The 54,974-nt window shown below is 67.3% G+C and carries 57 protein-coding genes and 1 pseudogene (2 of these 58 cut by a window edge); 28 read left to right on the top strand and 30 right to left on the bottom strand.

The genetic code is table 11. The features are described from left to right. The 5 genes from DCN14_RS13900 to DCN14_RS13920 form a co-directional block, all read right to left on the bottom strand. Positions 1 to 949, bottom strand: the 5' portion of a protein-coding gene (locus tag DCN14_RS13900; RefSeq protein ID WP_096507819.1) for a GNAT family N-acetyltransferase. Its footprint begins 1,409 nt before the window's first position; the window shows 949 of its 2,358 coding nt (coding positions 1–949); the start codon lies at positions 947 to 949; its stop codon lies beyond the left edge, outside the window. Positions 950 to 1,520: 571 nt separating this feature from the next. Beyond that, positions 1,521 to 1,817: an H-NS histone family protein gene (locus DCN14_RS13905; protein ID WP_096507820.1), complete on the bottom strand. Its 297-nt coding sequence runs from the start codon at positions 1,815 to 1,817 to the stop codon at positions 1,521 to 1,523. A gap of 102 nt (positions 1,818 to 1,919) precedes the next feature. Next, complete coding sequence (locus DCN14_RS13910) at positions 1,920 to 2,204, bottom strand: hypothetical protein (protein ID WP_172441939.1); 285 nt, start codon at positions 2,202 to 2,204, stop codon at positions 1,920 to 1,922. A 61-nt stretch (positions 2,205 to 2,265) separates the two neighbouring features. After that, positions 2,266 to 2,793, bottom strand: a complete 528-nt coding sequence (locus DCN14_RS13915) for a hypothetical protein (protein WP_096507821.1) — start codon at positions 2,791 to 2,793, stop codon at positions 2,266 to 2,268. Between the two features lie 66 nt (positions 2,794 to 2,859). Beyond that, entirely contained in the window at positions 2,860 to 4,329 is a 1,470-nt protein-coding gene (locus DCN14_RS13920; RefSeq protein ID WP_096507822.1) for a sigma 54-interacting transcriptional regulator, read from the bottom strand. Between the two features lie 324 nt (positions 4,330 to 4,653). Here DCN14_RS13920 and DCN14_RS13925 point away from each other — a divergent pair, with 324 nt between their 5' ends. Then, entirely contained in the window at positions 4,654 to 6,057 is a 1,404-nt protein-coding gene (locus tag DCN14_RS13925) for a GntP family permease (RefSeq protein WP_096507823.1), read from the top strand. A 457-nt stretch (positions 6,058 to 6,514) separates the two neighbouring features. After that, positions 6,515 to 6,766 carry a DUF4148 domain-containing protein gene (locus DCN14_RS13930; RefSeq protein WP_096507877.1) on the top strand — a complete coding sequence of 84 codons (252 nt, stop codon included), beginning with the start codon at positions 6,515 to 6,517 and terminating at the stop codon, positions 6,764 to 6,766. A gap of 52 nt (positions 6,767 to 6,818) precedes the next feature. On the opposite strand, the pseudogene DCN14_RS13935 reads toward DCN14_RS13930, so the two are convergent. Both DCN14_RS13935 and DCN14_RS13940 read right to left on the bottom strand, forming a co-directional pair. Continuing rightward, positions 6,819 to 7,390, bottom strand: a pseudogene (locus DCN14_RS13935) (thioredoxin family protein); the annotation flags it as partial. Between the two features lie 77 nt (positions 7,391 to 7,467). Further along, positions 7,468 to 7,968, bottom strand: coding sequence for a GNAT family N-acetyltransferase (locus DCN14_RS13940; protein WP_096507824.1), 501 nt, complete (start codon positions 7,966 to 7,968; stop codon positions 7,468 to 7,470). Between the two features lie 530 nt (positions 7,969 to 8,498). On the opposite strand from DCN14_RS13940, the gene DCN14_RS13945 reads away from it, so the two are divergent. The 3 genes from DCN14_RS13945 (at position 8,499) to DCN14_RS13960 (ending at position 12,494) form a co-directional block, all read left to right on the top strand. Then, positions 8,499 to 10,838, top strand: coding sequence for a phospholipase C, phosphocholine-specific (locus DCN14_RS13945; protein ID WP_096507825.1), 2,340 nt, complete (start codon positions 8,499 to 8,501; stop codon positions 10,836 to 10,838). 238 nt (positions 10,839 to 11,076) lie between these two features. Continuing rightward, entirely contained in the window at positions 11,077 to 11,346 is a 270-nt protein-coding gene (locus DCN14_RS13950; RefSeq protein WP_096507826.1) for a hypothetical protein, read from the top strand. Positions 11,347 to 11,501: 155 nt separating this feature from the next. After that, a complete protein-coding gene (locus tag DCN14_RS13960; RefSeq protein ID WP_096507827.1) occupies positions 11,502 to 12,494 on the top strand; it encodes a DedA family protein/thiosulfate sulfurtransferase GlpE in 993 nt (330 codons plus the stop codon). Positions 12,495 to 12,561: 67 nt separating this feature from the next. Here DCN14_RS13960 and DCN14_RS13965 read toward each other — a convergent pair whose 3' ends face one another. The 7 genes from DCN14_RS13965 to DCN14_RS13995 form a co-directional block, all read right to left on the bottom strand. Further along, entirely contained in the window at positions 12,562 to 14,034 is a 1,473-nt protein-coding gene (locus DCN14_RS13965) for an OprD family porin (protein WP_096507828.1), read from the bottom strand. Positions 14,035 to 14,198: 164 nt separating this feature from the next. Further along, positions 14,199 to 15,221 carry an oligopeptide/dipeptide ABC transporter ATP-binding protein gene (locus DCN14_RS13970; protein WP_162826201.1) on the bottom strand — a complete coding sequence of 341 codons (1,023 nt, stop codon included), beginning with the start codon at positions 15,219 to 15,221 and terminating at the stop codon, positions 14,199 to 14,201. Continuing rightward, positions 15,218 to 16,210 carry an ABC transporter ATP-binding protein gene (locus DCN14_RS13975; RefSeq protein WP_096507830.1) on the bottom strand — a complete coding sequence of 331 codons (993 nt, stop codon included), beginning with the start codon at positions 16,208 to 16,210 and terminating at the stop codon, positions 15,218 to 15,220. Before DCN14_RS13975 ends, DCN14_RS13970 begins: the two co-directional genes overlap by 4 nt. Before the next feature lies 1 nt (position 16,211). After that, the gene (locus tag DCN14_RS13980; RefSeq protein ID WP_096507831.1) at positions 16,212 to 17,114 is read right to left on the bottom strand and encodes an ABC transporter permease subunit; all 903 of its coding nucleotides are present in this window, start codon (positions 17,112 to 17,114) and stop codon (positions 16,212 to 16,214) included. A gap of 13 nt (positions 17,115 to 17,127) precedes the next feature. Next, a complete protein-coding gene (locus tag DCN14_RS13985; protein WP_096507832.1) occupies positions 17,128 to 18,066 on the bottom strand; it encodes an ABC transporter permease subunit in 939 nt (312 codons plus the stop codon). A gap of 11 nt (positions 18,067 to 18,077) precedes the next feature. Beyond that, the gene (locus DCN14_RS13990) at positions 18,078 to 19,691 is read right to left on the bottom strand and encodes a peptide ABC transporter substrate-binding protein (protein ID WP_096507833.1); all 1,614 of its coding nucleotides are present in this window, start codon (positions 19,689 to 19,691) and stop codon (positions 18,078 to 18,080) included. A 179-nt stretch (positions 19,692 to 19,870) separates the two neighbouring features. Next, complete coding sequence (locus DCN14_RS13995) at positions 19,871 to 20,449, bottom strand: cupin domain-containing protein (protein WP_096507834.1); 579 nt, start codon at positions 20,447 to 20,449, stop codon at positions 19,871 to 19,873. A 494-nt stretch (positions 20,450 to 20,943) separates the two neighbouring features. Here DCN14_RS13995 and DCN14_RS14005 point away from each other — a divergent pair, with 494 nt between their 5' ends. After that, positions 20,944 to 22,467 (top strand): peptide MFS transporter, encoded by a 1,524-nt coding sequence (locus DCN14_RS14005; protein ID WP_096507835.1) that lies wholly within the window; start codon positions 20,944 to 20,946, stop codon positions 22,465 to 22,467. 120 nt (positions 22,468 to 22,587) lie between these two features. After that, entirely contained in the window at positions 22,588 to 22,794 is a 207-nt protein-coding gene (locus DCN14_RS14010) for a hypothetical protein (protein WP_096507836.1), read from the top strand. Between the two features lie 55 nt (positions 22,795 to 22,849). Here DCN14_RS14010 and DCN14_RS14015 read toward each other — a convergent pair whose 3' ends face one another. The 3 genes from DCN14_RS14015 to DCN14_RS14030 all read right to left on the bottom strand — a co-directional run bounded on the left by DCN14_RS14015 (position 22,850) and on the right by DCN14_RS14030 (position 25,589). Further along, positions 22,850 to 23,974, bottom strand: a complete 1,125-nt coding sequence (locus DCN14_RS14015) for an OpgC domain-containing protein (protein WP_096507837.1) — start codon at positions 23,972 to 23,974, stop codon at positions 22,850 to 22,852. 406 nt (positions 23,975 to 24,380) lie between these two features. Next, positions 24,381 to 25,280 carry an EamA family transporter RarD gene (rarD, locus tag DCN14_RS14025; RefSeq protein ID WP_096507838.1) on the bottom strand — a complete coding sequence of 300 codons (900 nt, stop codon included), beginning with the start codon at positions 25,278 to 25,280 and terminating at the stop codon, positions 24,381 to 24,383. A gap of 12 nt (positions 25,281 to 25,292) precedes the next feature. After that, positions 25,293 to 25,589: an acylphosphatase gene (locus tag DCN14_RS14030; RefSeq protein WP_096507839.1), complete on the bottom strand. Its 297-nt coding sequence runs from the start codon at positions 25,587 to 25,589 to the stop codon at positions 25,293 to 25,295. 204 nt (positions 25,590 to 25,793) lie between these two features. On the opposite strand from DCN14_RS14030, the gene hpnA reads away from it, so the two are divergent. Beyond that, positions 25,794 to 26,801, top strand: coding sequence for a hopanoid-associated sugar epimerase (gene hpnA, locus DCN14_RS14040; RefSeq protein ID WP_096507840.1), 1,008 nt, complete (start codon positions 25,794 to 25,796; stop codon positions 26,799 to 26,801). A gap of 108 nt (positions 26,802 to 26,909) precedes the next feature. Next, positions 26,910 to 28,295 (top strand): phage tail protein, encoded by a 1,386-nt coding sequence (locus DCN14_RS14045; protein WP_096507841.1) that lies wholly within the window; start codon positions 26,910 to 26,912, stop codon positions 28,293 to 28,295. Between the two features lie 108 nt (positions 28,296 to 28,403). Here DCN14_RS14045 and DCN14_RS14050 read toward each other — a convergent pair whose 3' ends face one another. Beyond that, the gene (locus DCN14_RS14050; protein ID WP_096507842.1) at positions 28,404 to 29,591 is read right to left on the bottom strand and encodes a glycosyltransferase; all 1,188 of its coding nucleotides are present in this window, start codon (positions 29,589 to 29,591) and stop codon (positions 28,404 to 28,406) included. Between the two features lie 397 nt (positions 29,592 to 29,988). On the opposite strand from DCN14_RS14050, the gene ispH reads away from it, so the two are divergent. Both ispH and hpnH read left to right on the top strand, forming a co-directional pair. After that, entirely contained in the window at positions 29,989 to 30,930 is a 942-nt protein-coding gene (gene ispH / locus DCN14_RS14060) for a 4-hydroxy-3-methylbut-2-enyl diphosphate reductase (protein ID WP_096507844.1), read from the top strand. Between the two features lie 12 nt (positions 30,931 to 30,942). Further along, on the top strand, positions 30,943 to 32,103 hold the full coding sequence (gene hpnH / locus DCN14_RS14065) for an adenosyl-hopene transferase HpnH (RefSeq protein ID WP_096507845.1): 1,161 nt from the start codon (positions 30,943 to 30,945) through the stop codon (positions 32,101 to 32,103). Between the two features lie 149 nt (positions 32,104 to 32,252). On the opposite strand, the gene DCN14_RS14070 is transcribed toward hpnH, so the two are convergent. The 3 genes from DCN14_RS14070 to DCN14_RS14080 form a co-directional block, all read right to left on the bottom strand. After that, entirely contained in the window at positions 32,253 to 32,513 is a 261-nt protein-coding gene (locus DCN14_RS14070; protein WP_096507846.1) for a hypothetical protein, read from the bottom strand. A 151-nt stretch (positions 32,514 to 32,664) separates the two neighbouring features. Continuing rightward, a complete protein-coding gene (locus DCN14_RS37965) occupies positions 32,665 to 33,144 on the bottom strand; it encodes a hypothetical protein (RefSeq protein WP_096507847.1) in 480 nt (159 codons plus the stop codon). A 232-nt stretch (positions 33,145 to 33,376) separates the two neighbouring features. Beyond that, positions 33,377 to 33,754: a hypothetical protein gene (locus DCN14_RS14080; protein ID WP_096507849.1), complete on the bottom strand. Its 378-nt coding sequence runs from the start codon at positions 33,752 to 33,754 to the stop codon at positions 33,377 to 33,379. A 491-nt stretch (positions 33,755 to 34,245) separates the two neighbouring features. Here DCN14_RS14080 and DCN14_RS14085 point away from each other — a divergent pair, with 491 nt between their 5' ends. The 3 genes from DCN14_RS14085 (at position 34,246) to DCN14_RS39025 (ending at position 35,284) form a co-directional block, all read left to right on the top strand. After that, positions 34,246 to 34,599: a DOPA 4,5-dioxygenase family protein gene (locus DCN14_RS14085; protein WP_096507878.1), complete on the top strand. Its 354-nt coding sequence runs from the start codon at positions 34,246 to 34,248 to the stop codon at positions 34,597 to 34,599. Positions 34,600 to 34,733: 134 nt separating this feature from the next. Next, entirely contained in the window at positions 34,734 to 35,165 is a 432-nt protein-coding gene (locus tag DCN14_RS14090; protein WP_096507850.1) for a nuclear transport factor 2 family protein, read from the top strand. Continuing rightward, a complete protein-coding gene (locus DCN14_RS39025) occupies positions 35,162 to 35,284 on the top strand; it encodes a hypothetical protein (RefSeq protein WP_275896815.1) in 123 nt (40 codons plus the stop codon). The genes DCN14_RS14090 and DCN14_RS39025 overlap by 4 nt, the downstream gene beginning before the upstream one ends. Before the next feature lie 35 nt (positions 35,285 to 35,319). Here DCN14_RS39025 and DCN14_RS14095 read toward each other — a convergent pair whose 3' ends face one another. The 3 genes from DCN14_RS14095 to DCN14_RS14105 form a co-directional block, all read right to left on the bottom strand. Continuing rightward, positions 35,320 to 35,940: a hemolysin III family protein gene (locus DCN14_RS14095; protein WP_096507851.1), complete on the bottom strand. Its 621-nt coding sequence runs from the start codon at positions 35,938 to 35,940 to the stop codon at positions 35,320 to 35,322. A 211-nt stretch (positions 35,941 to 36,151) separates the two neighbouring features. Then, complete coding sequence (locus DCN14_RS14100) at positions 36,152 to 36,358, bottom strand: YbdD/YjiX family protein (RefSeq protein WP_096507852.1); 207 nt, start codon at positions 36,356 to 36,358, stop codon at positions 36,152 to 36,154. Between the two features lie 12 nt (positions 36,359 to 36,370). Continuing rightward, a complete protein-coding gene (locus DCN14_RS14105) occupies positions 36,371 to 38,449 on the bottom strand; it encodes a carbon starvation CstA family protein (RefSeq protein ID WP_096507853.1) in 2,079 nt (692 codons plus the stop codon). A gap of 278 nt (positions 38,450 to 38,727) precedes the next feature. Between DCN14_RS14105 and dapF the strand changes: the two genes are divergently transcribed. The 7 genes from dapF to DCN14_RS14140 all read left to right on the top strand — a co-directional run bounded on the left by dapF (position 38,728) and on the right by DCN14_RS14140 (position 44,194). Further along, positions 38,728 to 39,534, top strand: a complete 807-nt coding sequence (gene dapF, locus DCN14_RS14110) for a diaminopimelate epimerase (RefSeq protein WP_096507854.1) — start codon at positions 38,728 to 38,730, stop codon at positions 39,532 to 39,534. Next, the gene (locus DCN14_RS14115; protein WP_096507879.1) at positions 39,531 to 40,415 is read left to right on the top strand and encodes an RNA polymerase sigma-70 factor; all 885 of its coding nucleotides are present in this window, start codon (positions 39,531 to 39,533) and stop codon (positions 40,413 to 40,415) included. The genes dapF and DCN14_RS14115 overlap by 4 nt, the downstream gene beginning before the upstream one ends. Positions 40,416 to 40,616: 201 nt before the next feature. Further along, on the top strand, positions 40,617 to 41,096 hold the full coding sequence (locus tag DCN14_RS14120; protein WP_096507855.1) for a carboxymuconolactone decarboxylase family protein: 480 nt from the start codon (positions 40,617 to 40,619) through the stop codon (positions 41,094 to 41,096). Between the two features lie 77 nt (positions 41,097 to 41,173). After that, positions 41,174 to 41,578, top strand: coding sequence for a cupin domain-containing protein (locus tag DCN14_RS14125; protein WP_096507856.1), 405 nt, complete (start codon positions 41,174 to 41,176; stop codon positions 41,576 to 41,578). Positions 41,579 to 41,687: 109 nt separating this feature from the next. Beyond that, positions 41,688 to 42,692: a LysR family transcriptional regulator gene (locus tag DCN14_RS14130; RefSeq protein WP_096507857.1), complete on the top strand. Its 1,005-nt coding sequence runs from the start codon at positions 41,688 to 41,690 to the stop codon at positions 42,690 to 42,692. Between the two features lie 205 nt (positions 42,693 to 42,897). Beyond that, positions 42,898 to 43,653 (top strand): SDR family oxidoreductase, encoded by a 756-nt coding sequence (locus DCN14_RS14135; RefSeq protein WP_096507858.1) that lies wholly within the window; start codon positions 42,898 to 42,900, stop codon positions 43,651 to 43,653. Between the two features lie 25 nt (positions 43,654 to 43,678). Further along, positions 43,679 to 44,194 (top strand): Ohr family peroxiredoxin, encoded by a 516-nt coding sequence (locus DCN14_RS14140; RefSeq protein ID WP_096507859.1) that lies wholly within the window; start codon positions 43,679 to 43,681, stop codon positions 44,192 to 44,194. 55 nt (positions 44,195 to 44,249) lie between these two features. Here the strand turns inward: DCN14_RS14140 and DCN14_RS14145 are convergent, their stop codons facing one another. Further along, positions 44,250 to 44,678 (bottom strand): PRC-barrel domain-containing protein, encoded by a 429-nt coding sequence (locus DCN14_RS14145; RefSeq protein ID WP_096507880.1) that lies wholly within the window; start codon positions 44,676 to 44,678, stop codon positions 44,250 to 44,252. A gap of 406 nt (positions 44,679 to 45,084) precedes the next feature. Beyond that, positions 45,085 to 46,215 (bottom strand): 3-deoxy-7-phosphoheptulonate synthase, encoded by a 1,131-nt coding sequence (locus tag DCN14_RS14150; protein WP_096507860.1) that lies wholly within the window; start codon positions 46,213 to 46,215, stop codon positions 45,085 to 45,087. 277 nt (positions 46,216 to 46,492) lie between these two features. Between DCN14_RS14150 and DCN14_RS14155 the strand changes: the two genes are divergently transcribed. Further along, the gene (locus tag DCN14_RS14155; RefSeq protein WP_096507861.1) at positions 46,493 to 47,047 is read left to right on the top strand and encodes a hypothetical protein; all 555 of its coding nucleotides are present in this window, start codon (positions 46,493 to 46,495) and stop codon (positions 47,045 to 47,047) included. Positions 47,048 to 47,075: 28 nt separating this feature from the next. Beyond that, on the top strand, positions 47,076 to 47,504 hold the full coding sequence (locus DCN14_RS14160; protein WP_096507862.1) for a hypothetical protein: 429 nt from the start codon (positions 47,076 to 47,078) through the stop codon (positions 47,502 to 47,504). An 85-nt stretch (positions 47,505 to 47,589) separates the two neighbouring features. Here the strand turns inward: DCN14_RS14160 and DCN14_RS14165 are convergent, their stop codons facing one another. Then, positions 47,590 to 48,300 carry a YceH family protein gene (locus DCN14_RS14165; RefSeq protein WP_096507863.1) on the bottom strand — a complete coding sequence of 237 codons (711 nt, stop codon included), beginning with the start codon at positions 48,298 to 48,300 and terminating at the stop codon, positions 47,590 to 47,592. Between the two features lie 432 nt (positions 48,301 to 48,732). Here DCN14_RS14165 and DCN14_RS14170 point away from each other — a divergent pair, with 432 nt between their 5' ends. Beyond that, positions 48,733 to 49,497, top strand: a complete 765-nt coding sequence (locus DCN14_RS14170; protein WP_096507881.1) for an SDR family oxidoreductase — start codon at positions 48,733 to 48,735, stop codon at positions 49,495 to 49,497. A gap of 44 nt (positions 49,498 to 49,541) precedes the next feature. Next, positions 49,542 to 50,279: a histidine utilization repressor gene (gene hutC, locus DCN14_RS14175; protein ID WP_096507864.1), complete on the top strand. Its 738-nt coding sequence runs from the start codon at positions 49,542 to 49,544 to the stop codon at positions 50,277 to 50,279. A 126-nt stretch (positions 50,280 to 50,405) separates the two neighbouring features. Here the strand turns inward: hutC and DCN14_RS14180 are convergent, their stop codons facing one another. Together DCN14_RS14180 and DCN14_RS14185 are read right to left on the bottom strand one after the other, a co-directional pair. Next, complete coding sequence (locus tag DCN14_RS14180) at positions 50,406 to 51,254, bottom strand: phytanoyl-CoA dioxygenase family protein (RefSeq protein ID WP_096507865.1); 849 nt, start codon at positions 51,252 to 51,254, stop codon at positions 50,406 to 50,408. A gap of 39 nt (positions 51,255 to 51,293) precedes the next feature. Further along, positions 51,294 to 52,097: an ABC transporter substrate-binding protein gene (locus DCN14_RS14185; RefSeq protein ID WP_096507866.1), complete on the bottom strand. Its 804-nt coding sequence runs from the start codon at positions 52,095 to 52,097 to the stop codon at positions 51,294 to 51,296. Between the two features lie 486 nt (positions 52,098 to 52,583). On the opposite strand from DCN14_RS14185, the gene DCN14_RS14190 reads away from it, so the two are divergent. Both DCN14_RS14190 and DCN14_RS14195 read left to right on the top strand, forming a co-directional pair. Further along, a complete protein-coding gene (locus DCN14_RS14190) occupies positions 52,584 to 53,063 on the top strand; it encodes a helix-turn-helix domain-containing protein (protein WP_096507867.1) in 480 nt (159 codons plus the stop codon). Positions 53,064 to 53,186: 123 nt separating this feature from the next. Continuing rightward, positions 53,187 to 53,744, top strand: coding sequence for a nucleotidyl transferase AbiEii/AbiGii toxin family protein (locus DCN14_RS14195; protein ID WP_239007633.1), 558 nt, complete (start codon positions 53,187 to 53,189; stop codon positions 53,742 to 53,744). Positions 53,745 to 53,746: 2 nt separating this feature from the next. On the opposite strand, the gene DCN14_RS14200 is transcribed toward DCN14_RS14195, so the two are convergent. Continuing rightward, positions 53,747 to 54,421, bottom strand: a complete 675-nt coding sequence (locus DCN14_RS14200; RefSeq protein WP_096507868.1) for an ankyrin repeat domain-containing protein — start codon at positions 54,419 to 54,421, stop codon at positions 53,747 to 53,749. 138 nt (positions 54,422 to 54,559) lie between these two features. Between DCN14_RS14200 and DCN14_RS14205 the strand changes: the two genes are divergently transcribed. Then, positions 54,560 to 54,974: the 5' portion of a LysR family transcriptional regulator gene (locus tag DCN14_RS14205; RefSeq protein WP_096507869.1), read on the top strand. The gene runs 449 nt beyond the window's last position; the window shows 415 of its 864 coding nt (coding positions 1–415); the start codon lies at positions 54,560 to 54,562; its stop codon lies off the right edge, out of view.

The raw sequence follows: 54,974 nt of genomic DNA on the forward strand, positions 1-54,974 counted from the left end.
CCGCCGCCGGCCACGCGGCCAGCACGTCGCGCACCTCGGCAACCGCATCGACCGCGAGTTTCGCGACGCCCGCGTCGCTCGTCACGAGCGTCGCCGCGCCGCGCGCGGCGACCCGCCCGACACCGAGCGTCTCGATCTCGTCGAGCAGATCGTCGAGCGCATCGACACGCACCATCCCCGCGCGCTGGAAAGCGGCCGTGTAAAGCGCATCGCCGGGATCGGCGCGCCCGGTGCGCAGCGCGAGCACCGGCTTGTTGCGCGCCGCCGCGCGCGCGGCCGACATGAACTTGCGCGCGGCGCACACGGTATCGAGTTCGAGCAGGATCGCGCGCGTGCCGGGGTCGCTCGCCAGATAGTCGAGCACGTCGCCCGCATCGACGTCGGCCTCGCTGCCGAGCGCGACGACATGCGAAAAGCCGAGCCCCCGCGCATCGGCCCAGCCCAGTACCGCGTTCGTCAGCGCGTTCGATTGCGACACCCACGCGACGCCGCCCGATCGCGCCGTATAGGCAGGCGCGCCGAAATGCGCATGACGCGCGGGCGACAACACGCCGAGGGTGCCCGGGCCGACGATACGGAGCACGAACGGCTTCGCGGCCTTGAGCGTGCGATCGAGCGCGGCACGATCCGCATCGGTGCGCGCCTCGCCGACGATCACCGCGACGCGCGTGCCGAGTTCGCCGAGCTTGCGCACGATGCCGGCCCACGTAGCGGGCGGCGTGCAGATCAGGGCAACCGAAGGCGGTGCGGGCAATCGATCGACATCGGCAACGACCGGATGCCCGTTCAGCTCGCGATACTTCGGATTGACGGGCCATACGGGCCCGTCGAATGCGCCGTCGATCACGCGCGCCCATACGATCGCGCCGAAACTTCCCGCGCGCGACGATGCACCGACGACCGCAACGGACTTGGGCTGGAACAACGCATCGAGATGGCGGACGGTCACATCGGCTCCATACGGTAATGAAAGACGACCCGACCGGTACACGGGCACGGATGGCCGTGCGCCGGTCGACGCGAACTCCAAGCATAGGCGAACCGGATGCGGCTGCCTATATGCCGAACGGCCGACTGTGCAGCACGCATCAATGCTTGCAACATGGGCCCGTAACCGATGCCTTCGCACGACGCACCGGGCGAAGGCGGCACGATGCGGCGATCCGGTCGCATCCTCAAAGGTGAGGATTTACGGGAGCCATGGTGAGCACATTCGGGAATTGCGCGATGCGCCGCGTCAATGCGCGAGCGGTGATGATCGTCGGCAGTCCGTCAGCACCGCGACGCGCGCGCATGTCGATGCGCGAGTGCAACGTAATTGCCGGGCTGTTTACCGCAATTCGCCGCGATATCCGGTCGAATTGCAGTGAATTAGCAAAATGGAATCCGTTAATCGCGTGGCATTGCCGTTCGATTCGCCGGCCGGAATCGCGTTGCAACGGCACAAAAACAAACGGTGCGACGGCCGTTTGGCCGTTCGCACCGTCAGTCGACGCACGAAAGGTGAGGATTTTCGGGAGTCAGTCCTTGATCAGGAAACGCGCGCGGTTCTTGCCGAGCCACGCCGGTGCACGGCCGCGGCCGCTCCACGTTTCGCCGGTCTTCGGATTCAGGTATTTCGGCGGTAACGGACGCTTCGGCTTTGCGGCAGCGGCGGCGCCTATCGGACGAAAGCCGAGCTCCTCTGCCGTAATGTCGAATTCCACGATTTTGGCTCGAATGGCGGCAATCGCATCGGCAATCGCCTTTTCGCGTTCCTTGTCGATTTTTTGCTGAAGCCTTTCGAGCTGCGCAGTCAGTTGCCGGTAGGTCGCCATATGGATGGGATTCCGTGAGTGTTATTCATGAAAAATAGCCGACTCCAAGCGAATAGAAAAGCGCTTCTCCCGATTAACGTCCCTCACCTGGTCATTTCGGGATCAATAGCCGCTCTTCTTCTTGCATGCGAAGAGAAGATTTCGCACGGCGTCATCGGTCGATTGATCGAGGATGTCGAATTCCCCGTTGCAGATAGCGCGGGCATTGTCCGTGCAATTGCTCCAGTCGTTGCCCGTGCACTGCACCTGCGTAGTCGGGCGCCCGTCCGAAGTAAACAGCGGCGCACCGCCGCCACACCCGCCAAGCCCCGCGACAAGGGCCAACAATCCGGCCTGACGCCAATGCGTTCGAGGCCACCGACAGACCGACGCAAGCATGTGTTTCATTGTTCTTTCCGTCAACCTTTTTCTGAATCACGCGAGTATGCCATGCACTACCATCCACCGTTCAGTCGGGCGCCCTGTCAGGCTGGCCACGCGTCTTGTACGGCAGCGCTCCGTGCGGATCGTCGGTGATGCGAACGAAAACTCGTTCGACGTCGGGAAGCGCGGCAAGTTCGCGTTGCAACGCCTGCCGATCGAATGCCGGATCCGCGCACCCTTCGACATAAATGAAGCGGCGCTGCACGGTGATCCACAGGCTCGTGCCCTGCAAGCGGCCGGTGCCGTCGAAACGGGCTTTCGCAGCCGCGGCGATCGGTGCGTCGTACATATACGAATTCGGCTTCGTGCAGCGGTGCGCGAGCCAGCAGGTCGTCCCGCGCTCCGCGCGGTAATGCGCATCGTCCTCCATCTCGGCGCGGGTCATCCACGGGCCGAGCGGCAGCGGGCACTCGGCAAAGTCCTGCGACAGCGCCACGAACGGATCGTTGTACCAATTGCGCCGCGCCACAGGCGCGTCGGCATCGCCCGACTGCGCGAACGCGGACGCCGCCACCAGAGCGGTCATCCATCCGGCGATACCGATGCACTTCATCGTTGTCTCCTGTCCGGTACTGCCACGGTTCGGCCGCCTGCTTGCGACAGCCTCCACCGCGCGGCGCTATCGGTCGATGCCGAGCGCCGCCAGTTTCTTGTAGAGCGTCGCCCGGCCGATGCCGATGCGCGCAGCCGCTTCCACCACCCTCCCGTCGCAAGCCGCGAGTGCGTCGGTCAGGAACTGGCGCTCCCACGCGGCCAATGCATCGGTATACGAAACGACCGGTGCATCGCCCGTGTCCCGGGCGGCGGCCGGCACGGCAGGCAGCGCGCCGGCCGGCATGCCGTCCGGCGCCACGCGTACCGGACCGAGGAACGGCGCGAGCGCACCCGCATCGATCACCGAGCGATCCGACAGCATCAGCGCACGCTCGAGCGTGTTGCGCAGCTCGCGCACGTTGCCCGGCCACGGGTAGGCGCACAGCATCCGCAGCGCGTCGTCGGTCAGCTCGCAGTGCGCGGCGCGGCCGTGCTGGGCGGCCAGTTCCTCGAGCGTCGCGTAGACGAGCGCGGCAATATCGGACGCCCGATCGCGCAGCGGCGGCGCGTGTATGGTCAGCACGTTGAGCCGGTAATAGAGATCGGCGCGAAAGCGGCCGGCCGCGACCAGCGCGGGCAGGTCGGCCGACGTTGCGGCGATGATCCGGACGTCCGCGCGCACGATCCGGTTCGAGCCGACCGGTTCGAACTCCTTGTCCTGCAGCACGCGCAGCAGCTTGCCCTGCAGCGGCAGCGGCATGTCGCCGATTTCATCGAGAAACAGCGTGCCGCGATCGGCCAGCTCGAACTTGCCGACGCGCCCCTTGCGGTCGGCACCGGTATACGCGCCCGGCGCCGCACCGAAGAATTCGGTTTCGAGCAACGTGTCGGGTATCGCGGCGACGTTGACGGTCACGAGCGGCTGGAGCGCGCGCGCCGAAGCCGCGTGGATCGCATGCGCGAGCAGTTCCTTGCCGGTGCCCGTCTCGCCGAGCAGCAGCACCGGCGAATCGACCTGCGCGGCGCGCCGTGCCTGGCGCTTGGTTTCGAGGCTCGCGGCGCTCGTGCCGACGAAGCTCGCGAATGTGTATTTTGCGCGGCGCGCCTGCGCGAGCGAACGCTGCGTCGCGATCAGTTGCTGCTGAAGCTGCGCATAGCGGGAGAAGATCGGCGTGAGCGTCTTCAATTGGTCGAACAGCGCGAAGCCGATCGCGCCGACCGTCTCGCCCGCCTCGTTCTTCAGCGGCAGCCGGGTGACGACCAGCGGTTCGCGGCCCGTCTCCATGATGTCGAGCAGGATCGGCTGCCCGGTCGATACCACCTCGCGCATCAGGCTGTTCGGAATCACCGTTTCGCAATCGAGGCCGACCGCCTGCTGCGGATCGGCGAAACCGAAGCGCGCCGCATATCGCTCGTTCATCCACACGACGCGCGCGTCGCGATCGACGACCACCGTGCCCGCACTCGAATCCTCGAAGGTTCGAAACAGCGACTCGGCGGCGCGCCGCAGCACGTCGCCGTAATTGACGGGCAGGCGAACCCGGTCGTTCATCATCGTGTCGTCGTCTCCGCGTATGCTCAGCCGGTTGTCTCCGAATCAAGACGAATTATCTCACTATGGAGACACGCCGGAATCCCTTGTCCGGGAAAGCCCTGCCCGAATCGGTGGGCTGTCCTGACGGCCGGATCGTCTCCATTCGGAGACGTTTTATGTAGAATCGTCAGACATTGGCCGGCGCAGGCCCGCCGGCCGGCATCGGCCCCATGTCCGGCGGCGCAATCCGGCCTATGGCACGAAACCTGCAGGAACCTGAGCCGGTCCGCGACGCGTCGCGATCGAACAACAACCAAAGCCATTCAAAGCCATTAGGAGACTCCCTTGTCTTTCGTGATCGTCCTCGCCGCGCTGGCGTTCCTGATGTTCGCCGCGTATCGCGGCTACAGCGTGATTCTGTTCGCGCCGATCGCCGCGCTCGGCGCGGTCCTGCTGACCGAACCCGCCGCCGTCGCGCCGGTCTTCTCCGGAATCTTCATGGAGAAGATGGTTGGCTTCGTCAAACTGTATTTCCCCGTGTTCATGCTCGGCGCCGTGTTCGGCAAGGTGATCGAACTGTCCGGGTTCTCCGAGTCGATCGTCCATGCCGCGATCCGCTACATCGGCCGCTCGCGCGCGAATGCGGTGATCGTCGCGGTGTGCGCGCTGCTCACCTATGGCGGCGTGTCGCTGTTCGTCGTGGTGTTCGCGGTGTATCCGTTCGCGGCCGAACTCTATCGCCAGAGCAACATTCCGAAACGGCTGATGCCCGGCGCGATCGCACTCGGCGCGTTCTCGTTCACGATGGATTCGCTGCCGGGCACGCCGCAGATCCAGAACATCATCCCGACCACGTTCTTCAAGACGACCGCCTGGGCCGCACCGGCGCTCGGCACGATCGGCTCGCTGTTCATCATCGCCGTCGGCCTCACGTATCTGGAATGGCGCCGTCGTTCCGCGATGGCGAAGGGCGAAGGCTACGGCACGTCGCTCGTCAACGAGCCGGAACGCGTCGAAACGAAGGCACTGCCGAATCCGGCGCTGGCGATCCTGCCGCTGATCCTCGTCGGTGTGTCGAACTTCGCATTCACGAAGCTGATCCCGCAATGGTACGGCGCCGCGTCGTACACGGTCGCGCCGGACGTGCTGCCCGGCGTGCACGCGCCGGTCACGACGTCGATCAAGACCGTCGTCGCGATCTGGTCGGTCGAGGCTGCGCTGCTGCTCGGCATCGTGGTGGTCCTCCTGACCGCGTTCAAGCGCGTCAGCGGCCGCTTCGCGACGGGTTCGAAGGCCGCCGTCGCCGGCGCGCTGCTCGCCGCGATGAACACGGCATCGGAATACGGCTTCGGCGGCGTGATCGCCGCGCTGCCGGGCTTCCTCGTCGTCAGCGATGCGCTGAAGAGCATTCCGAACCCGCTCGTGAACGCGGCCGTTTCGGTCAGCTCGCTCGCCGGCATCACCGGTTCGGCGTCGGGCGGGATGAGCATCGCGCTCGCCGCGATGTCGGACCTGTTCATCAAGGGCGCGCAAGCGGCCAACATTCCGCTGGAAGTGCTGCACCGGGTCGTCGCGATGGCCAGCGGCGGCATGGACACGCTGCCGCACAACGGCGCGGTCATCACGCTGCTCGCGGTGACAGGCCTCACGCACCGCGAGTCGTATCGCGACATCTTCGCGGTCACCGTGATCAAGACGCTTGCGGTGTTCTTCGTGATCGCCGTGTACTACGCGACGGGCCTCGTGTAAGCATCCGCATCGGGCGGCGCACCATGCGCCGCCCCGCCCGGCCGGCCGCATCGACGCGGCCGGCGCTCCGCGCCTCCCGTACCCTCCCCGCTCCCTTCCTGCCCCTTTCCTCTACGTCGGTTCGACACGCCTGCGCCGCAATACGCAGCGCTCGCCGATCGGTTTGCCCGCAACCTCCGGCGGACTGCCCGGAATGGGCATCCAGCCAGCCCGGCCCCTCCCTCACCCCAGCCCCCGCTACCACGCAGCGCCAGCGCACCGGCATCCGTCACGCGCCGCCATCCGGCACCGCCCGCCACCCCATCATCGCCTCCCACCCATTGTTGCCCGCAGCAGAACACTGCGTTGGGAGCGATCGCATTTTTCCCGTGCGCGGCCGGGCCTACACTGTTTTCAACCGCCGCCGCTTCGTCGAACGAAGGCCGGCCGCCCCGCCGAAAACATGGAGGTTCCGATCATGAAGCACCTGATCCATGCAGTTGCCATCGCCCTGGCCGTATCGGCCCCGCTCGCTGCGCAAGCGCAGTCGAACGCGCCGCTCACGCGTGCACAGGTTCACGCCGAAGTGAAGGCGCTCAAGCAGGCCGGCTTCCAGTCGAGCGACTGGTTCTACCCGGCCAGCATCGTTTCCGCCGAAGCAAAGATCGCGCGGCAGCAAGGTGCCGGCTACGGCAGCGCGCGCGGCGCATCGTCGGAGTCGGGCCAGTAACCGAAGCAACGCAGCACCCGGCCCGCTCGACGGTTCACCCGCCGTCACAGCGTCACGCTTTCACGGGCCGGATCAGCATCGCGCGCGCCGCTGCCTGCGGATCGCCGCCGGCAGCTCCGCGCCCACCCCGTCGAACTGCCTGACGACCGACCGAACCGACGCGCCCTGAGCGCCGCCATCGCGCCACCGATTCAGTTGCGCGACCACCTTGGTCAGCGCACGCAGGTTCGCCCCGTAAAACGCATCCCGGGTCTTGCTGGCCTGCGCAAACATGCTCGCGGCAATCCCTTCGATCCGCGCCGAATCGTCCGGCGCCAGCGCGACCGCATTCGCGAAATAGGTCCCCGGCGCAACTTCACCGCCGATCCGCTCGCCGAATCGCAGACCTTGCGGTACCCGTCGCGCGCCACGGCCTCGTCGCCGCGCGCCTTCGCATTCGCCTTCGCCTTCGCGGCAAGCCCTGACATGAAGTAGTACGGCGTCGACGGACGCGGCAATTCGGCCTTCAACAACGCCTCGGATGCGTCGTACGGCCCTGCATCGATCAGTGTGCCCGACGCCGCGAATGTGTGCGAACGCTTGTCGCTCGTACGCATTCGCGGCAGCCGGCAAATCGCTCGACGATACGATTCGCGCGACCGCCTGAAACGAACGCATGCTCGAATGAACATGACGCGCGGCATCGCGCACGCGCGCTTCCTTTACCGTCGCGGCCTGACCCGCGCCATCTGGTACACCGACGCATACACACCGTCGCACAGCGCATAGTCCGGCGCTTCGCCTTCGATCCGGAATCCGTGCTTTTCGTAGAGTGCGACCGCCGCGACGTTGTCGACGAACACGGTCGGTTCGATGCGCGTGATGTTCAGCCAGTTTTCCGCGAGCTCGATCGCCGCCGCGAGCAGCCGGGTGCCGATGCCGCGGCCGTGATGCGACGCATCGACCATCATCCCGAGCGACGCGGCATGACGGCGGCGCGGGTTCTGTTCTGGATGCAGCCCGAGATGGCCGACCACCGTGCCGTCGATTTCGGCGACGAGGCTCACGCCGTGTTCGCGAATGCGTTCGAGCCGCTGCCGCCATTTCTCGTGCGACGGATACGGATGCTGCAGCGTGTCGAGGTACACCGCGGGGTGCGCGACGATGTGCCGGATCGCGTCGATGTCGTGCATCTCGCTGTGCCGAATGGTGATATCGGTCATGACCGGGTGGAGTCGAAAGTATCGGTCGGGGGGATGCTGCTGCGAGTACGCAACAACGCATCGCGCTTATCCGATTTCACGCGAATGAAACATGGCCGCCGAACTGGCCGGTGCCGTTGCATGCACAACGACACGATGTCACACAGCCTTCATGCAGACATCACGCAATCGGAAATTCCTGCCCGATACGCTCGCACAAACCGGTAATTTCTTGCCACCTCCACGCCATCTCGACAGTAACCGATTAGTTGCGCCCGCAACGTCATCTGCACGGGCAGGCCATGTCATTTCGGCATCACGTCGACGTCATCTGCACGCCCTAGACTGGGCCGCGCCCTGACCGTCACTCACCGGGCCAGCACGTGCCGACATCCTCCCCCGCGCATCACGACGCGTGCCGGGCGCAGGATCGCGGCAACGGCCGACGCACTCGAACGCACATGCATCGCGGATCGTCCCGGGGGGGACGACGCATGGGACGCGGCTGGCCCCGGTCACGCACGCGCCCACCATCACAGGATCCGAACGCCATGACGTCACGCCGCACATTCCTTCAGAAGACCGCCACTTCAGGCCTCGCCGCCGCCGCGCTGTCCGCGTTTCCGCCGAGCATCCGCCGCGCGCTCGCGATTCCCGCGTTTCACGAAACGGGCACGCTCCACGACGTCAAGCACGTCGTACTGCTGATGATGGAGAACCGCGCGTTCGACGGCTACTTCGGCACGTTCAAGGGCGTACGCGGTTACGGCGACCGCTTCGCGGTGCCGTCGCCGAACGGCCGCGACGTGTTCTACCAGACGTATACGCAAACGACGCCCGCGACGACCTTCACGCCATACCACCTCGATGCGAGCCAGGGCAACGCGCAGCGCGCGGGCGGCACGCCGCACACGTGGGCCGACGCACAGGCCGCGTGGGACCACGGCCGGATGAACCGCTGGCCCGACGCGAAGACGCCGCTGTCGATGGGCTATTACGACGCGGCGGAAGTGCCGTTCCAGCGCGCGCTCGCCGACGCGTTCACGCTGTGCGACCACTATCACTGCGGGATGCACACGGGCACGATCGCGAACCGCCTGTTCTACTGGAGCGGCACCAACGGCCCGAACGGCATCAGCCCGGCCGACGGCAGCCGCGTGAAGCTCGCCGCGCTGAACAACCAGTTCAACGGCGGCAACGACATCGGCCCGTCGAGCCAGGGGTGGACGTGGACGACCTACGCCGACCGGCTGCAGCAGGCCGGCGTGAAGTGGAAGGTCTACCAGAGCCTGATCGACAACTTCGGCTGCAACGAGATGATGAGCTTTCGCCACTGGCGCGCCGCGATCGAACAGATGCCGGCCGCGCGCCGGCCCGCGTACGTCGCGTCGACGGACATCACGCAGCCGGTGACGGCGGCCGGCGCGTTCTACGATCCGGCGATCGACGATCCGTTGAGCCCGCTCGCGAAAGGGTTCGGCAACACGATGCCGTACGGCTTCCTCGAAACGTTCCGCGACGACATCCGCAACGGCAAGCTGCCCGAAGTGTCGTGGATCGTCCCGCCGTCGGTGTACAGCGAACATCCGGGGCCGTCGAGCCCCGCGCAGGGCGCGTGGTACGTGCAGGCGGTGCTCGATGCGCTCACCGCGAACCCGGACGTGTGGAGCAAGACCGTACTGCTGATCAACTACGACGAGAACGACGGTTTCTTCGATCACATGCCGTCGCCGGCCGTGCCGTCGCGCAACGCGGACGGCACGCTCGCGGGCGGCCATACGCTCGCGAACGCCGACGTGGCCGTCGAATATCACGACTTCGCGCCGGCCACGTCGAGCCAGCCGGCGGCCGACGGCCGTCCGTACGGCCCCGGCCCGCGCGTGCCGATGTGGGTGGTATCGCCGTGGAGCCGCGGCGGCTGGGTCAACTCGCAGGTGTTCGACCATACGTCGACGCTGCTCTTCCTGGAGAAGCGCTTCGGCGTCGCGGAACCGCAGATCGGCGCGTACCGCCGCGCGGTGTGCGGCGACCTGACGAGCGCGTTCAACTTCCGCACGCCGAACAACGAACCGCTGCCGACGCTCGCGGGCCGCACGACGAAAAGCCAGGTCGACGCGCTGAGCGCCGCGCAGCAGGCCGCGCCGAAAATCACGCCGCCGGCCGCCCCGTCGCTGCCCGCGCAGGCCACCGGCGTGCGCCCGTCGCGGGCACTGCCGTACGAGCTGCATGCGAGCGCGCAGGCTGACGTCGGCAAGGGCACCGTCACGCTGAAGTTCGCGAACACGGGCCGCGCGGCGGCGGTGTTCCACGTGTACGACAAGCTGCACCTGGACCGCGTGCCGCGCCGCTACGTCGTCGAACCGGGCAAGGCACTGCGCGGCGACTGGGCGGCGCAGGCCGACGACAGCGGTAAATATGACCTGTGGGTGCTCGGCCCGAACGGCTATCACCGCCGCTTCACCGGCGACCTGGCCCGGCTCGCGGGCCCGCGCGCACCGCAGCCGGAAGTGCGGGTCGGCTACGCGGGCGGGAGCGGCAACCTGCATCTGCGGCTGCGCAACGACGGCGGCGGCACGGTGCGCTTCACGGTGAAGTCGAACAAGGTATACGGCGCCCTGTCCGGCCATGGCGCGCACGACGATCACGGCAACCAGGACGGCAACGGTCACGGGCGCGGACACGGCAACGACACGGGCACGACGTGGACGGTCACGGTGCGTGCCGGCAGCCAGTCGGAGCTGCACTGGACGCTCGACTCGACCGGGCACTGGTACGACTTCGTCGTCACCGCCGACAGCGATGCGCGCTTCTCGCGCCGCGTGGCCGGCCGTGTCGAAACGGGCCGCCACTCGGTCAGCGATCCGGCAATGGGGCTCGCCGACCGCTTCTGACGCCACCGCCGCTGCCCGGCCGGAAGCACGCCGGCCGGGCGCCGCTCGCCGCGCGGCCCGATCCGGCTGAAACGCCCGCCCGGCGCGACCCAAACATCAGAAGGATAGGTGGTATAGCCCTCATTTCGCGCCCACGAAAATGCTCCGTGTTGCGGCCCGTTCGCGTTAAACTTCGTCAAGCTGCATTCAATAACGACATCTTCGCCAACCAGGCATCCACGACACGAGGATAGGTTCGATGCGCACTTCCGGCTCATCCGGGGCAATGACCCTGCTCACCGAACACGACCCGGCCGACGGCCGCGAATTGCGCTCGCTCCGGCTCGAAGCAACCGGCGACGGCAAGAGCGTGCTGCTGATCGAGATCGACGAACGCAAGCCCGGCATCCACCGCGAGGTCCGCTACGAGATCACGCCGGCCGAACTGATCGCGGCGATCCGCTCGCACGGCGCCGAGCTGCCCGGCGAAAACCACGGCGCCGCATCGCTCGCCCGCACCCCCTCCTGATTCCGAACGGTGAGCCGCGCCCGGCGCGCCGGCTCACCGACATCTCCCTGCCGCCATCAGGCGCTTTCCGCCGTTCCCGCCGCCGGGTTGAAAATGGCCGATAATCGGCCCATCTGCGCATCCTCTCCCGCGCACATCCTTTTCGGCCAGCCGTCATGCTCCGTGACCTCGTCGCCCAATACGGGCCGCTTCTCGTCTTCGCCAACGTGCTCGCCGCGGCCATCGGCCTGCCGGTGCCGGCGATGCCGACGCTCGTGCTGTTCGGCGCGATGGCCGCGATGCATCCGGACATGATCGGCTCGCAGCTCGTGACGGTGATCGCGCTGTCGGTGCTCGGTGCGCTGATCGGCGACACGGCGTGGTACCTCGCCGGGCGGCGTTACGGCGGCACGACGCTGAAGACGATCTGCCGGCTGTCGCTGTCGCGCGATACCTGCGTGAAGAAGACCGAACGCTTCTTCGGCCGCTACGGTGTGCGCGTGCTCGCGGTAGCACGCTTCATTCCCGGACTGTCGCTCGTCTCCGTGCCGATGGCCGGCGCGCTCGGCACGCGCTATCGCACGTTCGCCGGCTACGACGCGCTCGGCGCCGCGTTGTGGACGATCGTCGGGCTGGGGGCGGGGCTCGTGTTCTACCGGCAGATCGACTGGCTGTTCGCCGGCGCGAGCCGGCTCGGTCGCGCGGTACTGCTGGTGATCGTCGCGCTGCTCGCGATCTATGCGGCCGTGCGCTGGATGCGCCGCCGCGCGCTGATCCGCCAGCTCGCGAGCGCACGGATCGGCGTCGACGAACTCGAGCTGCTGCTGAGCGACCCTGTGGCGCCGGTGGTCCTCGACGTACGCTCGCCCGAGCACCGCAAGCTCGACCCGTTCACGATTCCCGGCGCGCAGTTCGCGGACGAGCGGCACATCGAAGACATCGTCGCGCGCTACCCGCTGTCGCAGAAGTTCGTCGTGTACTGCTCGTGCCCGAACGAGGTGACGGCCGCGCTGATGGCCAAGCGCCTGCTCGATGCAGGCTTCACCGATGCGCTGCCGCTGCGCGGCGGCCTCGACGCATGGCGCGACACGGGCCGCCAGCTCACGTCGCTGCTGGAAGACATGCCCGCCGCGAACGATCCGGTGGCGGGCCTGCACAAGCCGGCCTGATCGGACTGACTGCAGGCCGGCCGCGCGAAGCGGCACATACCGCGGGGGGCCTTGCGCCCCCCTTCGATCAGAACGCGTGCAGCGGCACGTTCACGACCAGGCGGTACTCGCGGTTCGTCGCGTCCGAGTAGTGCGCGGAACCGTTGTGCCACATCGCGATGAACGTGACCTTCGTGTCCTTCAGCTTGCCGCTCTGGAACGTGTACGACGGGATGAAGCCGAACTCGTGGTGACGGCCCTGCACCGGCGCGCCGTTGCTCCAGTAGATGCTCGACTTGGTCGGGTCGTTCGCCGCGCCCGCGCTGCCGTCCGCCCCCCAGCCCGTCACGCCCCAGATCATCGCCTTGAAGCCCGGCAGGCCCGCTTCCTTGCCGTAGAACGTGTAACGCAGCTGCAGCGACTTTTCGTGCGGCGCGTTGTAGTCGACGTCCATCGAGTTGGCCAGGAAGATGCCGTTCGTCTCGGTGATGTAGTCGAAGAACTGGTCGCCGAGGATCTGCTGGTAGCCGAGCAGCAACTCGTGCGGACCGTGCTGCGCGGCCAGCGACAGGCTGTACGCGTTGTTGTCGATCTTGCCCTGCAGCGAATCGCCCGTGTCGTGCGTCGAGTAGACGTTGCCGAAGCCCGTCCACTTGATCGTCTGCGTGCTGCCGATGCTGTGCTTCACCGACGCATAGTACTGGTGCCACACGTCGTCGGCCTGGTTCGCGTACAGCGCGACCTCGCCGTTCGGCGAGTAGTCCCACGTGCCGCCGACGTAGGTCAGCCGGTTGACGCGCGTGCCGCCGTACTGCGTCGTGAGGTTGGTGAGCGTCGTGCGGCCGCGCGCATCGGTCTTCGTGAAGCTGCCGGCCTCGAGCATCACGTTCTTGAATTCGTTGCTGACGATCGTCGCGCCCAGGAACGTCGGCGGCAGCGCACGGTTGTCGTGCTGCTCCATGAACGGGTTGTCGACGGCCTGCAGACCGTACTTGACCACCGTGTTCGAGATGCGCGCCTTCACGTCGTAAATGCCCGGATACGCCCATGCGAGCTGGTTCGAGCCGCCGCCGCCCTTCGCCACGTGCACCATATTGCCCCCGCCGGCGCCGCCGTCGAGTTTCAGGGCCGCGTACAGCGACGCATCCACGCCGAAGCCGATCAGGCCCGCGGTGTAGCCGGACTCGAAGTTCGCCATCACGCCCTGGATCCACGCGTGACGATGCGGGCCGCCCTTGTTGTCGAGCAAGTCCGAATAGTTGCGGAACACGAAATCGAGATGACTGTCGGCGATGAAGCCCTTGGACTTCGACTGGGCCGACGGTTCATCGGGCGGCGTGACGGCCTGGCTCGCTTCGGCGTTGACAATGGCGTTCGGGGTAGTTGCCTGCGCAACGGCCGTGCTCGTGCCCGCGGCCGGCGCGGCCTGCGCGACCGTCAGCGGGGCCGGGGCCGCGTCGTCGGCGTGGGCGACGCCGCTCAGCGATACGCCGGCCAGTGCCGGCAGGCCCCATGCAAGCAGCATCTTCGATGCCGTCCCGATCGTCTTCTGCTTTTTCATCGTAATTCTCGTCTTGTGTTGATATCGTCCACGCCGGTCGCGATCCGCTTCCGGCCCCCCGGCTCGCCCGGCTAAAGGCGCGCCTGTACCCGCGGCGCGAAGATCGTTCGCGCCGCACCTACCCCTGTCGACCTGCCTGGTTATGTTTGCTGCGTTACGTCACTTCACGCCACCACGCCCGCGCGGATGCACGCGACCCGCGCGGCCGAGCCCTGCCGCACTTCCGGCAGCGGCACGTCCTGCGCGCACGCGTCGATCGCAACCGGGCAGCGCGTGCGGAACGCGCAGCCCGACGGCGGGTTCAGCGGCGAGGGCATCTCGCCCGCCAGCAGCATCGGACGGCGAGCACGCTCGCGCGCCGGCTCCGGCGTCGGCGCCGCATCGAGCAGCGCCTTCGTGTACGGGTGCTGCGGCACGCCGTACACGTCATGCCGCGTGCCGAACTCCATCACGCGGCCGAGATACATCACGAGCACGCGCTGGCTGATGGCCTTCACCACCGCCAGGTCGTGCGCGACGAACAGATAGGACAACGACAGTTCGCGCTGCAGATCGCGCAGCAGGTTCACGATCTGCGCCTGGATCGACACGTCGAGTGCCGACACGGGTTCGTCGCAGATCACGAGCTTCGGCTCGCCGATCAGCGCACGCGCGATACCGACGCGCTGGCACTGCCCGCCGGAAAATTCATGGGGATAGCGCAGCAGGTGATGCGCATTCAGGCCGACGCGCTCGAGCATCGTGATCACGCGGCGGCGCACTTCGGTGCGGCCGAGGCCCGCGTGGTGCGTGACGAGCGGTTCCGCGACGATCTGCTCGATCGTCATGCGCGGATCGAGCGACGCGAGCGGATCCTGGAAGATCATCTGCACTTCGCGGCGCATCGCGGTGCCACGCAGGTGATCGGATGCCACCGCTTCGCCGCGCCAGCGCACGGTGCCGGCGGTCATCGGCACGAGGCCGATCAGCGCGCGGGCGAGCGTCGACTTCCCGCAGCCCGACTCGCCGACGAGCCCGACCGTCTCGCCGCGCTTCACGTCGAACGACACGCCGTCGACGGCCCGCAGCGTGCCCTTCGGCGACCACGGATAGCCGCCGAGCGGCACGCGGAAATGCACCTTCAGATGCTCGACGGACAGCAGCGTGTCGCCCGTCGCGCCGGCATCGCGGCGTTCATTGACGCTCATCGCAGGCCTCCCGTCAGATCGGCCAGCGGCCGGTGGCACGCGCGCACCGCGCCCATGGCGCCATAGGTTTCGAGCGCGGGGCGCGCGGCACCGCAGCGCTCCTCCGCATAGGTGCAGCGCTTCGCGAACGCGCAGCCGGCCGGCGCGGTGCCGGGCATCGGCGGATTGCCGGGAATCGCAATGAGCGGTGCATCGTCCGCATCGGTCAGGCGCGGCAGCGCGTTGAGCAGGCCGATCGTGTACGGATGCGACGGCGCGGCGAAGATCGAATCGGCCGGCGCGTATTCGACGGTGCGGCCCGCATACATGACCATCACGTCGTCCGCGAGGCCGGCGACCACGCCCATGTCGTGCGTGATCAGCACGATCGCGGTGCCGCGCTCGCGGTTCAGCTCGCGCAGCAGATCGATAATCTGCGCCTGCACGGTCACGTCGAGCGCGGTGGTCGGCTCGTCGGCGATCAGGATTTCCGGCTCGGACAGGAGCGCCATCGCGATCATCACGCGCTGGCGCATGCCGCCCGAGAACTCGTGCGGATACATCCGGATGCGGCGCGCCGCGTCGGGGATGCGCACCGACTCGAGCGCCTCGATCGCGCGCCGGGTCGCCTCCTTGCGCGACAGCTTGCGATGCAGCTGCAGCGTCTCGGTCATCTGCCGCTCGATCGTCAGGAACGGATTGAGCGACGTCATCGGATCCTGGAAGATCATCGCGATCCGGTCGCCGCGCACCGCGTTCAGCGCGCGGGTATCCATCTCGAGCAGGTTGTCGCCGCGATAGCGCGCGGCGCCCGTCGTCGTGCCGTTGCCGGCCAGCAGGCCGAGCAGCGCCATCACGGTCTGGCTCTTGCCCGAGCCCGATTCGCCGACGATGCCGAGCGTCTTGCCGGCTTCGAGCGAGAACGACACGCCGCTCACGGCGTCGATCGGCGGCGCGTCCTTGCGCGTGAAGCGCACGCCGAGGTTTTCAACTTCCAGTAGAGCAGCCATCTCAGCGATCCTTCGGGTCGAGCGCGTCACGCAGGCCGTCGCCAACGAAGTTCACGCAGTAGAGCGTCACGCAGAGCATGACGGCCGGTGCCAGCAGCAGCCACGGCATCGATTCCAGTTTCTGCGCGCCGTCCTGGATCAGCACGCCCCAGCTCGTCATCGGCTCCTGCACGCCGAGGCCGAGGAACGACAGCACCGATTCGGTCAGCACGATGTTCGGCACGGACACGGTCGCGTACACGACGACCACGCCGAGCAGGTTCGGCACGACGTGGCGCAGCACGATCGACGCCGGCGACACGCCGATCGCGCGCGCCGCATCGACGAACTCGCGGTTGCGCAGCGACAGCGTCTGGCCGCGCACGACGCGCGCCATGTCGATCCACGAGAACGCGCTGATGGTCAGCACGACCAGCATGAACGAGCGGCCGAACAGGGTCATCATCAGGATCGCGATCAGCAGGTACGGGATCGCGTACATCATGTCGACGACGCGCATCATCGCGGAGTCGACGCGGCCGCCCGCGAAGCCGGCGGTCGCGCCCCACGCGACGCCGAACAGGCCGGACACGAGCGTGCCGAGCAGGCCGACCTCGATCGACACGCGGCCGCCGATCAGCGTGCGCACGAGCAGGTCGCGGCCGAGCTCGTCGGTGCCGAACCAGTGCTGGTTCGCGAGGGTCGGCGGCAAGCTGATCGAACCCCAGTCGCTCGCGGCGGGATCGGCCGCGAGCAGCCACGGGCCGACGAAACACGCGAGCGTGATCAGCGCGAGCAGCACGAGGCTGAACACGGCCGCACGGTTGTGAAGGAAGCGCGCGAACGCGAGCGCCAGCGGCGAGCGCGAACGCGGCGGCGAGTCGGTCTGCACGGGCAGACTGACGACAGGCGTAGTCGGAGTCATCGCAGTGCCTCGCTCAGTAACGGATGCGCGGATCGAGCCACGCGTATGCGAGGTCGACCAGCAGGTTGAACAGCACCGCGCAGACGGTCGTCAGCACGACGAGGCCCAGCACCAGCGTGTAGTCGCGGTTGATGGCGCCGTTCACGACGAGCTGGCCGAGCCCCGGCAGCGCGAACACCGATTCGGTGACGACGGCCGCGGTGATCGACGAGATGCAGACCGTGCCGAACAGCGACACGACCGGCATCAGCGCGGGCTTGAGCGCATGGCGCAGCACGATCGTCGCGCCCGGCAGGCCCTTCGCGCGCGCGGTGCGGATGTAGTTGCTCGACAGCGTCTCGATCATCGACCCGCGCATCACGCGAGCGAGCAGCGACACGTTGATGAGGGTCAGCAGCACGATCGGCAGCAGCCGGTACTGCCAGCTGCCGTCGCCCCAGCCGCCGGCCGGCAGCCAGCCGTTGCCGGCCGACGTCTTCAGCAGGATCGCGAAGATCCACACCAGCACCGGGCCGAGCACGAATGGCGGCACGACGTTGCCGAAGTTGCCGATCAGCATCACGAAGCGGTCGATCAGGCTGTCGCGGCGCACGGCCGCGACGGTGCCGAGCAGCACGCCGAACACGATCGAGATCGGGATCGACACGCCGCCCACGCCGAGACTCACGGGCAGCGCCTTCTTCACGAGATCGTTCACCGACCAGTCGACGTAACGGAACGACGGGCCGAGATCGCCGTGCAGCAGCGAACCGAGATACAGCAGGTACTGCTTCCACAGCGGCTCGTCGAGGTGGTACTTCGCGTTCAGGTTCGCGAGCGTCGCCGCGGACAGCTGCTTCTCCGTATCGAACGGGCCGCCGGGCGTGAAATGCAGCAGCAGGTAGCAGACGGTGATGACGGCGAGAATCGTCGGCACCGCCCACAACGTGCGTCTCAATGCGTAGGCCAGCATGATCGCTCCGCTCAGTGCTTGATCAGGTACAGGTCCTGCGAAGCACGCATGTCGATCACGTTCTTCAGCGAGTAGCCGCCCACGTAGGGCTTCACGAGACGGTCGGCCGAGTACTGGAACAGCGGCACCATCGGCGTGTCGTTCATCGCCATGTCGTGCGCCTGCGTGAGCAGCGCGGCGCGCGCCTTGTCGTCGAGCTTCTGGTTGCCTTCGTCGACGAGCGCGTCGGCCTGCTTGTTGCAGTAGCCGACGGTGTTCTGCGAGCTGCCGCAGCGGATCAGGTCGAAGAAGGTCATCGCGTCGTTGTAGTCGGCGAACCAGCCGTCGCGCGCGATCTGCACCTTGCCGTCATGACGCGCCTTCATCAGCACCTTGAACTCGACGTTCTCGAGCTTCGTGTCGATGCCGAGCTTCGTGCGCCATTCCGATGCGGTAAACAGCGCGACCTTCTTGTGCAGGTCGTTGGTGTTGTAGGTGAGCGTGAACGACAGCGGCTTCGCATCCGAATAGCCGGCCTGCTTCAGCAGGTCCTTCGCGGCCGCGATGCGCTTGGCCATCGGCCACGACGCCCATGCCGGCGTGAACGGCTGCGCGCCCTTCGTGCCGTTCGGCATCAGGCCGTACATCGGCTTCTCGCCGGCCTGCGTGAGCTTCGACGTGAGCACGTCGCGATCGATCACCATCGACAGCGCCTGGCGCACGCGCTTGTCCTTCAGCGCCGCGTCGCTGTTGTTCAGGTAGTAGTAGTAGGTCGCGAGCTGCAGGCCCGGGCGCAGTTCGCCGCCGAACTGCTTGCTGACCTGCTGGAAGATGCCCGACGGGATCGAGTAGCTGTAGTCGATCTGGCCGGCCTGGTACATGCGCATCGCGGTTTCGTCGCTTTCGATCGGCAGGTACGTGACCTTGTTGATCACGACCTTCGGCGCATTCCAGTACTTCGCGTCCTTGGCGACCACGATGCGGTTGTTCGGCTGCCAGTCGACGAGCTGGTACGCACCGTTGCTGACGATGTTGCCCGGGCGCGTCCACGCGTCGCCGAACTTCGCGACGGTGTCCTTGTTCACCGGCGCGAGCGGCGCCATTGCGGTCAGCTCGGGGAAGAACGCGACGGGCACGTCGGTCGTCACCTCCAGCGTGTACGGGTCGATCGCGCGCACGCCGAGCGTCGTCGGCGCGGCCTTGCCGGCGATGATGTCCTTCGAGTTCTTCACGAATTCGACGAGGATCGTGTACTTCGAGCCCGTCTTCGGATCGACGAGGCGCTCCCACGAATAGACGAAATCGGCGGCCGTCACCGGCTGGCCGTTGCTCCACTTCGCGTCGTGGCGCAGCTTGAAGATCCACGTCTGCGGCGTCTTGCGTTCCCACGATTGCGCGACGCCCGGCACGACCTGACCGGTCGCGTCGATGCGGGCGAGCCCTTCGAACAGGTCGAGGCCGATCGTGTTGCCGGTCCACGATTCGATGTGCGCCGGGTCGAGCGACTCGACTTCGGCGGGCACCTGGCGCGTCAGGTCCTGTTGAGGAGCGAGCGCGACATTCGACGGAACGGTAACGGCGTGGGCTGCGGGCGCCGTCAGGGCGAGCGCGGCCAGCACGGCCGACATGGCATGCAAGGATTTCATCGTGGCAGTCTTGAGAAGGTTTTTTCGGTGAGCGTCGCGCGGCGGATGCCGCGGCTTACGCGTGAGACGCTGACGGGTACAGCGATTGAGGAGGCCCGTGATTCTCGTATTGCATCTTAGTATTCCTTACGTTTCTTTCGACAGGCATTCCGTCTTCGAAACGAAGGAATACCTGTGCGTTAGAACAGTCTCGGTGTACCGACCCAGACCACCACCGACTCGACGTTCGCGGTGTTGACCCAGCTGTGCGGGACCGTCGACTGATAGTGCGAACTGTCGCCGGCCTGCAGGACGAACGTCTTGCCTTCCAGCGTCAGCGACACTTCCCCTTCAATCACATACAGGAACTCCTCTCCCGCATGTGTCGTCACCTCCGAACGCTTCTGTCCCGGCGGCATCCGCACGAGAATCGCCTCGAGCTGACGCCCTTCGGATACGTTCGTCAGCCTCGCGAACAGGTTCGCCGAATCGGCGAACCCGAAGAAGCGCAACTGCTCGCCTCGACAGACCGAGCGTTCCTCGCTCGGCGTATCCACGAAGTACTGCACCGTCACGCCGAGTGCCTGTGCGATGCCGGCCAGCGACGTCAGCGACGGCGACGCGAGCCCGCGCTCGACTTGAGACAGAAACGGCTTCGAAATCCCCGCGGCGGTAGCGGTGTCGTCGAGCGTGCGCTTCAGTCGTTGGCGCAACGCGCGAATCTTGCTGCCCAGCGCGGCAGCATCTGCTGACCGCGAGTTTTCAGTGGGGGGAACCATAGCAGGCCGAAAAGTGGTCGTCAAAAAATGTTTGATGGAAAGTAACTAAGTTAGATCGATATGGCTTAGTCTTCGGGTTCGCCCATGTCTTCGGTGTTGAGCCCGGTGCACTAAACAGGGCACGAAGCGAGCGAAACGACGCGCTATCTTGCCAGACTCGCCGGCTTCACAGGCAAGCTGCAAGCGGCTCTCCGGGAATCTTCCGAGAGCCGGGCGCCAAGCTTACAAGTAGATGATGAGACAAATGTTCCTGAAAGCTGCTGCCATATCGGGAGTTTCCCTGAGTGGCGCGGACCTGACGCACCGGACCGGCGAGCGCTACCACGCGCGCGCCGGTCGGGGCCTCGCACCACCTTACCAGGTGGAGTCCGACCCCGGCCCGGGCCAGGGTCTGTTCCATCGCCGACGCTAAGCCTACCCGGCCACTGTGCTCCGGCGCCAGTTCGACCCCCAAGGCGACGCGCGATCCGCGCCGTCCGTTTCAAACGAGATTGATGATGCACGCACCTGTTTCTCAAACCCGATCGTTTACGACGGTCTTCCTCATCGAAATGTGGGAGCGCTTCGGCTACTACGGCATGGCCGCGCTCCTGGTCCTCTTCATGGTCGACAGGCTCGGTTTCACCGACAGCCATGCGAACCTGACCTGGGGCGCGTTCACCGCGCTCGTCTACGCGTCGCCGTCGATCGGCGGCTGGATCGGCGACAAGGTGCTCGGCGCCCGTCGCACGATGATCATCGGCGCGGCCGTGCTGTGCGCAGGCTACCTGATGCTGGCGTTCCCGAACGATGCGCTGTCGTACATGTACGCGTCGCTCGGCGTGATCGTCGTCGGCAACGGGCTGTTCAAGGCCAACGCGGCGAACCTCGTGCGCCGCATCTACGAAGGCGACGATGCGCGCATCGACAGCGCGTTCACGATCTACTACATGGCGGTCAACATCGGCTCGACCGTGTCGATGCTCGCGACGCCGTGGATCAAGGATCACTGGGGCTGGCACGCCGCGTTCGCGGTCTGCTGCGCCGGCATGCTGCTCGCGATCCTGAACTTCATGCTGATGCACCGCACGCTCGCGCACATCGGCTCGCAGCCCGACGATCAGCCGATCCGCTGGAAGCGCCTCGGCGGCGTGGCGGCAGGCGGCGTCGCGCTCGCGCTCGCCACGCTGTACGTGCTGCAGCACAAGCAGCTCGCGGTCGCGAGCGTGTGGACGGCGGCATTCGCGATCCTCGCGATCTTCGCGTACATGATCGCGAAGTCGGAGCGCTCGGAGCGCGCAGGCCTGATCGCCGCGCTCGTGCTGATCGGCCAGGTGATCCTGTTCTTCATCTTCTACGTGCAGATGTCGACGTCGCTGACGCTGTTCGCGCTGCGCAACGTCGATCCGCGCTTCATCCTGTTCGGCACGACGCTGTTCACGTGGAGCGCCGCGCAGTTCCAGGCGCTGAACCCGATCTGGATCATGATGCTGAGCCCGGTGCTCGTGTGGGTCTACAACGCGTTCTCGAAGGCCGGCCGCGACCTGCCGGTCGCGGCGAAGTACGCGCTCGGCTTCGGCGCGGTGGCCGCCGGCTACCTGGTGTTCACGATCAGCGGCCGCTACGCGGTGGACGGTCGCGTGTCGTCGTGGTTCATGGTGTGGGGCTACGGGCTCTACTCGCTCGGCGAACTGCTGGTGAGCGGCCTCGGCCTCGCGATGATCGCCCGCTACGTGCCGGCGCGCATGAGCGGCTTCATGATGGGCGCGTATTTCGTCGCGACGGGTGTGTCGCAGTACCTCGGCAGCGTCGTCGCGAACTTCGCGCAGATGCCGTCGCACGACCTGCCGGCCGCCGAATCGCTGCCGCTCTACCTGTCGCTGTTCGAGAAGCTCGGCTGGCTCGCCGCGATCGGCATGCTGCTCGCCCTGCTGCTGCTGCCGATGATGAACCGCCTGTCGCGCCAGCATCAACGCTGCGCGGAAGCGCGCCGCGAAGAAGAGACGCTGCAGGCGCAAGCGATGGTCTCGGCCCAGTAAGTACTATCCCTCGGCGTGCGGCATGCACGCCACATTCTCCCGCCGGCGCGGCCAGCACGTCCTACACTGGTTGCAACAGCGCATCCGATCCGTCGCGATGCGCACTGGCGGGAGAAAGCCATGAAAAGCAGAACGACACGGCTGTTGAGGATACTGTCCGACATCCGGCACGCGCAGCGCTGCACCGCACTGCGCGCCGCCCGGGCGGCAGCCGAAGCCGACGCGGTGCTCGCGGAGCAGGACGATCCGAAGTCCGACGCACGCGACGACGCCGAATCCGACGATCCGAACGCCGTCCCCCGCTCCCGCATCGGCTCGCCTCACTGACGTCACCGCAGCCGCGCGGCACCTTCCGTGCCGCGTGCGCGCCCGCCGCCGTTGCTTACGCGGCCGCGCCGCGCCATCGCGCGAACCACGTTCCCGAACCCGCCACGGCAATCATCAGTCCGACCGCGCATGCGTCGGCCGCGAGGCCCACGCCGATATGCCGCAGCTCGGCGCCGTGCGCGACCGGATGCAGCAGCGAATCGATGACGAGCGAGATCGCGGCACCCGCGACGAAGCAGATCAGCCCGCGCTGGCCGACCGTGACGACCGGCCGCACCGCGCGCGCGATCCGCGCGATCCAGCCGTAGCGCACGAAGTCGGCCATCAGCCACGCGACCGCCGCGAAGCTGACGATGCGCGGCAGCGCGAGATCGCGCTTGAGCACGCCTTCCGGCACCGGCAGCCCCGACAGCAGCTTGTAGCTCGCGCAGCCGATCACGATCGCGCATGCGACGCCGGTCGCCGCGGCGCTCCAGCGGCCGAGCGCGATGCGTCGGTAGACGGGCTGGCAGCGCGCGAGCACGCCGGCGACGAACATCAACTGCCACGCGAACGGGTTGAAGCTCCAGCGGAACGAATCGGTATCCAGCAGTTCGGGGCCGAGCCAGCCGGCCGCGAGCCAAGACGCCGCGCTGCAGCCGACGAGCAGCCACGGATGGCGGCGCGCGAACGGCACGATCACCGGCGACGCGAGCGCGAACAGCACGTACATCGGCAGCACCGACGCGAGATACGGCTGGCGCTGGAACGTCAGCAGCTCGGCGAGGCCGGTGAGCGGCGACGCGAGCATCACGCTGACGTCGTCGAGCGCGAGGTTCGGCGCATCGATCCCGTAATGGTCGAGCACGGCGGACACGACGAGCATCAGCGTCGACGTCGCGAGAAACGCGCGGTAGATCTGCATCGCGCGGCGCACGAACCGCCGCTGCGCGGCGCGCGGGCCGTGCCGGTCGGCGATCGCGCCGTACGCACTCGCGGTCGCGAAGCCGCCGAGGAACACGAACACTTCGGCCGCGTCGCACAGCGCGAACGCGTGGAGCGTCACGCGCGACAGCACGCTCGCGCCGATGTGGTCGACGACGATCATCAGCAACACGATGCCGCGGAAGAAATCGACTTCGATCAGGCGGCCGCCGCGCGCGGGCGAAACCGGGGCGGAGGGCGGCGCGCTCAACGACATGCGCACACCTGCACGACGAAGGCGCGACACGCGCCGGCGGAAAGGCCGGAAAGACCGGAAAGGAAAGGGCGAGCGAAATCAGCGGCGATACGCGTATGCTCGCATCGCGCCAACCCGGCCGGCCCGGCACGGAGATGACCGTTCATGGAAAAGCTGCATACGAAGAGAAGACGGTCAGGTCAGTCTAACGGCCGCTCGGGGATACCCTAAGTAACAAAGTGCAACGGAATCTTCTGTTCGATTACGGGGATGACAGCGGCGATACAGAATTGGCAACGCGGCCAGCCCGGTGTCAGTGCGACGCCAGTTCGACGCCAGCATCGCGAAATGCGACAGCGGGAACGCGCGATGCGCAGCCCGATGTGCTGCCCATTTCGCGCTACCGTCGCGTCGCGAGCGACGACGTTCAGCCGCGCATCGGCAAGCGCCGCATCAGCATCGCGCTGTGCCATGCGGTCAGCGCGACGGCGGCCCAGATCGGTCCGTACGTCGCGAGCTGCGAGACACTCAGCGTCTCGCCGAGCAGCAGCAGCGACACCGCGACGAGCAGCACGGGCTCGACGTAGCCGAGGATCCCGAACAGCGCCATCGGCAGCATCCGGCTCGCCTTCAGGTAGCTCGCGAGCGCGAGCGTGCTGAGCACGCCGAGCCCCGGCAGCAGCACGGCCCACAGCAGCGGATGGCCGGCGACCGGCGTCGGGCTCGTCGACACCATCGCGAACGCGACCGGACACAGCAGCACGATCTCGAGCGCGAACGCGGCCAGCGAATCGGCGTTGATTCGCCGGCGCAGCACGAAATACGGCGGATAGCCGAGCGCGACGACGAGCGTCGGCCACGCGAACGCGCGCGTCGCCCACACCTCGTGCGCGACGCCGAGCGCCGCACACGCGACCGCCGCCCACTGCAGCGGATCGAGCCGTTCGTGATAGTAGTAGCGGCCGACGAGCACCATCGTCAGCGGCAGCAGGAAATAACCGAGCGACACTTCGAGCATGCGCCCGTGCAGCGGCGCCCACAGGAACAGCCACAGCTGCAGGCCGAGCAGCGCCGCGCTCACGGGCAGCGCGATCAGCAGGCGCCAGTCGCGTACGCTGCGCCGCACGAGTTCGACGAGCGCCGGCCAGCGGCCGCGCAGCGCGATCAGCGCGAGCGCGCCGGGGACGGTCCACAACACGCGCCACGCGAAGATGTCGAGCCCCGTGAGCGGCGCGAGCAGTTTCGCATACACCGACATCAGCGCGAACAGCGTCGACGCCATCACCGACAGCATGAGACCGCGCCCGGCCTCCGGATACCCCGTCATGTCGTGTTCGCCTTACTGCTGCTGGAAGCGCTCGAAGCGCCTTTCCATCTGACGCTCCTCGAACGTCACTTCGGTCACGCGCGCGGACGGCGGCCCGTGGCGCAGCCATGCGAGCATCCGGTCGATCTGCGCGCCGGGGCCCTGGATCATCGCCTCGACGCTGCCATCCTCGAGATTCGCGACCCAGCCGCGCAGCTTCAGCGCATGCGCCTCGCGCACCGTCGCATGACGAAAACCGACGCCCTGCACGACGCCGCGCACCCGCACATAGTAGGTCTCGATCCGTTCGTCCAGTTCACTGCGGCTCATCGCGTCGCCCTCCCGTTGCATTCAAGCCCGGCATTGTAGTCGCGTCGGCGGCTTCGCACACGCGTATGGCGGGGCCGCCGCGCAGCGCCGCCACGGCCCGTGAAGCCGCCCGCGCGGCGCTCGCGTCGCCGCCTGCGCCGACCACGTACAATCTCGCCGACGCACAACTGCCGCGCCGCTCGCGCGCGGCCCTGAAGGAAACGCATGACTGATACCTCCCGCGATCTCGTTCTCGTCACCGGCGCGTCCGGTTTCGTCGGCTCGGCCGTCGCCCGCATCGCGCAGCAGAAAGGCTATGCGGTGCGCGTGCTGGTGCGCCCGACCAGCCCGCGCACGAACGTCGCGGACCTCGACGCCGAGATCGTGACCGGCGACATGCGCGACGAGACGTCGATGCGTGCCGCGCTGCGCGGCGTGCGCTACCTGCTGCACGTGGCGGCCGACTACCGGCTGTGGGCGCCGGATCCGGACGAGATCGAGCGCGCGAACCTCGAAGGCGCGGTCGCGACGATGCGCGCCGCGCGCGCCGAAGGCGTCGAGCGGATCGTCTATACGAGCAGCGTCGCGACGCTGAAGGTCACGAGCGCGGGCGATCCGTCCGACGAGAACCGGCCGCTCGCGGCGGAGCAGGCGATCGGCGTGTACAAGCGCAGCAAGGTGCTGGCCGAGCGCGCGGTCGAGCGGATGATCGCCGACGAAGGGCTGCCGGCCGTGATCGTCAATCCGTCGACGCCGATCGGCCCGCGCGACGTGAAGCCGACGCCGACCGGCCGCATCATCGTCGAGGCCGCGCTCGGCAAGATCCCCGCGTTCGTCGATACCGGCCTGAACCTCGTGCACGTCGACGATGTCGCGCACGGCCACTTCCTCGCGCTCGAGCGCGGCCGGATCGGCGAGCGCTACATCCTCGGCGGCGAGAACCTGCCGTTGCAGCAGATGCTGGCCGACATCGCGCAGATGACGCACCGCAAGGCGCCGACGATCGCGCTGCCGCGCTGGCCGCTCTACCCGCTCGCGATGGGCGCGGAGGCCGTCGCGAAGTTCACGAAGAAGGAGCCGTTCGTGACCGTCGACGGGCTGCGGATGTCGAAGAACAAGATGTATTTCACGTCCGCGAAGGCCGAGCGCGAGCTGGGCTACCGCGCGCGTCCGTACCGCGAAGGACTGCGCGATGCGCTCGACTGGTTCGGCTCGGCGGGGTACCTGAAGTAACACAAAGCGGTGTGCTTCACGCCGCTTTGCGCACTTTGTTACACGTCGCTGACGGTCCGGCACCGGCGCAGCGGTTAAAATCGCGGGTCTTACGCAGAGAAGACACGCATGAACCTGAACGAACAGATCGATTCGCTCACCGCGGGCGTCGATCAGCTCCTCCACGATCACCACGCCGCGCAGCAGGCGGCACGCAGCGCGGAAGCGTTCGCGCGCGCCGCCGCGGCGGAAGCCCGGGCCGCCGCCGAACGTCACGCCGCGGCGGAAACCGAAGCGCGGGCCGCCGAGCAGCGCCACACGGCTGCCGCCGCGCAGGCCGAGGCCGCGCAGCAGCGCCACGTCGACGCGACCGCCACGGCCGAAGCCGCCGCCCAACGCCACAACGACGCCGCCGCGCAAGCCGAAGCCGCTGTCCAGCGTCACGCCGAAGCGACCGCGCTGACCGAAGCGCTCGCCCAGCGTCACGCGGATGCCGAAGCCGCGTCGCAGCGTCATGCGACCGCGATCGCCGAAGCCGAGGCGGCCGCCCAGCGCCATCACGCCGCCGCGACCGAAGCGGACGCCGCCGCGCAGCGCCATGCCGCGGCCACGGCCGAGGCCGACGCCGCCGCGAAGCGGCACGCGGAAGCGATCGCCGAAGCCGAGGCCGCGACGCAGCGCCACGCCGCCGCGATCGCCGAAGCCGAAGCGCTCGCGCAGCGTCACGCGCAAGCCATCGCCGAAGCGGAAGCCGCCGCGCAGCGTCACGTCGACGCGACCGCCGAGGCCGAAGCCATCACGCAACGCCACACCGAAGCGATCGCGCAAGCCGAAGCCGCCGCGAAGCAGCATGCGGACGCGACCGCCGCGGCCGAAGCCGTCACGCAGCGTCACGCCGAAGCGATCGCGCAGGCTGAAGCGGCCGCCGAGCGCCACACGAAGGCCATCGCCGACGCGGAAGCGCTGGTCGAAGCCGTCGTGAAGGAAGCCGCGGCGACTGCCGCAGCGCCGGCGGACGCAACGGCAGCGGCCGTCGCCGCCGAAGTCGTCGAACCGGCTGCCGAGCCGGCCGGGGAGGCAGCCGCACCGGTTGCAGCCGACGCCGCCGACGCAGCGCAGGCGAACGCAGGCGCCGCGATCGAAGTCGCCCCCGCAGCCGAAGCAGCCGAAACAACTGAAGCCGCAGCAGACAAATCGACGCTGCACGTCGCCCGCCCGTCGCAAAACGAGCTGACGCTGACCGTCAACGGCCAGTCGATCACGCTGCACCCGGAGCAACTGGGCCAGCTGATCGAGGAGCTCGCGCATGCGCGCGCGTCGATGCAGCCGGAGCCGCCGCCGGGCATCCCGGCCGGCTGGCGCTTCGTGACGACGAAGAACCCGATGATGGCCGTGCAGAAGCAGTCGAACGGCGATCGCCTGCTGGTCGCGCGCCACACCGGCTACGGCTGGGTGCCGTTCACGTTCTCGCCGGACGTCGTGGTCCAGATGTACATGATGCTGACGCAGCGGTAAGCACGCGCGGCCCGCGCCGCAAACGAAACAGCCCGGCCGGTTCGCACCGGTCGGGCTGTCTGCTTTCCGACGTCCGGGGGCGGACGGCCGGCCTGCGCCGGCCGCCGCTCAGTGATCCACCGGCGCCTGCACGCGCGCCTTCCACTGGCCGCCCTTGCCGCGCCAGTAGCGCCACGCGGACGCGAACGTCGCGCCGACGTAGAACAGCGCGACGAGCGGCAGCGCGGGCGCCCACAGCGGCGAGCGCCGGTAGTAGCGCAGCATCGGCGCATACGCGGTGCACATCGACGCCCATGCGAGCCACGCCGGCCATGCGCGCGCGCCGTACACGAGCGCGGCGACCGGCGGCACGAGATAGATGATCGTCATCCCGAGCAGCGTGCCGGCGAGCAGCAGCGGCGAATAGTGGAGCTGGGTGAACGCGGTGCGCGCGATCATGTTCCAGATGTCGCGCCAGCTGTCGTACGGGCGCAGCGACACGCTGCGGTCGGCCAGGTCGAGCCGGATCGGATGCCGGCCGCTGCCGCGATGCTTGATCTGCGCGGCGAGGCTGCAGTCGTCGATCAGCGCGCCGCGGATCGATTCGATGCCGCCCGCCTCCTCGAGCGCGGTGCGCTTGACGAGCATGCAGCCGCCGGCGGCGCCGGCCGTCCGGTTGCGCGGATTGTTGATCCACGAGAACGGGTAGAGCTTCGCGAAGAAGAACACGAAGGCCGGGATCAGCGCCTTTTCCCAGAACGAATCGCAGCGCAGCCGCACCATCAGCGACACCAGATCGCGCTGCTCGGCCTGCGCGCGCGTGACGAGCTGGGCCACCGCGTCGGGCGGATGGCCGATGTCGGCATCCGTCAGCAGCAGGTAGTCGGCCGGCAGCCCGAGCGTACGCACCGCCGCGATGCCCTGCGACTGCGCCCACACCTTGCCCGACCAGCCGGCCGGCAACGGCTTCGCGGCCAGCACCGTCAGGCGGTCGGCGCGGTTGATCGCGAGCGCGGCCGCGCGAGCGGCGTCGGCCGTGCCGTCGTCGCTGTGGTCGTCCACGATGATCAGGTGAAACTCGCCCGGATAATCCTGCTCGAGCAGCGACGTCGCCGCGCGGGCGATGACGTCGACCTCGTTGCGCGCCGGCACGACCGCGACGACGGCCGGCCAGCCGGCTTCGGCGGCAGCGCCGCGCGCGTCGGGCGGCAACGCCCGCGCCGGGCGCGCACGCCAGAAGCCGCCGCGTGCGACGAGCAGCACGATCCAGATCAGCAGCGACAGGCCGGACACCAGGAAGGTCATCGCGAGCATCATCGGCACACCTCCTGCCGGGTGCCGGTCCGTTCAATCGGGGTCGGAGTGAAAACGCCCGAATCCGCACGGGCGGCAGGGCAATATGCGTAGGAATCGACGGTCATCGAATGGCCTTGAAATGAGCGCGACGCCGGGCAGCCGGACGGGCCGCCCGCGAAACCGCGCAGTTTACCGGGTTCCGCGCCCGTGAGCGCCGACGGGGCTCTGCGGCGATTGCAACAGCGCCGATACAGCGCCAAAGCAAGGACGGCCCGATAGAGTTAAAATGCGCGATTAATTCGGGGTTCCGAGGCCTGGCTAGGCCGGTTCGTTTCCTGCCTTCATAACATCAAGCCGGGGCGAGCGGGCAGTGCCAGCTCCTCGAACCCCGGCGTCTGTCGTCGGAGTTCGCTCACTTATGCGAGTCATCCTTGCCCAGCCCCGCGGCTTTTGTGCGGGGGTTGTCCGTGCGATCGAGATCGTCGATCGCGCGCTGCAACAGCACGGCTCGCCGGTCTATGTGCGTCACGAAATCGTGCATAACCGGCATGTCGTCGAAAATCTGCGTAATAAAGGGGCGCGATTCGTTGAGGAGCTCGACGAGGTGCCGCATGGCGCCGTGGCGATCTTCAGCGCACACGGTGTCGCCCAGACGGTCGAGCGCGATGCGCAAACGCGCGGGCTCGACGTGCTCGACGCCACCTGCCCGCTCGTCACGAAAGTGCACGTGCAGGGCCGGCAATACGTCGCGGCGGGCCGCCGGCTGATCCTGATCGGCCATGCGGGCCATCCGGAAGTCGAGGGCACGATCGGCCAGATTCCGGCCGAGGTGATCCTCGTGCAGAGCGAAGCCGAAGTCGGCACGCTGACGCTGCCGGTCGATACGCCGGTCGCATACGTCACGCAGACGACGCTGTCGGTCGACGACACGCGCGGCATCATCGAAGCGCTGCAGCGCCGGTTCACCGACATCGTCGGCCCGGACACCCGCGACATCTGCTACGCGACGCAAAACCGCCAGGCCGCCGTGCGCGAACTGAGCGAGCAGGTCGACGTGCTGCTGGTCGTCGGTGCGACGAACAGCTCGAACTCGAACCGCCTGCGCGAGATCGGCACCGAAAGCGGCGTGCCGAGCTATCTCGTCGCCGACGGCTCGGAAGTGAAAGCCGAATGGTTCGCGGGCGTGCAGACGGTCGGCCTGACCGCCGGCGCGTCGGCACCCGAGGAAATGGTTGAGGATGTAATCAGTGCGCTGCGCGCGCTGGGGCCCGTCGATGTCGCGACGATGGCGGGCCGTGAGGAAAAAGTCGAATTCAAGTTGCCGGCGAAGCTTACGCAAGCTGTCGCCCGCGAAGTTTAAGGAGGACATCTCTTGTCTATTCCGCTGCTCCAGCAAGTCCGCGTCGGCGCATACATCATGCGCCAACACCTGTCCGGCAACAAACGCTATCCGCTCGCGCTGATGCTCGAGCCGCTGTTCCGCTGCAACCTCGCCTGTAACGGCTGCGGCAAGATCGATTATCCGGACCCGATCCTGAACCAGCGCCTGTCCATCGAGGAATGCCTGGAAGCCGTCGACGAGTGCGGCGCGCCCATCGTGTCGATCGCCGGCGGCGAGCCGCTGCTCCACAAGGAGATGCCGGAAATCGTCAAGGGCATCATGAAGCGCAAGAAGTTCGTGTACCTGTGCACGAACGCGCTGCTGATGGAAAAGAAGATGGACGACTACGCGCCGAATCCGTATTTCGTCTGGTCGGTCCACCTCGACGGCGACAAGGACATGCACGACCATTCCGTATCGCAGGAAGGCGTGTACGACAAGGCAGTCGCGGCCATCAAGGAAGCGAAGCGCCGCGGCTTCCGCGTGAACATCAACTGCACGCTGTTCAACGATGCGATCCCCGAGCGCGTCGCGAAGTTCTTCGACACGCTGGGGCCGATCGGCGTCGACGGCATCACGGTGTCGCCGGGCTACGCGTACGAGCGCGCGCCGGATCAGCAGCACTTCCTGAACCGCGACAAGACGAAGAACCTGTTCCGCGAAATCCTGAAGCGCGGCGAAGGCGGCAAGCGCTGGTCGTTCAGCCAGTCGTCGCTGTTCCTCGACTTCCTGGCCGGCAACCAGACGTACAAGTGCACGCCGTGGGGCAACCCGGCGCGTACCGTGTTCGGCTGGCAGAAGCCGTGCTATCTGGTCGGCGAAGGTTACGTGAAGACCTTCAAGGAACTGATGGAAGACACGAACTGGGACAACTACGGCGTCGGCAACTACGAGAAGTGCGCGGACTGCATGGTCCACTGCGGCTTCGAAGCCACCGCCGTGATGGACACGATCTCGCATCCGCTGAAGGCGCTGCGCGTGAGCAAGAAGGGCATCAAGACCGACGGCCCGTTCGCACCGGACATCTCGATCGCAAAGCAGCGTCCGGCCGAGTACGTGTTCTCGCGCCACGTCGAGATCAAGCTCGACGAAATCCAGCGCGCCGGCAAGGGCAAACTGCAGAAACCGGCGAAGCCGGCAACGGCGGCTTAAGCGCGTTGCGCTGCGCGGCAGGCTCACGCCTGCGCGCAAGCGGGCAACGAAGAAGCGCCACGGAGTTCGCTCCGTGGCGCTTTTGTTTTGTCGGCAGCCGTCGTGGGGCAGCACGCGCGTTCGCGCATGCGCCTGCGAACCTCGCCCGCCTAGTGCCGCGACTCCGCCGCCGCGATCAGTTGCCACGCGGTCGGCCCGCGATCGAGCAGCGGGTCGGACGGCGGGTCGAGATCGTGCCGATGCGCGTCGTCGGACGGCAGCGTCTGCGACTTCGCGATGCCGATTTCGTCGCCGCACACGGTGCACCGATAGATGCCCGCCACCGTCACCCTGCTGCCGGGCAGCAGATCCTCGCTGAATGCGCGGCCGCTTCCGCACCTGAAGTAGCCGCCGATCCTGTATAGCGCCATCGCGCCTCCTGACCGAAACGAATGCGTTCGCGCCGACACGCACGATCGTCGCGCACGCGAGGATGGATCGTCATCGCCCGAACGCGTCGGGCTGCCGCGATGACCCTGGACGGCACGCGTCGGCCTCCGGAGCCGGTCGCGTTGCAGCCGCTCAATGCAGAACGGCCGGTTCCCGCATCTTCGATGCCGCCTGCTCGACCAGTGCCGGCTGCCCGGCGGATGCGAACGCGCACACATGACGCCACAGCTCGGCCAGCCGATGCCGCGTGAGCGTCGCGACGCATGCGTCGTTCGCGGCAAGCACGCGTTCGAGCACCGCGCATTCATCGTCCTGCAGCGTCCATACGCCGCTTTGCGCGGCACGCGCCACGCTCGCGTCGAGCACGCGCTCCGCCTCGACGCACAGGTCGATGTTCGCCTCGGCGCATACGTCGTCGTCGAGCGCGAGGAACACCAGATAGACGCTCGTGCGCAACCGCATCAGCAACGTTTCGCTGCCGTGCTCGCCACGCAGCGCGACGAGCGCCATGTGGCACTTCAACGAGATGTCGCGCACGTGCGCGGGCGGCAGCGGCAGCAGCCATTCGCGGGTCAGCGGTGCGTGCCGGCGGCCTTTTCGGACAGCCTTCATGATTCGCACTCGCTTGCGAACGCATCGTCCGCGATCAACACCGGCCATGCCGTGCGGCACGCGACAGCACCGCGGCTCGCGTCCCGCCGGCCGTTCGCCCGACGCCGCGCGTCGTACGCGTCGTACGCGTCGGCCCGCCGCCACGTCGCACGCTCGCCGTGAAACCGGCGCAGTGCCGGCGCGCACGACACGCCGGGGAATCGGTTCGGGCATCCCATACGTGTCTCCCGCATCAGAACGTGTTCTCGCCCTTCAGGTAGTACGCGGTCTTCACGAAGAACGCCTGCACCGGATGGCCGCCTTGCGCGGCGCCGGCCGCACGCGCTTGCATCGCGGCCTTCTCCTCGCGCGAGCGGTCGGGCACCGGGTTTCTCACCCGCTCCAGCGCGCGTTGCATCGCGAGCGGATAGTTCTGGTTGCCCGCCGTCGTCGCGCGAAAACCGGCGCGCGTCATCTGCATCAGTTGCACGTCGGTTTCGGCACGTGCCGCCGACCAGTTCAACGGCGCGGCATTCGGCTGCCATTCGGTATTGGCTGCCTGTGCGAAGCTCGCGGCGGGCAGCGCGGCAAGCGTAACGGACAGGGCGGCAAGGGAAACGAGGGATCGCATCGTGGCCTCCAGATGGTTGCGTTCGCATCGATCGTCGTCGATGCTGTGCAGTCATCGTATGTCGCGTCGCAATGCGCTTGAATAACCGATTCCGCAATTGATATTTTCGGCGCGACAATCCGGGCCGCGATCCGCGTGATTCGCCAATGCTGCCGAACCGGAATTTCTCTATTTCATTCAATGACCTGATCGCGTTTTTCCAGACGATACGCAGTCGCGCATCACGCGTTTTTTCAGTTTTTGAAATGACGTATTGCCTGCGCGGGAAGCGGCCGCGGCCCGTGCCGGCGCGGCTTTCGACGCGATGCGATGCAGGCGGACACGAACGCGAAAAACAGCGGCACGCGAGCCGGATAGTCGGACCCATGCGCTACCCATCGCGCCGATATCCCGCGCTACGACAAGACGTGTCCGACAAGGAAGCGCGATAATTGCGCATCGCGCCGTATGTCACGGCGCTCACGCATGCCCTTTTCTTCTCGAGTCCCGCCATGGCTGCCATCGACACCACTGCCATCGATAGTTGGCACGCACACGTCTATTTCGACGCCGCGAGCCGCGACGCGGCCTGGGCGTTTCGCCTGATCGTCGAAGCGCGATTCGGCGCGGTCATCGAGCTCGGCCGCTTTCACGAACGCCTCGTCGGCCCGCACCCGGCGTGGTCGTACCAGATCGCGTTCGGCGCCGCGCAATTCGACACCCTCGTGCCGTGGCTCGTGCTGAATCACGGCGCGCTCGATATCTTCCTGCATCCGAACACGAACGACGAATTGCGCGACCATCGCGACAGCGCGGTGTGGATCGGCAAGTCGTACGTGCTGAATCTCGGGGCGCTGGCGGGCTGACCGGCCGCCCCGTCGGCGGCCGGTGCGCGGCCGCATCCGATAATCGCGGCATCCACGTTTCGGCCCGAGCTGAAACGTCCGGCGGCGTTGCGTCGCTACAGTGGTTTCGTCATCCACGCTTGCCGGAACCCGCCATGACCCACGCCGACGCCGATGTGCGACGCATCCACGAAAACTGGCACGCCGCCGTCGTCGCACGCGACCTCGACGCGTTGATGTCGCTGTACGCGGACGACGCGATACTCGAAACGCCACTCGTCGTCGCCACGCTGCCCGACCACGGCTCCGGCGTGCTGCACGGCAAGGCGGCGATCGGCGCGTTCTTCGCGGCGGGCCTGCGCAATCCGGGAAACAAACTCGGGCGCTGGTACCGGACGGGCCAGTTCTTCTCGAACGGCCGGCAACTCACGTGGGAATATCCGCGCGAAACGCCGGAAGGCGATCAGGTCGATCTCGTCGAAGTGATGGATCTGCGCGACGGGCTCATCGCCCATCATCGCGTCTATTGGGGGTGGGTCGGCTTTCTCGCACTGCGGGCCGCTTCACCCGCCGCGGATCGCGCATGACGACCGGGGCAGCGGCTTGCGCGAACTACACGTTCGTGCTGCCCGACGCGTCGATCGTCAACGTCGCGCTCATCGATATCGCGCACGCCTTCGGCAGTCACGTGGCCGGCCTGCAATGAGCGAGCGCGCGCACCGGATCAACCCGGCGCCCCGCTCACGCGACATACATCGCGACACTGACGAACTGGCACAGGCTGCCGGCCAGCACGAAAAGGTGCCAGATGCCGTGCCCGTGGCGAATGCGCTCGTCGTTGATGAAGAAGTAGATGCCGGCGCTGTAGATCACGCCGCCGGCCACGAGCCAGATGGCACCGACCGGCGGCAGCGCATGGATCAGCGGGCGGATCGCGACGAGCGCGAGCCAGCCCATCAGCACGTACAGCACCATCGACACGATGCGCGTGCGCCGCCCCAGCGTGAGTTCCTGCGCGATCCCGAACGCGGCGAGCCCCCAGCTCACGCCGAACAGCGACCAGCCCCACGGGCCGCGCAGCGTGACGAGCGTGAACGGCGTGTAGCTGCCCGCGATCAGCAGATAGATGGCCGAATGGTCGCACTTCTGCAGGATCGCCTTGAGCCGCGGATTGCGCACGCTGTGATACAGCGTCGAGATCGCGTAGAGCAGGATCAGCATCGCGCCGTACACGCTGAAGCTCACGATCTTGTAAGGATCGTGGTCGAGCGCGCCCATCGTCACCAGCGCGACCAGCCCTGCCACCGACAGCACCGCGCCGACGAGATGGGAAATGCTGTTGAAACGCTCACCGACATGCACGGCGGATTCTCCTGCGCGGATTCATCGAAAAAAAAGAGAGTCACATGATACCGGTCGGTGGATTAAACCGTGCTGAAGCCGGTCAAACACCGCCGCGACCGCCGCGCGGCGCGCATCATCCGGCCCCCAAAGAAAAAAGCGCCGCGAATACTTTCGCGGCGCTTCCTGGTCCGTCACCGGCCGGCCTTACCGGGCGGCTTCTTCGGCCCGGTTAGCAGCACTTCCCTGCCCCCGACCCGTACCGCGCGTTCTGGCGTTCGCGGAAGAATGCCTCGTACGTCATCGGCTCGCGGTCCGGATGGGTTTCGCGCATGTGCGCGACGTAGGTGTCGTAGTCGGGCAGGCCGACCATCAGCCGCAACGCCTGCCCGAGGTAACGCCCCGCGCTGCGCAGGTCGCCGCCAAGATCGCTGAACATCGCGGCCTCCCGTTATCGGCCGCTGCCGAGCGCCTGCGCGGCCGGCATCGGCTCGTACGGCGTCTCGCGCACGGTCGGCTTCGACTCGCGGCGCGCGCGCAGCACGGCAATCACGCCGTACACCGCGATCGCCACGACGACGAAGATGAACAGGCCGGCCAGCGCCGCATCGATGTAGTCGTTGAAGATGATCCGCTGCATCTGCGCGATCGACTTCGCCGGGGCCAGCACCTTGCCTTCGTCCACCGCGGCCTGCAGCTTCGCGGCGTGCGCGAGGAAGCTGACCTTCGGATTCGCGTCGAAGATCTTCTGCCAGCCGGCCGTCAGCGTGCAGATCAAGAGCCACACGGTCGGCACGATCGTCACCCATGCATAGCGCTCGCGCTTCATCTTGAACAGCACGACGGTGCCGAGCACCAGCGCGATTGCCGCGAGCATCTGGTTCGAGATGCCGAACAGCGGCCACAGCGTGTTGATGCCGCCGAGCGGATCGACCACGCCCTGATACAGGAAGTAGCCCCACGCGGCCACGCACAGCGCGGTGGCGACGAGGTTCGCGGGCAGCGACTCGGTGCGCTTGAGCGCCGGGTGGAACGTGCCGAGCAGGTCCTGCAGCATGAAGCGGCCCGCGCGCGTGCCGGCATCGACGGCCGTCAGGATGAACAGCGCCTCGAACAGGATCGCGAAGTGATACCAGAACGCCATCATCGCTTCGCCGCCGATCACCTGGTGCAGGATGTGCGCCATGCCGACGGCCAGCGTCGGCGCGCCGCCCGCGCGCGCGATGATCGTCGTTTCACCGACGGCCTTGGCCGTCTGCGTGAGCATGTCCGGCGTCAGCACGAAGCCCCATTGCGTGACGGTGTTCGCCACCGCTTCCGGCGTCGAGCCGAGCACGGCCGCCGGCGCGTTCATCGCGAAGTAGATGCCCGGCTCGATCACGCAGGCCGCGACGAGCGCCATGATCGCGACGAACGATTCCATCAGCATCGCGCCGTAACCGATGAAGCGCGCGTTGGTTTCGTTGTCGATCAGCTTCGGCGTCGTGCCCGACGAGATCAGCGCGTGGAAGCCCGACACCGCACCGCAAGCGATCGTGATGAACAGGAACGGGAACAGGTTGCCCGACCACACCGGGCCGGTGCCATCGACGAACTTCGTCAGCGCGGGCATTTTCAGTTCCGGCGCGACGACCAGTATGCCGATCGCGAGGCCGAGGATCGTGCCGATCTTCAGGAACGTCGACAGGTAGTCGCGCGGCGCGAGCAGCAGCCACACCGGCAGCACCGAGGCGACGAAGCCGTAGCCGATCAGGATCCACGTGAGCTGCGTGCCGTTGAACGTGAACCATGCGGCGAGCGTCGGCGAATCGTGCACGGTCTGGCCGAACGCGATCGACGCCATCAGCAGCACGAAGCCGATGATCGACACTTCGCCGATGCGGCCCGGACGGATGTAGCGCGTGTAGACGCCCATGAACAGCGCGATCGGAATCGTCGCGGCGACGGTGAACGTGCCCCACGGCGAATTCGTCAGCGCCTTCACGACGATCAGCGCGAGCACCGCGAGGATGATCACCATGATCAGGAACGCGCCGAACAGCGCGATCACGCCGGGCACCGTGCCGAGCTCCATCTTGACGAGGTCGCCGAGCGAGCGGCCGTCGCGACGCGTCGAGATGAACAGCACGATGAAGTCCTGCACCGCGCCGGCGAACACGACGCCGGCCAGGATCCACAGCATGCCGGGCGTGTAGCCCATCTGCGCGGCGAGCACGGGCCCGACGAGCGGCCCCGCGCCGGCGATCGCGGCGAAGTGATGGCCGAACAGCACGTACTTGTTGGTCGGTACGTAGTCGAGGCCGTCGTTGTATTTCACGGCCGGCGTCATCCGCAGCCCGTCGAGCTGCATGACCTTGCTGGCGATGAAACGGCTGTAGAAGCGATATGCGATCAGATACACGCAGACTGCGGCGATCACGATCCAGAGCGCGCTGACGCGTTCGCCGTGCGCAAGTGCGATCGTCCCGAATGCGAATGCGCCGAGCAGCGCGACCGCGATCCAGAGCAGGGTACTGGAAGCCCGATTCATGGCGTCTCCTGGTCTCCTATGTGGTTTTGAGTGGATCCGGCGAGGCGCCGAACCCGCGTGACGTCGATGCGTCGTGCCGCGTCTCGTGGAAGCCGCGGCGGTGGGCCGTAGTATTCCGCGCGACGGGGGACGCTTACAAGCGCACAACTACGTATGCGGGGCTACGTAGAATTACGTAGCCGTGGGTCGTTTCGTGTCACGGACGCGTCGTCGGGCGGCGATTGATCGCTGCCGGCAAGCCACGTACAGTATTTGCGTGCCTCGATTCCGGAACCGCCATGCCGATCGGATTTCAGAAGATGAACGCGAACGGCGACGACTTCGTCGTCGTCGACCTGCGCGGCCAGGGCGCCGCGCCCCGCATCGACCGCGAGCTCGTGCGGCGCATGGGCGACCGTCGCTGCGGCATCGGCTTCAACCAGCTCGCGGTGATATCGGACTGCGACGACGCGGCCGCCCGCGTCGCGTTCTGGAACCCCGACGGCTCCGCGCTCGCTACCTGCGGCAGCGCGACGCGCGGCATCGCGTGGAAGCTGATGCGGGAAACGGGAGAGGCGTCGGTCGTGCTGCGCACCAGCCGCGGGCTGCTTTCCTGTACGCAGGACGCGCACGGGCTGATCACGGTCGAGATGGGCGCGCCGCGCGTCGGCTGGCAGGACGTGCCACTCGCCGAAGCCGCCGACACGCTCGCGCTCCCGCTGCCCGGCGCGCCGGCCGCATGCAACATGGGCAATCCGCATTGCACGTTCTTCGTCGACGATCCCGGCGCGATCGATATCGAAACGCTCGGGCCGGCGATCGAAACGCATCCGCTGTTTCCGCTGAAAACGAACGTGCATGTCGTGCAGGTCGTCAGCCGCACGCATATCCGGCTGCGCATCTGGGAACGCGGCGGCGGCGTGCCGCTCGGCTCGGGCTCGTGTTCGTGCGGCGCGGCGGTCAACGGGATCCGGCGCGGGCTGCTCGACGAGACCGTGCGGGTCAGTTGCGATGGCGGGGATGTCGTCGTGCGATGGGACGGCGCCGGCAGCGTGTTGCTGAGCGGGCCGGTCGCGTTCGGTTTCGACGGGGTGTGGACGGCATGAGCGACGACGCCCACCTCTTCCACGTACTGCGCCCGCGGCTGCAAAAGATCGCATACCGGATGCTCGGCTCCGTCGCGGACGCCGAGGACATCGTGCAGGACGTCTGGCTGCGCTGGCACGAAGCGGCGCACGACGGGATCGAGAACGGCGAGGCGTGGCTCGTCGCGGTCACGACGCGAACGGCGATCGACCGCCTGCGTGCGGCAAAGATCCGGCGCGAGCATTACACCGGCATCTGGCTGCCGGAGCCGGAACTCGGCGAATCGCCGGCAACGCCCGAGGAAATGACCGAGCGCGCGAGCGACGTGTCGGTCGCGTTCCTGCTGCTGCTCGAACGGCTCACGCCGGAAGCGCGCGCGGCGTTCCTGCTGCGCGAAGTGTTCGACGCCGACTACGACGAAATCGCCGATGCGATCGGCAAATCCGCAGCGGCGTGCAGGCAGCTCGTGAGCCGCGCGAAGGCCCAACTGCGCGACGACGAGCGGCCGCGCTATCGGGTGCCGCGCGAAACGCATCGGCAGTTGCTGCAGACTTTCTCGCATGCGCTCGCGCAAGGCGACTTCCCGTCGATCCAGGCGCTGCTGGCCGAAGATGCGATGCTGATCGGCGACGGCGGCGGCAAGGTGCAGAGCTTTCCGAAACCGATGGTCGGCGGTCGCCGCATCGCACAACTGTTCTACGCGACGTGGCTGCGCTGCGGCAGCGGCGTCGAGATGCGCGCGGTCGTGCTGAACGGCGAGTGGGCAATGCTGCGCTTCATCGCCGGGCAGCTCGAATCCGCCATGTCGTTCGAGACGGACGGCACGCGCATCGTCCGGATTCTCGTGCAGCGCAACCCCGACAAGCTCGCGCGCATCGCGGCCGCGAGCGGTGCCGACTGACGCTCGACGACGCCTATTGCAGCCTGAAATACGCGCCGTGCACCGCTCGAAGCGGGATTGGTGCAGCGCGCGCAACACGATGCGTCCCTCTGCGTGGCTACCGCACACCGCCACGCGCTCCTAAGATGATTTTGCGCGGCGCCCTGCCGCGCACGACACCCGCACAAGCGCGGGCAAGCCTCTTCGTCGCCAGGAGAAATCATGACGCAGCGTCTGAACTACATGCATCAATCGCCCGAGCTGTTCAGGCAATTCCTCGAACTCAGCAATCTGCTGCGCAGCAGCGCGATCGAGGAATCGATCCGCGATCTCGTGTCCGCGCGCGCCTCGCAAATCAACGGCTGCGCATTCTGTCTCGATATGCACGTGAAGGAAGCACGCCTTCACGGCGAGCGCGAGCTGCGCCTGCATCATCTGGCGACGTGGCGCGAATCGACGCTGTTCTCGCCGCGCGAGCGGGCCGCGCTCGCATGGACCGAAGTGCTGACGAAACTCCCCGAGCACGGCGTGCCGGACGATGTCTACGATCGCGTGCGCGGCCAGCTGTCCGAGAAGGAACTGTCGGACCTCACGTTCGAGGTCATGGCGATCAACGGCTGGAACCGCGCGAACGTCGCGTTCCGCACCGTGCCGGGCTCCGCCGACAAGGCATACGGCCTCGACAAGGCGAATCTCGCCTGATGCCCGTGCCCGGCTGCGGGCCGCCGCCCTGCATCGCCGCCGGCCGCCTGCCGGCGGCAGCCACCGGAATCCCTCCCATGAATCGATTCGAACATGCCATCGCAGCCGCGCTCGTCGTCGCGGGCGCCACCGCCGGCGCCGTCCACGCGGCGCCCCCGGCCATCGTCACGCCGTTGATGACGAAGCCGCTCGACGGCTATCCGGGCAAGGAAGCGCTGATGATCTCGGTCGAGTATCCGCCCGGCGCGGTCGACCCCGTCCACCGGCATCACGCAGCCGCCTTCGTCTACGTGGTCGACGGGTCGATCGTGATGCAGGTGAAGGGCGGCGAGCGCGTCACGCTGAAACCGGGCCAGACGTTCTACGAAGGCCCGAACGACCTGCACACGGTCGGACGCAACGCGAGTCTCGCGAAACCCGCGAAGTTCATCGTGTTGCTGCTGAAGGACAAGGGCGCGCCGGTGCTCGTGCCGGAGAAATGATCCGCCCGCCGACCGCCGCGGCTTTTTTTGAAAAATGCGGCGGACGGTGTCACAGGTGGCGGCGCTGAAACGTCTAGTCGCATATGGACAACACGATTCTCGCGCTTCCATGCCAGATACTTCCATCCGCAGCCCCGACGCCGACGACCCTTATGCGCGCAGCTTCTCGACCTGCTACGCAGGCGTCGTCACCTTCCTCGCCGTCGTCACCGAGGGCAGCTTCGCGCGAGCGGCCGACCGTCTCGGCGTCGGCCGCTCGTCGGTCAGCCGTCACGTGCAGAAGCTCGAGGACAGGCTCGACGCGCGCCTGTTCCAGCGTACGACGCGCAGCATGTCGCTGACGCGCGAAGGCGAACTCTTCTACGAGAACTGCCGGCCGGGCATCGAGCATCTCGCGCAGGCGCTCGACGACATGCGCGAACTGCGCAGCGGACCGCCCAGCGGACACCTGCGCATCGGCTCGACACCCGGCTTCGGACGCAAGATCATCGCGCCGCTGCTGCGCGACTTCCATGCGCAGTATCCGGACATCACGCTCGAACTGCTGCTGAACGACCGCCCGGCCGATTTCTCCGCCGACCGCATCGACGTCGCGTTTCGCGACGGGCGCATGGAGGACAGCGCGATCGTCGCGCGCCAGTTGATTCCGATGCAGATGATCGTCTGCGCGTCGCCATCGTATGCGCATCGTCACGGGCTGCCGCGTCACGTCGACGAGCTGGCGCGGCATCGCTGCATCAATCTGCGCGCCGCGTCGGGCCGCGTGACGGAGTGGGAATTCAAGATCGACGGGCTCGCGCAGCAGCGCCAGATCGCCGCACATCACACGTTCAACGACCTGGAGCTCGTCGTCCGTGCGGCGCTCGACGGGCTCGGCATCGCGCAACTGCCGGCGTACCAGGTGTGCGACCTGCTCGCCGACGGGCAACTGGTGAGCTGTCTCGGCCAGCATGCGCCCGACGACGGCGGCCATTACGTCTGTTATCTCAGCCGCAAACATCTGCCCACGCGCATCCGCGTGTTCATCGACTACATGATCGAACGGACGCGAGCGCGGGACCTCCAGTGCCTGACCACGATGACGACGCTGGCGCCGCTGGAGACTGTCGATTGATGCATTCGACGCAACACCGTGAGCCCCCGGCACACGCTACCGGATCGCACCGCGCGTGCATACGATGCAAGCGGGTCGAACGACACGCGAACCGGGTCGCGTGCGATTCGGCAACACGGCGGCGCGATCGCGCGAATGCGATGCACGCCGGATTCGGCAGGATCAAGCGGCGCGCATGTCGCGCGCCCTTTCAAGGAGAGCAATCGTGAAGATCGTGGTGATTGGCGGTACCGGCCTGATCGGCAGCAAAGTCGTCAGGAATCTCGTTGCGGGCGGTCATGCGGCTATCGCCGCCGCGCCGTCGACGGGCGTCGATACGATCACGGGCGCGGGTCTGGACGACGCGCTGGCAGGTGCGGACGTCGTCGTCGATCTCGCGAACGCGCCGTCGTTCGACGAAGCAACCGTGAAAGCGTTCTTCGAAACGTCGGGGCGCAACCTGTTCGCCGCCGAGCGTGCGGCTGGTGTGCGCCATCACGTCGCGCTGTCGGTGGTCGGTACCGATCGCCTGCAGCAGAGCGCGTATTTCCGCGGCAAGATCATCCAGGAGAACCTGATTCGCGAAGCCGGCGTGCCGTACACGATCGTGCGCTCGACGCAGTTCTTCGAATTCGTCGGGGCGATCGCGCAAGCGGGCGCGCAGGGCGACACGACCCGGTTGAGCACCGCGCACTTCCAGCCGATCGCATCGGACGACGTCGCGGCTGCCGTCACCGATTTCGCACTCGACGCACCGCGCAACGGCATCGCTGAAATCGGCGGCCCGGATCGCGTGCGGATTGCCGATCTGGTCGGCCATTTCCTGTCGGTCACGCACGACCCGCGCACGGTGGTCAGGGACGCAGGCGCCGACTATTTCGGTGCCGTGCTGCAGGACGACACGCTCGTCCCCGCACCCGGCGCGCGCCTCGGTGCAACGACCTTCGACGCGTGGCTCCGCCAGAGCCAGGCCGCACGTTGAACGCCGCCGCAGGATCGCGCACGTCATGACGCCGTTGCGTCCACCGCCGCTCTCGCTGCTCGACAGGTATCGCGGACGTGAACCGCAGGCACTCTACTCGACGACGGTAACCGTCACCGGCGGCGCGGCGGCGCACGGCCGCGCGTCGGGCGTCGCCCGTTCCGACGACGGGCGTCTCGCCATGGAGCTGCGCCTGCCGTCCGCGCTCGGCGGGCCCGGCGACGGGCCGAACCCGGAGCAGCTGTTCGCTGCGAGCTATGCGGCGTGTTTTCATGGCGCGCTGAGCCTGCTGGCCGCGCGGGCCGGTGTGTCGATCGCCGGCGCATCGGTGTCCGCATCGATCGACTTCTGCCGCGATCCGGTCGACGGGCTGTTCATGCTGAGCGCCGACATCCGCGTACGCCTGCCGGGCATCGAGCGCGCGGTGGCGGAGGAGCTCGTGCGCAATACCGAACGCTTCAGCCCTTATACGAAGATGGCCAACGAGGGGATTCGCCACATCGTGGCGCTCGCGCCGCCGGACGCGGCGCCGACGGGCTGACCGCGGACGCGGCGCCCGGCGCATTGCGCCCCGGGCGCCGCAACGGACATGTGCATCAGTGCTTGTCGTCGATCTTCTTCGGCTTCGGCGGCGACGGCACCTTCGCGTACTGGAACGCCGGCGTCGCCTTCAGTGCATCCTTCGTCGCGCCCGGCAGGTAGATGTTGCCCTTGCGCACGTCGAGCGACGCGATCGGCACCGCGACGTCGTGCGCCGCCACGCCGAGGAAGCCGCCGGCCGACACGATCGCCGCGGACACCGAGCCGTCCGGTGCGACGATCAGGTCGCGCACCGTCCCGACCTTCTGGTTCGCGTCGTTGTACACGGCCTTGCCGAGCACGCTCTTCTTCACGCTCCAGCCTTCGAGCAGCGCTTGCGACTGTTCGACGGTGACGCTGAGCGGCTGCGCGCCGGCGATCTGCGCGTGCGCGCTGACGCTCGATGCGAGGACGGTTGCTGCGATGAGGGTCTTGTAGAACTTCATGTGCATGGCACTCCGGTTCGATTGTTGTTGATTCCGGGAGCGAAGCGACGCGGGCGCAACGGCTGATCGGTGCGCGCCCCGCGCTTCGTCGGTGACGTGGCGGCCGGCCGCACCGCCACTGTGTGTACGCGCGGCGGACCGGCATGGCCGGCCCGCATGCAACACGGCCTCATGGTAGCGGCATTCGCACGATCCTGCGCTCAAGATGCAACGTCGCAGGCGGGTCGAGGCAGACGAAGATCAACGACGGCGTGAACAGGTGGCGGGCGGGTAGCGGGTAGGTAGCGGGCGGCGCGAAAAAACGGCGGCGCGCACGTCGATCAGGACAACATCGCAGACGCGCGCCCGCGCTTCGCCGCCGTATCGAATCATGCGCGCGGCGGGGCGCCGCCCCGCCACCGCTGCGTCACGCGTTGCGCGAATACACGCGCCGATGCCGCACCGCCTCGGCCAGCACGTCGAGCACCGGCTCCGTCTGCGTCCAGCTCAGGCACGCATCGGTGATCGACACGCCGTACTGCAACGGCACGCCCGGCTTCAGATCCTGGCGCCCCGCTTCGAGATGACTTTCGACCATCACGCCGATGATCCGGTGCTCGCCCTGCGACAATTGCCGCGCGAGATCCTGCGCAACCTCGATCTGCCGTTCGTGCGACTTGTTCGAGTTCGCATGCGAGCAGTCGACCATCACCTGTTCGCGCAACCCGCTCTTGCGCAGCACCGCGCAGCTCGCCTCGACATGCCCGGCATCGTAGTTCGGCCCGTTCTTGCCGCCGCGCAGGATCACGTGCGCGTCGTCGTTGCCGCGCGTCTCGAAGATCGCGGCCATTCCCATCTTCGTCATCCCCATGAACGCGTGGCTCGCGCGCGCGGCGACGATCGCGTCCGATGCGACCTGCACGCCGCCGTCGGTGCCGTTCTTGAAGCCGATCGGGCAGCTCAGCCCCGACGCGAGCTGGCGATGGCTCTGGCTCTCGGTCGTGCGCGCGCCGATCGCGCCCCACGCGATCAGGTCCGCGATGTACTGCGGGCTCAGCAGGTCGAGAAATTCGGTCGATGCCGGCAGGCCGAGCGCGTTGATGTCGAGCAGCAGTTGCCGCGCGGCGCGCAGCCCTTCGTTGATCCGGAAGCTGCCGTCCAGACGCGGATCGTTGATGTAGCCCTTCCAGCCGACCGTCGTGCGCGGCTTCTCGAAGTACACGCGCATCGTGATCAGCAGGTCGTCCTTCAGCGCATCGGCGGCGGTCTTCAGCCGGCGCGCGTATTCGAGCGCCTGGCCGTGGTCGTGAATCGAGCACGGGCCGACGACGAGCAGCAGACGATCGTCGCGGCCGTGCAGGATGTCGCCGATCGCGCGGCGCGTGTCCTCGACGAGCGTCTGCGTGCCGGCCGGCACCGGCAGCTCGTCCTGCAGCAGCGCCGGCGAGATCAGCGGACGCACCGCGCCGATGCGGACGTCGTCGATGCGCGTGGTGTCCTGCGTCGCGTCGGCGCTGCCTACCTCGCGATCGTGGGAAGGATTGTCGAGGTTCTGCATGGCGATTCTCCGAGACGTCTGTGATGATGGGGAGGCTCGATTATGGCACTCGCGCAGGGCGGCAGCGGTGCGCGACGGGGGGAATGCGATCGACGTCGACGCAGCGGTGCGCGGCCCGTTCCGTCCATGCCGGCCGTTCGGCCGAGTGGCCGCGCGTCACGGAAGTACCGTACGATCGTGGCTGTCCGCTGCCGCAGCGCGCCGCCGCTCGACAGCGGCCGCACGCCGCGCCGCAAGCCGGTGACGGCAGCCCCGCAACCCGACACGCTACGCCACGATGACCGTATCCGAACTGCTCAGCGCCATCCGCCAGCCCTACGCCGACCTGCTCGCGCACGCGGCGACGCAGCCGGCGGTCGTCGTGGAACCGGCCTACCGGAAAGCCGACGGCACGCTGGCCACCGAAGGCCCGCTCGCGCTGCCGTGCCGCGCCGACATCGTCCATACCGAAGGCGAATCGGCCGGCCAGCCCGCGATGGTCGACTCGACCGGGCAACTGGATTTCGAGCCGTTCGCGTTCGAACTCGAAACGGCGACCGTGTCGATTCGTCCGTTCCTGTGGGACTGGGCGACGATCGACGCAGACGGCCTCGACGAAGCCGCGGCAACCGACGCGTTCAAAACGTGGTTCTTCGCCTGGTTCGACGCCGACGACGACGGCGCGCCGGCCGAAGACGGCCTGCACGGCATCGTTCACTATCTGTCGGAACCGGCGCGCACGGAACAGGGCTGGCGCGTCAACACGGATCTCGGTTCGGCGCCGGGCGCCGCCGTCGAGGATCTGCTGTTCCGGCTCGTCGACGCAGGCGCCACGCGGATCGCCGTCGGCTGAACCCCTTCTTCATCACACACACACACACATGAACTCGAAAAAGACGCTCGCCGCGTTGCTGCTGTGCATCGCATTGCCCGCATCGGCCGAAGTCACCACGGAAGTGCTGTGCTTCAGGACGACGGGCGACAAACCCGTGCGCTTCGAGTTGCGCACGTATTACGACGACGTGGCCAAGTGGCAAGGCGGCGTCGTCCGGTATGCGCAATCGAAAACGGCCATCCCGCTGCTGTTCGAGCACCAGGATCAGGAAGAACTCGCGGAAGGCCGTCCGTACCAGTTCACGACCACCTGGTGGGAAATGGTCGACGGCAAGATCAACGGCGAATACGAGATGATGAGCCAGGGTGCGATCGTCTATTCGATGACGTATACGAATGCGCGCACCGGCAAGAAGACCGCTTTCGAATGGGCGCAGGACGTCGATGCGTCCGCAAAGGCGGGGTGCCGCTGGTAACGCAGGTTCTGGCCGCGTCGCGGTGCGGGTTCGTCGCCCGGCGCGCCCGCATGCGCGCCGGTGCGGTGTCGGCTCCGGCGGTCGGTCAGCCGGCGTCGGCCGGCGGGTCGACGTCGATGCCGAGTTCGGCCGCCATCCGCTGAACGAGCGCGTTCAGTCGCGCGACTTCATCGGAAAGGCGTTTTTGCTCGGCCTTCAGCGCCTCGAATTCGGACGGCGGAACGGAATCCGCGCCGCCGCCCGCCTCCGCGCCGGCGAAATCGGCCAGGTTCACTTCGCCGCACATCAGGTGCATCCAGCGGTTCTCGCGCGCGCCCGGTGCACGCGGCAGCCGGACGACGAGCGGCTGCGCACGCTCGGCGAGTTCGTCGAGGAACGCCTCGACCGACGAGATGTCCGCGAAGCCGTGCAGGCGCGCGCTGTTCAGGCGCAGTTCGGCGGCCGTCTGCGGGCCGCGCAGCAGCAGGATCGTCAGCAGCGCGATCGCCTGGCTCGGGATGCCGAGCACGCGGTTCGCGTTGTGTTCGAAACGCGGCACGCGGCTGCTGCTGCCCTCCATCACGAGGCTCAGGTGCTTGAGCCCGTCGAGCGCGGTCGTGACTTCGTCCTCGCTGACGCTCATCACCGGCGAGCGCGCGGTTTTCTGGTTGCAGCCCGCGGTCAGCGCATTCAGCGACAGCGGGTAGGTGTCCGGCACCGTGTGCTGCTTCTCGACGAGCACCCCGAGAATGCGGGCCTCGAGGGGCGTGAGTTCGCGCAGGGCGCGTGGCGTGGGCATGTCCGGCGTGGTGTTCATGGGTGGCGTCGCAGCGTGCAGCAGATGAAGGGAAACGGTCGCGGCCCGTGCGGCGTCGCGCGCGGGCGAGCCATATGATAGCTCGCGACGTGGCGCCCGGCGCCGCTTGCCGCGAGCGCGCGCACTTGCCGCAGCCGGCTTTCGTCCAGCGGCTCGGCCACGCGCCGCCGCGCGGCAATGGCGGCGTGCCGCGCCGCGCAATGACGCTCCGCGCGCCGGGCGGCAACCGGCCCGCGCGCGGCTTCGCCCGCCCGTTTGCGCGTCGCGCAGGCCGGCGCTACGATACGCGTTCACCCCGACACGCAGCGCCGCGCGCGAACGCTTCGCGCACCGTACCGATACCGCGCATCGCCCGTCCCGCACGCCGTCATCGGCGCGCATGCGCGCCGCCCGTCGACACCGTTCATCCGATCCGTTCACTCGCTCACCGCCATGACCGCCTCCTCTTTCGCGCCGAACGTGCGCGCCATCGTCACCGGACACACGCGCGGCCTCGGCGCGTCGCTCGCCGAACAGTTGCTGCAGGAAGGCATCGCCGTGCTCGGCGTGTCGCGCAGCCGTCATCCGTCGCTCGCCGCGCAGGCCGGCGGCCGTCTCGCCGAAATCGCACTCGACCTGTCGGACACGTCGGCCGTCGCGGCGTGGCTGGCCGGCGACACGCTGCGCCGCTTCGTCGACGGCGCGTCGATCGTGCTGCTGTTCAACAACGCCGGCATCGTCGATCCGATCGGGCCGCTCGATGCGCAGGATCCGGCGCTCGTCGCGCGCGCGGTCGGCCTGAACGTCGCGGCCCCGCTGATGCTGTCGGCCGCGCTCGAGCAGGCTGCGTCCGCGCCGACCGAATGCCGGATCCTCCACGTCTCGAGCGGCGCCGCGCGCAACGCGTATGCGGGCTGGAGCATCTACTGCGCGACCAAGGCCGCGCTCGACCACCATGCGCGCGCGGTCGCGCTCGACGCGAACCGCGCGCTGCGGATCTGCAGCGTCGCACCGGGCGTCGTCGACACGGGCATGCAGGCGACGATCCGTTCGACCCCGACCGACCGTTTCCCGCTGCGCGAGAAATTCGACGCACTGAAGGCGAGCGGCGCGCTGTCGACGCCCGAAGCGGCCGCGCGGCAGTTGATCGGCTATGCGCTGAGCGACGCGTTCGGCGCGGTGCCGACGGCCGACGTGCGGGAACTGCCGACGGCCTGATCCGGGATAGAATTTCGCGGTTGCCTCTCCCCAAGGATTCCCCGATGGTCACGAAGACCACCGCACCGTTCCAGCAAATCAAGACGCTCGTTCGCCGGAACGTCGATGCGGGCGACTGGCGCCCGGGGGACCGCATTCCGTCCGAACTCGATCTCGCCGCGCAATTCGGCGTCGCGCGCATGACGGTCAACCGTGCGCTGCGCGAGCTGACCGAGGAAGGCGTGCTCAAGCGCATCGCCGGCGTCGGCACCTTCGTCGCCGAAGTGAAGCCGCAGTCGAACCTGCTGATGATCGCGCACATCCGCGACGAGATCCGCGCACGCGGGCACGAATACCGCTGCCGCGTGCTGAGCCAGTCGCGCGAGCCCGCGTCGTTCGACGTCGCGGCCGCGTTCGGGCTGACGGTCAATACGCCGGTCTTTCACGTGGTGTGCGTGCACGAGGAAAACGGCCGGCCGATCCAGCTTGAGGACCGCTACGTGAATCCGGCCGCCGCGCCGGCATTCATCGACCAGGATTTCCAGACCGAGCCGCCGTCCGAATACCTGTTCAACAACGTGTCGCACTACGAACTGGAGATCGAGCACGTCGTCGACGCGGCGCTGCCGACCGGCGAGCAGGCGCGGCTGCTCGACATGCGCGCCGACGAGCCGTGCCTCACGCTCACGCGCCGCACCTGGACGAACGGGCTGCCGGTCACGTTCGTGCATTTCCTGCATCCGGGCAACCGTTACCGGCTCGGCTCGCGCTTCAAGCCGGGCGCCGGACGTCACCAGACCTGAACCGCCGTCACCCGCGCCTTGATCCGCGCCTGAAAACGACGACGCGCGGCGGCCGCTTCATCCCGAAACGGCCGCCGCGCGCATGCGGCATGCGTGATGTCGCCGATATCCGCCGATATCCGCCGCTCAGATCGCGCCGGCCTGCCCCGCGCCGCGCGACCACACGACCGGAAACAGCGGATGCTCGAGCGGTGCGCCGTCCGGCAACTGCTCCGCGAGCCCGGGGAATTCGGGCGAGGTCTTCCAGCGGCGCGGCGCGTGACGGATATCGTCGCCGACGAAGCGGATCGAGAACGCGCGCCGGCGATTCTGCGTGCCGCCCGACGCATGCAGCGTCAACATCCGGAAGCACACCATGTCGCCCGGTTCGAGCGCCCAGTGGCGGATCGGGAACGCGGCACGATCGGCCTCGATGTCCGGCAGGTCCGCAAGACTGCCTTCCGGAAACCACTTCGCCTCCTTGTCCATGAACGTGCGCGGCATCAGCCACGGCCCCTGGTGCGAGCCGGCGACGAATTCCAGCGTCGATTCCAGCGGCACCGGGTCGACCGGAATCCACATGCTCACGTTGTCGTCGCCTTCGATGTTGTAGTACGGCTGATCCTGATGCCACGGCGTGCGCTGCCGCGTGCCCGGCTCCTTCACGAGCAGGTGGTCGTGATGCAGCCGCACGGTCTGCGTGCCCATCAGCGCGGCGGCCACCGACGGCGCGGGCGAATTCACGATGAAGTCGCGGTACGCGTCGTTGTGCTGCCAGTTGCAGAAGTCCTCGAAGAACCAGCCCGGATCGTCGGGCCGGCTCGCGACCTTCGCGCGTTCGCTCGGCTGCGCGAGGTTCGTGTCGATGCCGGCACGCAGCGCGGCCACTTCGTCGGGCGAGAAGATGCCCTTGATGCACACCGCGCCTTCGTTGCGGAAGGCGGCGATCAGTTCGGGCGTCACGGCTTTCGCGACGCGGTCCTGGATACTCGTCATGGGTTGCCTGTCGATTGAATGAATCACGGGGTCACGGGGTCACGGTGCGGAGGTCAGTTGCTGCTTCGCGCCGTAGATGTCGAAGTCGAAATATTTCGCGGCGATCTTCTGGTACGTGCCGTTCGCGCGGATCGCGACGATCGCGTCGTTCAGCCGCTTCTTCATGTCGGCGTCGCCCTTGCGCACGCCCATCGCGACGCCGTAGCCGGTGATGCGCACGTCGGTCACGTCGGGGCCCGCGAACGCGTAGCCCTTGCCGCGCGGCGTCTTCAGGAATGCGTAGCCGGCCTGCGTCTTGTCCTGGAAGGTCGCGTCGAGCCGGCCGTTCACCAGATCCTGATACACCTGGTCCTGGTTCTGGTACGACACGATCGTCACGCCCTTGGGCGCCCATTCGGCCTTCGCATACGCTTCCTGCGTGGTGCCCTGGTCGATGCCGACACGCTTGCCGGCGAGCGACGCGGCGGTCGGCAGCAGCTTCGAGCCGACGGGTGCGACGAGCGCGCCCGGCGATGCATACAGCTTGTTCGAGAAGTCGATCTGCTTGAGCCGCTCGTCGGTGGCGGTCATCGCGGACATGATCACGTCGAACTTGCGCGCGCGCAGCGCGGGAATCATCCCGTCGAAACCCTGCTCGACCCACACGCATTTCGCATGCATCTGCTCGCAAAGCGCGTTGCGCAGGTCGATGTCGAAGCCGGCGAGCGAGCCGTCGGGCTGCTTCGCCTCGAACGGCGGATAGGTGGGATCGATGCCCCAGCGGATCGTCGCCGTGTCCTGCGCGAACGAGACGAGCGGCGCGAACGCCAGCGCGGATACGACGAGCTTTGCAGTGCGGTTCATGGTGTGTCCTTGTGGTCTCGACGTGGCGGGCGAGCGCCGGGCGTCCGTTGGGGAGCGTCGTGCCGGCATGCCCGGCGCGGGTCGCGAAAAGACGGGGACTTCGATGAAACTGCGATGCAGTCTAGACCGCTCAATTTTTGAGCGCAAGCAGGGGAAATGGAGGGGGTCCGAAATCGTGGAATCGAGAACGAAATTGCGGCCAATAGTGGCGCAGATAATCAATAAATGGTTATTTTTGCGGGAATTTCACTCTATTTTCCGCGTTTACCCGGCGTGATGCTCGTCCGCCACAAAACGAGCTTCTACCGATATCCGCCTGGCCGGAATGTCTATACAGCTAGACCGATCGCTACCCTCCCGATGCCGATCGGCCTGTACGGCCACGCATCCTATACCGCATCAGCGACCGTGGGTGGCGACACACATGGTTGAGATGTAAGATATACCTTACATTCGCGTGAGATAAACCTGCGTCGGGAGGTGAGCATGCAACTCTATGAAATCGGTCAGGCCGTGGCAAAACGGAGGGCCGAGCTCGACCTCACACAGGCTCAGCTTGCACGACTGGCCGGATTGTCTCGCCTCACGGTGAATCAACTTGAAACCGGCAAGGTGAAGGATCTTGGAATCAACAAGCTGATCCCGTTGCTCAATGTGCTCGGCATCGAACTCCTGGCGCAGCCGCGACCGCCTCAAAGCGGCCTTTACAAGGCCGTCGTGAGCTCGAACGTGAGCTACAAAGGCGAATTGACCGAGCACCTGCTGGCCGACGCGTTAAGCACGGGACAGATTCCGGCGGGATACGAATCGCAGATCTCCGTCATTCTCGATGAGGTGCCGCTTCCCGTCGTGGTGAAGGCCGTCGAGGAGGCCGCCGAACGCTCCGGCACGCCGCTTCGAGTCATCTGGAAAAACCTTGCTGCGTGGTCGAGGAATCTTCATCTGTACCGGGAGGTATGGGCGTGATTGCATCAGCCGACTTGCCTGAGGGCCCGTGGCAGGGCCTTTTCCGTCATGCGCTGACGCTCATCGACGAAATATGAAAGCACGGCACGTCCGTTCTGGACATTCGGCGGCGGCACCGTCCTCATGCTGCGTCACGGACATCGCGTCAGCAAGGACATCGACATCTTCGTCCCCGACCCGCAGTATCTCGGATACGTGAATCCGCGCATCAGCGACGCCGCATCCGACATTACGACCCAGTACGAGGAACACGCCGGTTTCGTGAAGCTGGTGTTGCCCGACGGCGAAATCGATTTCGTGGTGTCCCGCAACCTGATGTCCCCCGGATACGACGAATGGACGCTGATGGATCACGTCGTCAAGGTCGAGACGTCAGCGGAAATCGTGGCCAAGAAAATGTGGCATCGCGGCGATCGCCCCACCGCGCGGGACCTGTTCGATCTCTGCCTGGTAATCGAGCGGGAACCGGATAGCCTGATGGAGGCAAGCGCATTTCTCGTTCGCCATCGCGATACCTTTCTGAGGCTGCTCAGCGAGCACCGTGCATTCGTAAAGTCGCGCTTCGACGATATCCTGACACTCGGCTATGCGCCGTCGTTCGACTACTGCGCGAATCTGGCCGGCGAGTTCCTCCGGCAGCTTCCCGGCGCCAGCCCCGCGCACAAGTCACGCCGCCGCTAACCCTACCGCCCGCCCGCCGCCGCCAGAATCCGCTCGATCTGCGCATACCCGCGGCTGCGCGCATGCCGCAGCGGCGTCTCGCCGTTCGAATCCGCCAGGTTCACGTTCGCCTTCGCATCGACCAGCAGCTGCACGATCCGCACATAGCGTTCGCTGCCGTCGCCGAGCATGATCGCCTCGAGCAGCGCGGTCCAGCCGAGCCGGTTCACGTGATCGACGTTCACGCCCGCGTCGATCAGCGTGCGCACCGTCTCCACGTGGCCGCGCTCGGCCGCCGGAATCAGCGCGGTGCCGCGATACCGGTTCGTGCTGCGCAGGTCGGCGCCGTGCGCGAGCGTCATGCGCAGGATGTCGAGACGGCCGCGCGCGCCCGCATACAGATACGGAGTGTCCTGGATCGCATCCTTCGCGTTGACGTCGGCGCCCGCGTCGATCAGCACGCGCGCCGCCTCCACATGATTGCCGTGCGTCGCGAGCAGCAGCGCGGTACGGCCCTGCCCGTCGCGCGAATCGATCCGTGCGCCGCGTTCGAGCAGCGTGCGGACCTCGCCCGCGTCGCCACGATCGGCGGCACTGCGCAGCCGGCCTTCGAGCGCGCCGCCGTCGGCGGCCGCCACGGCCGAAGCGAGCGTCGTCAACGCAAACGAGCCGACGATCGCGATCCGTCTGAAAAACATCCCGTTTCCTCCTTGCAGGTCCGTACGCGCCGCCGCGCCCGGGTCCGGCGAAACCGCAATTGCTGGCGACGTCCGGCCATGTTAAAAGTCATCGCACGCATTTGAAAATGAAATGTTCGAATCAACAGAAGTGCAGAAATGAATAGACCTTTGTTCGACCTCGACCTGCTGCGCGCGCTCGCGATGGTCGCCGATTGCGGCAGCTTCACGACGGCATCCGCGCGCCTGCATTCGACGCAGTCGACGGTCAGCCAGAAGGTTCGACGGCTGGAGGAGATCGCCGGTCATCGTCTGCTCGATCGCGGCACGCGCGACGTGCGGCCCACCGATGCCGGCGTGACGGTGCTCAGCTACGCACGGCGCATGCTCGCGCTGAACGACGAGATGCTGGAAGCGCTGTCGGGCGCGACCGTCGCGCTGACGATCCGGCTCGGCGTGCCCGACGATTTCGCGGCGGGCCGCACGACGCACGTGCTCGCCGCATTCAGGCGCGATCATCCGCAGGTGAAGCTCGAAGTGATGTGCGGGCTGAGCCGCGACATCAGCGCGGCGT

It is taken from the genome of Burkholderia sp. IDO3, from assembly GCF_003366075.1.
GTDB classification, from domain to species: domain Bacteria; phylum Pseudomonadota; class Gammaproteobacteria; order Burkholderiales; family Burkholderiaceae; genus Burkholderia; species Burkholderia anthina.

Excerpts from the sequence above, each read along its gene's own strand:
- dapF (WP_096507854.1), top strand. The coding sequence starts at position 38,728 with ATGCCGATCGGATTTCAGAAGATGAACGCGAACGGCGACGACTTCGTC.
- DCN14_RS14005 (WP_096507835.1), top strand. The coding sequence starts at position 20,944 with ATGATGCACGCACCTGTTTCTCAAACCCGATCGTTTACGACGGTCTTC.
- DCN14_RS13980 (WP_096507831.1), bottom strand. The coding sequence starts at position 17,114 with ATGACTCCGACTACGCCTGTCGTCAGTCTGCCCGTGCAGACCGACTCG.
- DCN14_RS13910 (WP_172441939.1), bottom strand. The coding sequence starts at position 2,204 with ATGAAACACATGCTTGCGTCGGTCTGTCGGTGGCCTCGAACGCATTGG.
- DCN14_RS14190 (WP_096507867.1), top strand. The coding sequence starts at position 52,584 with ATGCAACTCTATGAAATCGGTCAGGCCGTGGCAAAACGGAGGGCCGAG.
- DCN14_RS13985 (WP_096507832.1), bottom strand. The coding sequence starts at position 18,066 with ATGCTGGCCTACGCATTGAGACGCACGTTGTGGGCGGTGCCGACGATT.
- DCN14_RS14150 (WP_096507860.1), bottom strand. The coding sequence starts at position 46,215 with ATGCAGAACCTCGACAATCCTTCCCACGATCGCGAGGTAGGCAGCGCC.
- DCN14_RS14180 (WP_096507865.1), bottom strand. The coding sequence starts at position 51,254 with ATGACGAGTATCCAGGACCGCGTCGCGAAAGCCGTGACGCCCGAACTG.
- DCN14_RS14070 (WP_096507846.1), bottom strand. The coding sequence starts at position 32,513 with ATGGCGCTATACAGGATCGGCGGCTACTTCAGGTGCGGAAGCGGCCGC.
- DCN14_RS14105 (WP_096507853.1), bottom strand. The coding sequence starts at position 38,449 with ATGAATCGGGCTTCCAGTACCCTGCTCTGGATCGCGGTCGCGCTGCTC.
- DCN14_RS14045 (WP_096507841.1), top strand. The coding sequence starts at position 26,910 with ATGAACCTGAACGAACAGATCGATTCGCTCACCGCGGGCGTCGATCAG.
- DCN14_RS13905 (WP_096507820.1), bottom strand. The coding sequence starts at position 1,817 with ATGGCGACCTACCGGCAACTGACTGCGCAGCTCGAAAGGCTTCAGCAA.
- DCN14_RS39025 (WP_275896815.1), top strand. The coding sequence starts at position 35,162 with ATGACGACCGGGGCAGCGGCTTGCGCGAACTACACGTTCGTGCTGCCC.
- DCN14_RS14015 (WP_096507837.1), bottom strand. The coding sequence starts at position 23,974 with ATGTCGTTGAGCGCGCCGCCCTCCGCCCCGGTTTCGCCCGCGCGCGGC.
- DCN14_RS37965 (WP_096507847.1), bottom strand. The coding sequence starts at position 33,144 with ATGAAGGCTGTCCGAAAAGGCCGCCGGCACGCACCGCTGACCCGCGAA.
- DCN14_RS14010 (WP_096507836.1), top strand. The coding sequence starts at position 22,588 with ATGAAAAGCAGAACGACACGGCTGTTGAGGATACTGTCCGACATCCGG.
- DCN14_RS14030 (WP_096507839.1), bottom strand. The coding sequence starts at position 25,589 with ATGAGCCGCAGTGAACTGGACGAACGGATCGAGACCTACTATGTGCGG.
- hpnA (WP_096507840.1), top strand. The coding sequence starts at position 25,794 with ATGACTGATACCTCCCGCGATCTCGTTCTCGTCACCGGCGCGTCCGGT.
- DCN14_RS13995 (WP_096507834.1), bottom strand. The coding sequence starts at position 20,449 with ATGGTTCCCCCCACTGAAAACTCGCGGTCAGCAGATGCTGCCGCGCTG.
- DCN14_RS14050 (WP_096507842.1), bottom strand. The coding sequence starts at position 29,591 with ATGATGCTCGCGATGACCTTCCTGGTGTCCGGCCTGTCGCTGCTGATC.
- DCN14_RS14200 (WP_096507868.1), bottom strand. The coding sequence starts at position 54,421 with ATGTTTTTCAGACGGATCGCGATCGTCGGCTCGTTTGCGTTGACGACG.
- DCN14_RS14100 (WP_096507852.1), bottom strand. The coding sequence starts at position 36,358 with ATGTTCAGCGATCTTGGCGGCGACCTGCGCAGCGCGGGGCGTTACCTC.
- DCN14_RS13970 (WP_162826201.1), bottom strand. The coding sequence starts at position 15,221 with ATGAGCGTCAATGAACGCCGCGATGCCGGCGCGACGGGCGACACGCTG.
- DCN14_RS14165 (WP_096507863.1), bottom strand. The coding sequence starts at position 48,300 with ATGAACACCACGCCGGACATGCCCACGCCACGCGCCCTGCGCGAACTC.
- ispH (WP_096507844.1), top strand. The coding sequence starts at position 29,989 with ATGCGAGTCATCCTTGCCCAGCCCCGCGGCTTTTGTGCGGGGGTTGTC.
- DCN14_RS13960 (WP_096507827.1), top strand. The coding sequence starts at position 11,502 with ATGCTCCGTGACCTCGTCGCCCAATACGGGCCGCTTCTCGTCTTCGCC.
- DCN14_RS14125 (WP_096507856.1), top strand. The coding sequence starts at position 41,174 with ATGAATCGATTCGAACATGCCATCGCAGCCGCGCTCGTCGTCGCGGGC.
- DCN14_RS13965 (WP_096507828.1), bottom strand. The coding sequence starts at position 14,034 with ATGAAAAAGCAGAAGACGATCGGGACGGCATCGAAGATGCTGCTTGCA.
- DCN14_RS13950 (WP_096507826.1), top strand. The coding sequence starts at position 11,077 with ATGCGCACTTCCGGCTCATCCGGGGCAATGACCCTGCTCACCGAACAC.
- DCN14_RS13930 (WP_096507877.1), top strand. The coding sequence starts at position 6,515 with ATGAAGCACCTGATCCATGCAGTTGCCATCGCCCTGGCCGTATCGGCC.
- DCN14_RS13990 (WP_096507833.1), bottom strand. The coding sequence starts at position 19,691 with ATGAAATCCTTGCATGCCATGTCGGCCGTGCTGGCCGCGCTCGCCCTG.
- DCN14_RS14085 (WP_096507878.1), top strand. The coding sequence starts at position 34,246 with ATGGCTGCCATCGACACCACTGCCATCGATAGTTGGCACGCACACGTC.
- DCN14_RS14185 (WP_096507866.1), bottom strand. The coding sequence starts at position 52,097 with ATGAACCGCACTGCAAAGCTCGTCGTATCCGCGCTGGCGTTCGCGCCG.
- DCN14_RS14160 (WP_096507862.1), top strand. The coding sequence starts at position 47,076 with ATGAACTCGAAAAAGACGCTCGCCGCGTTGCTGCTGTGCATCGCATTG.
- DCN14_RS14130 (WP_096507857.1), top strand. The coding sequence starts at position 41,688 with ATGCCAGATACTTCCATCCGCAGCCCCGACGCCGACGACCCTTATGCG.
- DCN14_RS13975 (WP_096507830.1), bottom strand. The coding sequence starts at position 16,210 with ATGGCTGCTCTACTGGAAGTTGAAAACCTCGGCGTGCGCTTCACGCGC.
- DCN14_RS13915 (WP_096507821.1), bottom strand. The coding sequence starts at position 2,793 with ATGAAGTGCATCGGTATCGCCGGATGGATGACCGCTCTGGTGGCGGCG.
- DCN14_RS13940 (WP_096507824.1), bottom strand. The coding sequence starts at position 7,968 with ATGACCGATATCACCATTCGGCACAGCGAGATGCACGACATCGACGCG.
- DCN14_RS14090 (WP_096507850.1), top strand. The coding sequence starts at position 34,734 with ATGACCCACGCCGACGCCGATGTGCGACGCATCCACGAAAACTGGCAC.
- DCN14_RS14120 (WP_096507855.1), top strand. The coding sequence starts at position 40,617 with ATGACGCAGCGTCTGAACTACATGCATCAATCGCCCGAGCTGTTCAGG.
- DCN14_RS14080 (WP_096507849.1), bottom strand. The coding sequence starts at position 33,754 with ATGCGATCCCTCGTTTCCCTTGCCGCCCTGTCCGTTACGCTTGCCGCG.
- DCN14_RS14195 (WP_239007633.1), top strand. The coding sequence starts at position 53,187 with ATGCTGCGTCACGGACATCGCGTCAGCAAGGACATCGACATCTTCGTC.
- DCN14_RS14140 (WP_096507859.1), top strand. The coding sequence starts at position 43,679 with ATGACGCCGTTGCGTCCACCGCCGCTCTCGCTGCTCGACAGGTATCGC.
- hutC (WP_096507864.1), top strand. The coding sequence starts at position 49,542 with ATGGTCACGAAGACCACCGCACCGTTCCAGCAAATCAAGACGCTCGTT.
- DCN14_RS13945 (WP_096507825.1), top strand. The coding sequence starts at position 8,499 with ATGACGTCACGCCGCACATTCCTTCAGAAGACCGCCACTTCAGGCCTC.
- DCN14_RS14155 (WP_096507861.1), top strand. The coding sequence starts at position 46,493 with ATGACCGTATCCGAACTGCTCAGCGCCATCCGCCAGCCCTACGCCGAC.
- rarD (WP_096507838.1), bottom strand. The coding sequence starts at position 25,280 with ATGACGGGGTATCCGGAGGCCGGGCGCGGTCTCATGCTGTCGGTGATG.
- DCN14_RS14115 (WP_096507879.1), top strand. The coding sequence starts at position 39,531 with ATGAGCGACGACGCCCACCTCTTCCACGTACTGCGCCCGCGGCTGCAA.
- DCN14_RS13920 (WP_096507822.1), bottom strand. The coding sequence starts at position 4,329 with ATGATGAACGACCGGGTTCGCCTGCCCGTCAATTACGGCGACGTGCTG.
- DCN14_RS14170 (WP_096507881.1), top strand. The coding sequence starts at position 48,733 with ATGACCGCCTCCTCTTTCGCGCCGAACGTGCGCGCCATCGTCACCGGA.
- DCN14_RS14145 (WP_096507880.1), bottom strand. The coding sequence starts at position 44,678 with ATGAAGTTCTACAAGACCCTCATCGCAGCAACCGTCCTCGCATCGAGC.